General features: G+C 68.3%; 52 protein-coding genes (2 of these 52 running past the window's edge). 24 read left to right on the plus strand and 28 right to left on the minus strand.

What is annotated here, in order from left to right:
* The 6 genes from GQ57_RS09395 to GQ57_RS09420 all read right to left on the minus strand — a co-directional run.
* On the minus strand, positions 1-1,454 hold the 5' portion of the coding sequence (locus GQ57_RS09395; protein ID WP_034197703.1) for a tetratricopeptide repeat protein. Its footprint begins 790 nt before the window's first position; only the first 1,454 of its 2,244 coding nucleotides appear in the window; it begins with the start codon at positions 1,452-1,454; its stop codon lies off the left edge, out of view.
* Between the two features lie 42 nt (positions 1,455-1,496).
* Positions 1,497-3,719, minus strand: a complete 2,223-nt coding sequence (locus tag GQ57_RS09400; protein ID WP_034197704.1) for a tetratricopeptide repeat protein — start codon at positions 3,717-3,719, stop codon at positions 1,497-1,499.
* 176 nt (positions 3,720-3,895) lie between these two features.
* Positions 3,896-4,558 (minus strand): PulJ/GspJ family protein, encoded by a 663-nt coding sequence (locus GQ57_RS09405; RefSeq protein WP_034197705.1) that lies wholly within the window; start codon positions 4,556-4,558, stop codon positions 3,896-3,898.
* Positions 4,542-4,973 carry a type II secretion system minor pseudopilin GspI gene (gspI, locus tag GQ57_RS09410; RefSeq protein ID WP_031399149.1) on the minus strand — a complete coding sequence of 144 codons (432 nt, stop codon included), beginning with the start codon at positions 4,971-4,973 and terminating at the stop codon, positions 4,542-4,544. Before gspI ends, GQ57_RS09405 begins: the two co-directional genes overlap by 17 nt.
* Positions 4,974-5,279: 306 nt before the next feature.
* Positions 5,280-5,486: a hypothetical protein gene (locus GQ57_RS09415; RefSeq protein WP_031399150.1), complete on the minus strand. Its 207-nt coding sequence runs from the start codon at positions 5,484-5,486 to the stop codon at positions 5,280-5,282.
* A 374-nt stretch (positions 5,487-5,860) separates the two neighbouring features.
* A complete protein-coding gene (locus tag GQ57_RS09420) occupies positions 5,861-6,466 on the minus strand; it encodes an alpha-ketoglutarate-dependent dioxygenase AlkB family protein (RefSeq protein WP_031399151.1) in 606 nt (201 codons plus the stop codon).
* Positions 6,467-6,700: 234 nt separating this feature from the next.
* Between GQ57_RS09420 and GQ57_RS09425 the strand changes: the two genes are divergently transcribed.
* On the plus strand, positions 6,701-7,288 hold the full coding sequence (locus tag GQ57_RS09425; RefSeq protein ID WP_031399152.1) for a malonic semialdehyde reductase: 588 nt from the start codon (positions 6,701-6,703) through the stop codon (positions 7,286-7,288).
* 92 nt (positions 7,289-7,380) lie between these two features.
* Here the strand turns inward: GQ57_RS09425 and GQ57_RS09430 are convergent, their stop codons facing one another.
* On the minus strand, positions 7,381-8,529 hold the full coding sequence (locus tag GQ57_RS09430; RefSeq protein WP_031399153.1) for a metallophosphoesterase: 1,149 nt from the start codon (positions 8,527-8,529) through the stop codon (positions 7,381-7,383).
* 653 nt (positions 8,530-9,182) lie between these two features.
* Between GQ57_RS09430 and GQ57_RS09435 the strand changes: the two genes are divergently transcribed.
* The 5 genes from GQ57_RS09435 (at position 9,183) to GQ57_RS09455 (ending at position 15,093) form a co-directional block, all read left to right on the plus strand.
* Positions 9,183-9,476 carry a hypothetical protein gene (locus GQ57_RS09435; RefSeq protein WP_011547413.1) on the plus strand — a complete coding sequence of 98 codons (294 nt, stop codon included), beginning with the start codon at positions 9,183-9,185 and terminating at the stop codon, positions 9,474-9,476.
* The gene (gene mdtN / locus GQ57_RS09440; protein WP_034197706.1) at positions 9,473-10,522 is read left to right on the plus strand and encodes a multidrug transporter subunit MdtN; all 1,050 of its coding nucleotides are present in this window, start codon (positions 9,473-9,475) and stop codon (positions 10,520-10,522) included. Before GQ57_RS09435 ends, mdtN begins: the two co-directional genes overlap by 4 nt.
* Positions 10,503-12,548, plus strand: coding sequence for an FUSC family protein (locus GQ57_RS09445; protein WP_034197707.1), 2,046 nt, complete (start codon positions 10,503-10,505; stop codon positions 12,546-12,548). Before mdtN ends, GQ57_RS09445 begins: the two co-directional genes overlap by 20 nt.
* Positions 12,535-14,079: a TolC family protein gene (locus GQ57_RS09450; RefSeq protein ID WP_034197708.1), complete on the plus strand. Its 1,545-nt coding sequence runs from the start codon at positions 12,535-12,537 to the stop codon at positions 14,077-14,079. Before GQ57_RS09445 ends, GQ57_RS09450 begins: the two co-directional genes overlap by 14 nt.
* Before the next feature lie 306 nt (positions 14,080-14,385).
* Positions 14,386-15,093, plus strand: coding sequence for an MgtC/SapB family protein (locus GQ57_RS09455; RefSeq protein ID WP_031399157.1), 708 nt, complete (start codon positions 14,386-14,388; stop codon positions 15,091-15,093).
* A 56-nt stretch (positions 15,094-15,149) separates the two neighbouring features.
* Here GQ57_RS09455 and GQ57_RS09460 read toward each other — a convergent pair whose 3' ends face one another.
* Positions 15,150-15,869 carry an autoinducer binding domain-containing protein gene (locus GQ57_RS09460; protein ID WP_034197709.1) on the minus strand — a complete coding sequence of 240 codons (720 nt, stop codon included), beginning with the start codon at positions 15,867-15,869 and terminating at the stop codon, positions 15,150-15,152.
* 73 nt (positions 15,870-15,942) lie between these two features.
* Between GQ57_RS09460 and GQ57_RS09465 the strand changes: the two genes are divergently transcribed.
* From GQ57_RS09465 to GQ57_RS09480, 4 genes are all read left to right on the plus strand, one after another.
* Positions 15,943-16,386, plus strand: coding sequence for a DUF4902 domain-containing protein (locus GQ57_RS09465; protein ID WP_031399159.1), 444 nt, complete (start codon positions 15,943-15,945; stop codon positions 16,384-16,386).
* 211 nt (positions 16,387-16,597) lie between these two features.
* Positions 16,598-17,206 carry an acyl-homoserine-lactone synthase gene (locus GQ57_RS09470; RefSeq protein ID WP_031399160.1) on the plus strand — a complete coding sequence of 203 codons (609 nt, stop codon included), beginning with the start codon at positions 16,598-16,600 and terminating at the stop codon, positions 17,204-17,206.
* 51 nt (positions 17,207-17,257) lie between these two features.
* Complete coding sequence (locus tag GQ57_RS09475) at positions 17,258-18,022, plus strand: hypothetical protein (RefSeq protein WP_031399161.1); 765 nt, start codon at positions 17,258-17,260, stop codon at positions 18,020-18,022.
* Between the two features lie 261 nt (positions 18,023-18,283).
* On the plus strand, positions 18,284-18,670 hold the full coding sequence (locus GQ57_RS09480; protein ID WP_031399162.1) for a VOC family protein: 387 nt from the start codon (positions 18,284-18,286) through the stop codon (positions 18,668-18,670).
* A gap of 28 nt (positions 18,671-18,698) precedes the next feature.
* Here GQ57_RS09480 and GQ57_RS09485 read toward each other — a convergent pair whose 3' ends face one another.
* Together GQ57_RS09485 and ribA are read right to left on the minus strand one after the other, a co-directional pair.
* The gene (locus GQ57_RS09485; protein WP_034197711.1) at positions 18,699-19,265 is read right to left on the minus strand and encodes a GNAT family N-acetyltransferase; all 567 of its coding nucleotides are present in this window, start codon (positions 19,263-19,265) and stop codon (positions 18,699-18,701) included.
* Positions 19,266-19,417: 152 nt separating this feature from the next.
* Positions 19,418-20,068, minus strand: coding sequence for a GTP cyclohydrolase II (gene ribA / locus GQ57_RS09490; RefSeq protein WP_031399164.1), 651 nt, complete (start codon positions 20,066-20,068; stop codon positions 19,418-19,420).
* Positions 20,069-20,245: 177 nt separating this feature from the next.
* Between ribA and GQ57_RS09495 the strand changes: the two genes are divergently transcribed.
* Positions 20,246-20,707, plus strand: coding sequence for a CBS domain-containing protein (locus tag GQ57_RS09495; protein WP_031399165.1), 462 nt, complete (start codon positions 20,246-20,248; stop codon positions 20,705-20,707).
* Between the two features lie 170 nt (positions 20,708-20,877).
* Here the strand turns inward: GQ57_RS09495 and GQ57_RS09500 are convergent, their stop codons facing one another.
* Positions 20,878-21,207 carry a DUF4148 domain-containing protein gene (locus GQ57_RS09500; RefSeq protein WP_034197712.1) on the minus strand — a complete coding sequence of 110 codons (330 nt, stop codon included), beginning with the start codon at positions 21,205-21,207 and terminating at the stop codon, positions 20,878-20,880.
* A 512-nt stretch (positions 21,208-21,719) separates the two neighbouring features.
* On the opposite strand from GQ57_RS09500, the gene GQ57_RS09505 reads away from it, so the two are divergent.
* On the plus strand, positions 21,720-22,118 hold the full coding sequence (locus tag GQ57_RS09505) for a GreA/GreB family elongation factor (RefSeq protein WP_031399167.1): 399 nt from the start codon (positions 21,720-21,722) through the stop codon (positions 22,116-22,118).
* Positions 22,119-22,295: 177 nt separating this feature from the next.
* Here GQ57_RS09505 and GQ57_RS09510 read toward each other — a convergent pair whose 3' ends face one another.
* Positions 22,296-23,408, minus strand: coding sequence for a porin (locus GQ57_RS09510; protein WP_034197713.1), 1,113 nt, complete (start codon positions 23,406-23,408; stop codon positions 22,296-22,298).
* Between the two features lie 554 nt (positions 23,409-23,962).
* Between GQ57_RS09510 and GQ57_RS09515 the strand changes: the two genes are divergently transcribed.
* On the plus strand, positions 23,963-24,334 hold the full coding sequence (locus tag GQ57_RS09515; protein ID WP_034197714.1) for a YXWGXW repeat-containing protein: 372 nt from the start codon (positions 23,963-23,965) through the stop codon (positions 24,332-24,334).
* A gap of 473 nt (positions 24,335-24,807) precedes the next feature.
* Here GQ57_RS09515 and GQ57_RS09520 read toward each other — a convergent pair whose 3' ends face one another.
* On the minus strand, positions 24,808-25,194 hold the full coding sequence (locus GQ57_RS09520; RefSeq protein ID WP_031399170.1) for a winged helix-turn-helix transcriptional regulator: 387 nt from the start codon (positions 25,192-25,194) through the stop codon (positions 24,808-24,810).
* A 319-nt stretch (positions 25,195-25,513) separates the two neighbouring features.
* On the opposite strand from GQ57_RS09520, the gene GQ57_RS09525 reads away from it, so the two are divergent.
* The 3 genes from GQ57_RS09525 to GQ57_RS09535 all read left to right on the plus strand — a co-directional run bounded on the left by GQ57_RS09525 (position 25,514) and on the right by GQ57_RS09535 (position 29,068).
* Entirely contained in the window at positions 25,514-25,990 is a 477-nt protein-coding gene (locus GQ57_RS09525) for a nuclear transport factor 2 family protein (protein ID WP_031399171.1), read from the plus strand.
* A 230-nt stretch (positions 25,991-26,220) separates the two neighbouring features.
* The gene (locus GQ57_RS09530) at positions 26,221-27,036 is read left to right on the plus strand and encodes a helix-turn-helix transcriptional regulator (RefSeq protein ID WP_031399172.1); all 816 of its coding nucleotides are present in this window, start codon (positions 26,221-26,223) and stop codon (positions 27,034-27,036) included.
* A gap of 406 nt (positions 27,037-27,442) precedes the next feature.
* A complete protein-coding gene (locus tag GQ57_RS09535; RefSeq protein WP_034197715.1) occupies positions 27,443-29,068 on the plus strand; it encodes an amidohydrolase in 1,626 nt (541 codons plus the stop codon).
* 19 nt (positions 29,069-29,087) lie between these two features.
* Here the strand turns inward: GQ57_RS09535 and GQ57_RS09540 are convergent, their stop codons facing one another.
* The 4 genes from GQ57_RS09540 to GQ57_RS09555 form a co-directional block, all read right to left on the minus strand.
* On the minus strand, positions 29,088-29,699 hold the full coding sequence (locus GQ57_RS09540; RefSeq protein WP_034197716.1) for a cysteine hydrolase family protein: 612 nt from the start codon (positions 29,697-29,699) through the stop codon (positions 29,088-29,090).
* Between the two features lie 183 nt (positions 29,700-29,882).
* Positions 29,883-31,133 carry an MFS transporter gene (locus tag GQ57_RS09545; RefSeq protein ID WP_031399175.1) on the minus strand — a complete coding sequence of 417 codons (1,251 nt, stop codon included), beginning with the start codon at positions 31,131-31,133 and terminating at the stop codon, positions 29,883-29,885.
* Positions 31,134-31,255: 122 nt separating this feature from the next.
* Positions 31,256-32,080 carry a hypothetical protein gene (locus tag GQ57_RS09550; protein WP_034197717.1) on the minus strand — a complete coding sequence of 275 codons (825 nt, stop codon included), beginning with the start codon at positions 32,078-32,080 and terminating at the stop codon, positions 31,256-31,258.
* Between the two features lie 148 nt (positions 32,081-32,228).
* A complete protein-coding gene (locus GQ57_RS09555; protein WP_034197748.1) occupies positions 32,229-33,545 on the minus strand; it encodes an MFS transporter in 1,317 nt (438 codons plus the stop codon).
* Here GQ57_RS09555 and GQ57_RS41500 point away from each other — a divergent pair.
* Entirely contained in the window at positions 33,544-33,726 is a 183-nt protein-coding gene (locus tag GQ57_RS41500; protein ID WP_152601751.1) for a hypothetical protein, read from the plus strand. The genes GQ57_RS09555 and GQ57_RS41500 overlap by 2 nt on opposite strands.
* 148 nt (positions 33,727-33,874) lie before the next feature.
* Entirely contained in the window at positions 33,875-34,792 is a 918-nt protein-coding gene (locus GQ57_RS09560; RefSeq protein WP_031399178.1) for a LysR family transcriptional regulator, read from the plus strand.
* An 8-nt stretch (positions 34,793-34,800) separates the two neighbouring features.
* Here the strand turns inward: GQ57_RS09560 and GQ57_RS09565 are convergent, their stop codons facing one another.
* Together GQ57_RS09565 and GQ57_RS09570 are read right to left on the minus strand one after the other, a co-directional pair.
* Entirely contained in the window at positions 34,801-36,318 is a 1,518-nt protein-coding gene (locus GQ57_RS09565) for a purine-cytosine permease family protein (protein WP_034197718.1), read from the minus strand.
* A gap of 208 nt (positions 36,319-36,526) precedes the next feature.
* Positions 36,527-37,180, minus strand: coding sequence for a glutathione S-transferase family protein (locus tag GQ57_RS09570; protein ID WP_031399180.1), 654 nt, complete (start codon positions 37,178-37,180; stop codon positions 36,527-36,529).
* Positions 37,181-37,285: 105 nt separating this feature from the next.
* On the opposite strand from GQ57_RS09570, the gene GQ57_RS09575 reads away from it, so the two are divergent.
* Positions 37,286-38,398, plus strand: coding sequence for a transketolase-like TK C-terminal-containing protein (locus tag GQ57_RS09575; RefSeq protein WP_031399181.1), 1,113 nt, complete (start codon positions 37,286-37,288; stop codon positions 38,396-38,398).
* A gap of 18 nt (positions 38,399-38,416) precedes the next feature.
* Here GQ57_RS09575 and GQ57_RS09580 read toward each other — a convergent pair whose 3' ends face one another.
* Positions 38,417-38,872: a MarR family winged helix-turn-helix transcriptional regulator gene (locus tag GQ57_RS09580; RefSeq protein WP_031399182.1), complete on the minus strand. Its 456-nt coding sequence runs from the start codon at positions 38,870-38,872 to the stop codon at positions 38,417-38,419.
* A gap of 174 nt (positions 38,873-39,046) precedes the next feature.
* Between GQ57_RS09580 and aceE the strand changes: the two genes are divergently transcribed.
* Positions 39,047-41,728 (plus strand): pyruvate dehydrogenase (acetyl-transferring), homodimeric type, encoded by a 2,682-nt coding sequence (gene aceE / locus GQ57_RS09585; protein WP_031399183.1) that lies wholly within the window; start codon positions 39,047-39,049, stop codon positions 41,726-41,728.
* Positions 41,729-41,782: 54 nt separating this feature from the next.
* On the opposite strand, the gene GQ57_RS09590 is transcribed toward aceE, so the two are convergent.
* The 3 genes from GQ57_RS09590 to GQ57_RS09600 are packed head-to-tail and all read right to left on the minus strand — an operon-like array spanning position 41,783 to position 47,767.
* Positions 41,783-43,366 (minus strand): efflux transporter outer membrane subunit, encoded by a 1,584-nt coding sequence (locus GQ57_RS09590; protein WP_034197719.1) that lies wholly within the window; start codon positions 43,364-43,366, stop codon positions 41,783-41,785.
* Entirely contained in the window at positions 43,363-46,536 is a 3,174-nt protein-coding gene (locus GQ57_RS09595; RefSeq protein WP_034197750.1) for an efflux RND transporter permease subunit, read from the minus strand. The genes GQ57_RS09590 and GQ57_RS09595 overlap by 4 nt, the downstream gene beginning before the upstream one ends.
* 13 nt (positions 46,537-46,549) lie before the next feature.
* Positions 46,550-47,767, minus strand: coding sequence for an efflux RND transporter periplasmic adaptor subunit (locus GQ57_RS09600; protein ID WP_034197720.1), 1,218 nt, complete (start codon positions 47,765-47,767; stop codon positions 46,550-46,552).
* A gap of 79 nt (positions 47,768-47,846) precedes the next feature.
* On the opposite strand from GQ57_RS09600, the gene soxR reads away from it, so the two are divergent.
* A complete protein-coding gene (soxR, locus tag GQ57_RS09605; protein WP_031399187.1) occupies positions 47,847-48,329 on the plus strand; it encodes a redox-sensitive transcriptional activator SoxR in 483 nt (160 codons plus the stop codon).
* Positions 48,330-48,453: 124 nt separating this feature from the next.
* On the opposite strand, the gene GQ57_RS09610 is transcribed toward soxR, so the two are convergent.
* Positions 48,454-49,107, minus strand: coding sequence for a TetR/AcrR family transcriptional regulator (locus GQ57_RS09610; protein WP_031399188.1), 654 nt, complete (start codon positions 49,105-49,107; stop codon positions 48,454-48,456).
* 150 nt (positions 49,108-49,257) lie between these two features.
* Here GQ57_RS09610 and GQ57_RS09615 point away from each other — a divergent pair, with 150 nt between their 5' ends.
* Both GQ57_RS09615 and GQ57_RS09620 read left to right on the plus strand, forming a co-directional pair.
* Positions 49,258-50,550, plus strand: coding sequence for an NAD(P)/FAD-dependent oxidoreductase (locus GQ57_RS09615; RefSeq protein WP_031399189.1), 1,293 nt, complete (start codon positions 49,258-49,260; stop codon positions 50,548-50,550).
* 44 nt (positions 50,551-50,594) lie between these two features.
* Positions 50,595-50,993, plus strand: a complete 399-nt coding sequence (locus GQ57_RS09620; protein ID WP_031399190.1) for a DUF3331 domain-containing protein — start codon at positions 50,595-50,597, stop codon at positions 50,991-50,993.
* A 15-nt stretch (positions 50,994-51,008) separates the two neighbouring features.
* Here GQ57_RS09620 and GQ57_RS09625 read toward each other — a convergent pair whose 3' ends face one another.
* Both GQ57_RS09625 and ggt read right to left on the minus strand, forming a co-directional pair.
* Entirely contained in the window at positions 51,009-52,334 is a 1,326-nt protein-coding gene (locus GQ57_RS09625) for a dicarboxylate/amino acid:cation symporter (RefSeq protein WP_031399191.1), read from the minus strand.
* A gap of 118 nt (positions 52,335-52,452) precedes the next feature.
* On the minus strand, positions 52,453-54,204 hold the full coding sequence (ggt, locus tag GQ57_RS09630; protein ID WP_031399192.1) for a gamma-glutamyltransferase: 1,752 nt from the start codon (positions 54,202-54,204) through the stop codon (positions 52,453-52,455).
* A gap of 364 nt (positions 54,205-54,568) precedes the next feature.
* Between ggt and GQ57_RS09635 the strand changes: the two genes are divergently transcribed.
* The gene (locus GQ57_RS09635) at positions 54,569-55,447 is read left to right on the plus strand and encodes a MurR/RpiR family transcriptional regulator (RefSeq protein ID WP_031399193.1); all 879 of its coding nucleotides are present in this window, start codon (positions 54,569-54,571) and stop codon (positions 55,445-55,447) included.
* A 27-nt stretch (positions 55,448-55,474) separates the two neighbouring features.
* On the opposite strand, the gene GQ57_RS09640 is transcribed toward GQ57_RS09635, so the two are convergent.
* Entirely contained in the window at positions 55,475-56,821 is a 1,347-nt protein-coding gene (locus GQ57_RS09640; RefSeq protein ID WP_034197721.1) for an ABC transporter ATP-binding protein, read from the minus strand.
* 11 nt (positions 56,822-56,832) lie between these two features.
* On the minus strand, positions 56,833-57,077 hold the 3' portion of the coding sequence (locus GQ57_RS09645; protein ID WP_031399196.1) for an ABC transporter permease. 1,507 nt of this gene lie beyond the right edge of the window; only the last 245 of its 1,752 coding nucleotides appear in the window; its start codon lies off the right edge, out of view; it ends in the stop codon at positions 56,833-56,835.

Genomic DNA, 57,077 nt, shown 5'->3' on the forward strand with positions numbered 1-57,077 from the left:
TCGAGCGGCATCCCGTATGTCCAGCGCGGCTGCGCGAACGTGCGCCGGCTCGCATCGAGCTGCGTATCGCGCCAGCGCCATTCGTACTCGGCCCATCCGGCTTCGAAATCGCCGATCGACAGGCACAGGAACGCACGCATGCAGTGCGCGAGCACGTAGTCGGGATCGATCTCGATCGCGTCCGCATAGGCCTGCCGCGCGGCGGCGTGCTGCCGCAGCGCACGCAGTGCGTTGCCTTTGTGAAAATGGGCAAGCTTGTCGCGCGGCGTCGCATCGATCACGCGCACGAAATCGTCGAGCGCGGCCTCGTAGCGGTGCGTCTCGAGCTGCACGCGGCCGCGCGTGAACCAGGCCGGCACGTAGCCTGCATCGAGTGCGAGCGCACGGTCGCACATGTCGCGTGCATCGTCGTGACGTTCGATGCGCATCAGCGTGCTCGCGTAGTTGCACAGCACGCCGGTACTGCGCGGTTCGGCGTCGAGCGCACGCGCATAGCTGTCGGCCGCGTCGCGATGGCGCTCCAGGTGGCTGGCCGCGTTGCCGCGGTTCGCCAGTGCCCGTGCGTGGCGCGGCTCGAGCGCGAGCACGCGGTCGCAGCGCACGAGCGCTTCGTCATGCCGGCCGAGCAACTCGAGCGCGATCGAGCTGTTGAAGATCGCGTCGATGAAGGTCGGACTCGCCGCGATCGCCGCATTGAAATCCGTGAGCGCGTGCTCGTGATCGTGCAGATCGAGATACGCGACACCGCGCAGGAACAGCACTTCGGCGCTGCCGGGCGTCTGCGCGAGCGCGTAGCCATAGCTGTCGACCGCATCGCGGAAACGGCCGAGTTCACGCAGCGCGAGACCGCGTCCGCGCATCGCATCGAACGAACGCCCGGCCAGCGCGATGGATCGATCGCAATCGGCAAGCGCTTCGTCGTGACGGCCGAGCGCGCGCAGCATGTCGCTGCGCTTCACGTAGCCGTCGGCAAAACCGGGCGTCAGCTCGAGCAGCCGACCGTAGACCTTGCATGCGTCGTCGTACCGGGCGAGCTGCCCGAGCAGGCCCGCGCGCTGAAACAGCACGCGCTGATGAACCGGGTTGATCGCGAGTGCTTCGTCGAGGCGCGCGAGTGCGTCGTGCTCCCGCCCGAGCCCGGTCAGCACCGCCGCGTAATTCGCGAGCGCGAGCGGCACCGGCCGGTGCTCGATCGAGCGCCGCATCAGCGGCTCCGCATCGATGAGCCGCCCCTGCTGGAAACGTACCGCGCCGAGCAGGTGCAGCGCCTCCGGATGCTCGGGAGCGAGCGTCAGCAATTCGGTATACGCATGTTCCGCATGCTGCAGCGCGCCCTCGTGGTGTGCCTTGCGCGCGCGCAAGAGCAGCCGTTCGAGTTGCGCGGTGTCGGGCGGACGGCGATCCGGCGCGGCCGGCGCGCTCGCGAGTATCGTCCCTTCCCCGTTCAGTGTCATCGTGTGGCCCCCACTTGTCGCTGTTGGTATCGCGTGTCGTGTCTAACGTGTCATCGATCCGATCGCGGCACGCACCGCGTCGATCGCGCCCGTCCAGTCACCCGGCACTGCCTGCCGGAACAACCGCGCGGACGGATACCAGGGACTGTCGCCGCGTGTGCGCATCCAGCGCCACTCCGCCGGATCGGGCAGCAGCACCCAGACCGCGCGGCCCAGCGCACCCGCCAGATGCGCGACGGCGGAATCGACCGCAATCACGAGATCCAGCGCGCCGATCAGTGCGGCCGTATCCGCGAAGTCGCCGAGTTCGTCGTCGACGCGAAGCACCGGCGCAGCCGCGAGCAGCGCCTCGTCGCGTTCGCGCACGGGCTTTTGCAGACTGATCCAGTCGACGTCTAGATCGAACAGCGACGCGAGCCGCGAGAAATCGATCGACCGGTTGTGATCGTTCCGGTGCTCCGGATTGCCGGCCCAGGCGATCCCGATCCGTGGCCGGCGCCGCTCGCCGAGCAGCGCGTCCCACTCGCGCGTGCGCTGCGGGTCGGCATGCAGATAGGCGCCGGCACGCGGAATCGTGGCTTCTTCGGTGTGAAACGCATGCGGCAGGCTCAACAACGGGGCCTGGCAGTCGAACGCCGGTAACGGTTCGCCGCGCGCGATCACGTGGGCCGCGCCGGACAGCGACGCCATCAGCGCGCGCAACTGCGGCTGCACCTCGAACACGACCCGCGCGCCACGCGCGGCCACCAGCGGCACATAGCGGCAGAAATGCAGCGTGTCGCCGAACCCTTGTTCCGCATGAATCAGCACGGTCCGGCCGTCGAGCGGCGTGTCGCCCTGCCACGCCGGCTGCGTGAACGGCCGGTAGTGCCGCGCAAGCTGTGCATCGCGCAGCCGCCATTCGTACTCGGGCCAGCCGTGCGCGAAATCGCCTTCGATCAGATACAACGACGAACGTGCGAAATGCGCTTCGGCGTAGTCGGGTCGCAGCGCGATCGCGCGATCGTATGCGGCGAGCGCATCGTCCGTGCGCGCCGTTTCGAAATGCAGGTTGCCGCGGTTGAGCCAGTTCGTCGCGTGATCGGGACGCAGCGCGAGCGCACGGTCGAGCGACGCCAGCGCTTCGTCGTAGCGATGCAGGTCCTGCAGCACGCTGCTGCGGTTGGTCCACGCCTCGGCGAATCGCGCGTCGCGGGCAAGCGCGGCGTCGTAGCTGGCCAGCGCGTCGTCGAAACGCTTCAGGTAACGCAACGCGGTGCCCCGGTTGCACAACGTCTCCGCCGAGTGCGGATCGAGCGCCAGCGCACGCGCATAGGCAGCCAGCGCGTCATCGTGTCGCTTGAGCCGCAGCAATGCGTTGCCGCGGCTCGCATGGGCGCGGACATGATCCGGATCGACGCTCAGAACGCGCTCGCAGCGGGCGAGCGCTTCGTCCGCGCGGCCCAGTCGCTCGAGCGCCACCGCGCTGTTGTAAAGCACGTCGATCCGCGCGGGATCGGCAGCGATTGCTTCGTTGAATGCGTCGAGCGCCTCGCCTGGCCGATCGAGCTCGATCAGCGTACGGCCGCGTTCGGCCATGATCGCGGACATGCCGGGCCGGATCGCGTTGGCACGCTCGAAGCAGTGCAGCGCATCGGCCGGCCGCTGCAGTTCGCGTAGTACGAGACCGCGGTTGAACCACGATTCGAACGAACGCGGGTCGACCATCAGCGCGCGATCGTAGGTATCGAGCGCCTCGTCGAAGCGACTGAGCGCACGCAACGCGCTACCGCGATTGCAAAGCGCATCGAGCACCAGCGGCGACACCGCGAGCGCGCGGTCGAATGACGCCAGCGCGTCCTCATGGCGCCGGAGCCCGAGCAGCGTATTACCGCGGCGCACGAGCGTCTGCACGTCGTCGGGCGTCGCTCGCAGCGCGGCCGCGAAATGCTCGAGCGCCTCGCCGATGCGGCCGCGCTCGCCGGCGATCGCGCCGAGATCCGACAGCACGCGCGTACCGGGTGCGATCGCGATCGACTGGCGCAGCAACGCTTCGGCGTCATCGGCCGCACCGCGCTGGAACTGCAGGATGCCGTACAGGTGCAATGCCTGGGGATTGTCCGGTTCCTTCTCGAGCACGGCGAGATATTCGCGTGCCGCGTCGTCGAATCGTCCTGCGCCATGCCAGGTTTGTGCGCGGCTCAGGATTCCCGCCGATTGCCGTTGTCCGCGCGCGTCGAGTCCCGACGCGTCCGCGTGTGCATCATGCCGGTGCTCGACCGTCACGTTCGCCCCCTTCCCGTTTGCCGATGCCGCCGCTGAACCGGCCGATGGAACCGGTCGCGGCGGTCATGCTCGTGACGAGATTAACGGGCAGGCAATAACAGATGTATGACGAAAGCTACGGACCTTTTTGTCCGGGGGCGGAACGGGGTGCGGACGGGCCAGGATGTGCAGGGCCGTCACTGGCCGATCGGGATCGTCCGCACGTATTCGACCGCAGGCGCGCCCATCGTGACCGAGAAACGAACCCCGCGCGGCACCGGCACGCCGATCGACGTGAAGCTGCTGATGCCGTGCTGCGCGAGAAACTGCGCGTAGGACTGTTCGATGGCGGCCTGGCTCGTCGTCCATCCGTCGGGCGGAATCCACACGGAAAGCTGCATCGAGCGCGCGTCGTTGCTGACCACCACGCGCGCGAACGCATCCATGTGATGCAGCGCGTCGTCGACTTCGGCGAGCGACGCGAGCGGCTGCGACGCACTGCGCACGAGTTCGCGCCCCTTGCGCTGGTAGCGTACGACCTGCATCTGCGTCGGCCCGCCGCCGACCCCGAGATGGCGCACCATCACGAGTTCGTCCGGGCGAATGCGCAGCGGCGGCCCGAACACTTCGTCGGCCGTCACGAGGTTGGTCAGGTCGAACTGCAGTTGCGAGAAGTAACGGCCGAGCAGACGCGTTTGCGCCAGATTCGACGCGATATCGTCGCGACCGCGGATCGTCGCGTCGAGGCCGCGCCACGACAGCAGCGCGATCACGGCGAGCAGCGCGATCGCGACCAGCATCTCGATCAGCGTGAAGCCGCGTGCGCGGGCCGCCGCGCGCGATTCAGCGGCGCGCTTCATTCTGGATCACCGTGACGACTTCGGCGAGCACGTTGCGGCTCGACGCGGACGGATACACGCTCACCGTCACGCGCCGCACGAGCGGGCTCGGCAGCGCGGCCACCGACTGGCGGCACACGAACCGGTAGCGCCCCTGCGGACACGCGAACGTGTTCGAGCCGACGGACGGCCAGGTCGACGCGATGCGGATCTCGCCGAGCGCGTTGTCGGCGCTCCACAACGCGAGCAGGCGCATGCGCGCCGTATCGGTATCCGACGCGAGCGCGCCGATCGCGCGCATCACGGCGCCCAGCGCCACCGCGACGATCGCCAGCGCGATCAGCACCTCGATCAGCGTGAATCCCCGTTCCGGCGCCCGCGCCGTGCGCGATCCGCCGCGCGCATGGCGGTAATGGTCGGTTCTGTCGTCGCACATGACCTGCATTCTTGTCGATGGGTCGGCGTCCGGGCCGCGGCGCGCAGCCGCATCGCCGGCGCAACGGACGCCGTGCAGGGACGTTAAGCGCGGCGTATGGCACGCACGTGTCGAATGGTACGGACCATTTGGCGCGACCGTCGCGGGCACGCAGGCGCACGAGCGCGCCGCATGCGCGGTTGCGCGCTGCGTGACGTGCGGGTGAGCTTGGAAGACGGAAAACCGGCGGCGATTGCGAAGCGCCGCCCGGCGACGGCGGGCGGCGAACGTTGCTGGCGATCCTCGGGCGCGATCGACGCGACGGCGTCAGGCCGTCACGGCATCGTCATATTCGGCACGGGCAAGCTGGCCGGCGGCGTAAGCCTCGGCTTCCCCACGGAAGCCCTCCTGGCTGAACGCAACGACTTTGACGCCGACGCCGCTCGCCCGTTTCACCGTCAGCGCCCATTGCCATCCACCGTCTTGTTCAAAGACGTGCAGCGAGGGTTCGAAGGAAGAGTCGAGTACGGTCACGCGTTTTGCTCCTGCCCCCTTGCGCGCCGCATCGGCAACGCTTGAGGCATGTCGAAAGGGTCGCGCCGGGATACGACGCGTTTCTGCCATTCGACAGTCTAGTCAATGATTGTTGCGACGCACCATAAGAGGTTTCACTCATCTATCGGAACCGGGCGGTCGATCGAATTTGCCTGAAACCCATATGGGACAAGTCTCAGCGCCGTTTCCGGAGATCAGGATCGGCGCGCGTGCGGCAACGTGCCGCACATTTGGCCGCTTGCCAGCCTCGGCCGGTCTCGTGTCGTAAAACGGGGCGCGAACCAACCGTCGCGCGGAACTGCCGGGCGGCCAAACTGCCCGGCCTCCGGGCATCCGGCCAACGATGCGGGTCGCTATCGGGCCACACCGGCCGGCATCACGCGCCGGAACGTCAGGTTCACGCGCTCGCCCTGCACGCCCGGCGCCTTCGGCACGCGATGCTGCCATTCCGTTTGCGTGCGCCCGCGCATCACGATCAGGCTGCCGTGCGCGAGGCGATACGCCTGCGTGGCGCCGGTCGCGCGATGACGAAGATCGAACACGCGCGTGGCGCCGAGGCTCACCGATGCGATCACCGGCGCGGCGCCCAGTTCGGGTTCGTTGTCCGCGTGCCAGCCAAGGCTGTCCTGCCCGTTGCGGTAGCGATTGAGCAGCACGCTGTTGAAATGCGTGCCGCATGTCGCCTCGACCGCATGCTTCAGGTCGAGCACGGCCGGCGTCCACGGCGCCGGCACGTTGCGGATCCCCGAATACACGTACACGGCGTCCGGCTCGCCCTGCCATGCGGTGAGCCTCGGCAACGGAATGCGTCCGCGCGGCGTGCGGATCGTGTCCTGCCGCCACGCGACCTCGTCGATCAGCGCGGCGAGCGCGCGATCCGCATCGGGCGGCGCGAGCCAGTCCGGATACCAGTCCACGTCGGGCGCGGGCGTGTCAGCGAAGAGATCGGGCGTCGACATGGCGAAAGAAACGGGGGATGAACGTTGCGCGGCAGTACATGCCTGCATACTAGCCAACGGCGCGGCGCGCCGCCATGCGCTATCATTCGCGCCCGGCGGAAACCGCCGCGCCCGGCGCTCCACGACGCGCACTCGCGCATCGTGCGAGCATCGCCGCGCGTCACGTCGTGGCGCGCGGCGTGCTTCCGCCATGCCGGCCGGCGCGATCCGGCCGCTTTCTTTCCGGATTCCATCATGACGACACTCTCCGACGCCGCCCTCGATCAACTGTTCCTCACCGCGCGCACGCACAACGCGTGGCAGGACAAGCCCGTCGACGACGCTCTCCTGCACCGGCTGGTCGACCTGGCGAAATTCGGCCCGACGTCGGCGAACGCGAGCCCCGCGCGCTTCGTGTTCGTCAAGTCGCCCGAAGCGAAGGCGCGCCTGAAGCCCGCGCTGTCCGAGGGCAATCTCGCGAAGACGATGGCCGCGCCCGTCACCGTGATCGTCGGCATGGACATGGCGTTTCACGAGCATCTGCCGCGCCTGTTCCCGCACGCCGACGCACGCAGCTGGTTTGCCGGCAACGATGCGCTGATCGAGGCCACCGCGTTCCGCAATTCGTCGCTGCAGGGCGCCTACCTGATCCTGGCCGCGCGTGCGCTCGGCCTCGACGCGGGCCCGATGTCCGGCTTCGACGGCGCAAAGGTCGATGCCGCGTTCTTCGCGGGCACCGCGATCAGGAGCAACTTCCTCGTGAATCTCGGCTACGGCGATCCGGCGGGCCTGTTCCCGCGCAGCCCGCGCTTCGACTTCGACGACATCGCCCGCATCGCGTGACGGCCGCCGGCCAGGACACATTCCCGCCGATCTCGCGGGTAACGGGCTGGCACCGGCCCCGCGCATGATTTTTTCAAACGGGCGAACGTGCGCTACCCGCCGCGCGTCAGCCGGATCAGGGTGATCTCGGACGGCACGCCGAAACGATTCGGCGGCCCCCAGTAACCGGTCCCGCGGCTCGTATAGAGCCACAGACGGCCGAAGCGGCTCAGCCCGCCGATCACCGGCTGCTGCAGCCGCACGAACGGCGGCCACGGCAGAAACTGGCCGCCGTGCGTATGCCCCGACAACTGCACGGTAAAACCTGCGCGGTTCGCCGCTTCCGCGCTGCGCGGCTGGTGCGCGAGCAGGATCTTCGTGGCGACGTCGTGCGGCGCGCCCGCCAGCGCCCGCTCGGGGTCGCTGCGATGGGCGGGATCGAACCCGCCCGCGGTGAAGTCGGTCACACCCGCGAGCACCGCGTGCGCGCCGTCGTGCTCGATCAGCACGTGTTCGTTCAGCAGCACCGTCAGCCCGATGCGGCGGAATTCGTCGATCCAGGCGTGGGCGCCCGCGTAATACTCATGGTTGCCGGTCACGAGGAAGCTGCCGTGCCGCGACCGCATGCGGCCGAGCGGCGCCGTGTGCTCGCGCAGGCGCTTGACCGAGCCGTCCACCACGTCGCCCGTCACGACGACGAGGTCGGCGTCGAGCGCATTGACCGCACGCACGATCCGTTCGACATAGGGCCGCTTGATCGTCGGCCCGACGTGGATGTCCGACAGTTGCACGATCGTCAGCCCGTCGAGCGCGGCCGGCAGCTCCGCGACCGGAATCGACACGCGCTTCACCGCCGCCGTGCGGCGCGCGCCGACGAATCCGATCGCGGTGACGAGCAACGCGCCCGCCAGCACGCCGAGCGCCGTGTCGGCCGCGGCGCCGCTCCACGCGCCGTCGTGTCCGGCATGCCGCCATGCGGATACGCCGAGCAGCACGACTTCGCGCAGCAGCGTCAGCAGGAGCAGCGAAGAGAAGAAACCCATCACGAGCGAGCCGGCCCAGCCGGCCAGCGTCGCGCCCCAGCCTTCGTCGAAGCGGCGCGAGAACATGCCGACCGGAATCAGCACGACGAAGCTCGCCAGCACGAGCGCCGCGATCGTGCGCGCGACCGGCGACGCGAATGCGTCGGGAATGATCCGTATCCCGACATACAGATGGAACAGCACGCCGATTGCAATGAACCGGACAAAGAAACTTCGCATGGAACGCTCACCCTTCGTTGCGATACCGCCTTGTCGCTTCCGCGACGCACGTCGCACGACGCCGTGAGGCCCCGTGCCGCGCGTCGCGCCGTACGGACGATGGTACACAGATCGCGGTCGCGACGACCGGACGCGGCCGGGTCCTCCCTGGCTCCTGCTCCGACGCCGTTCGTCGCGACCTCGCCGGCCGACCCGACGCCGGCGCGATCGATGCGCCCTCCCGACCGACGCACGCGGCTGTCGACCTGCAACGCAGACTGCGCAGGACTCGTCCGGCGCGTCCTGCCGATCCGCTCCGATTCACGCACATTCGAGAGGCAATTCGGCATCGCTCCATCCGATTCCTCCCGATATGAATCGTAAATTCCGCCACCCTTCGTTCGCCTGACTATTATTTACAGTTGACTGACTATCCGCCACGAGCACGCACTGGCAGAATCGCGCCGATCCTGCCGCCTCCGCCGAAACGCGGGGCCATGCACGCGGACGCGCCCGACCGACCGGCAACGCCCCGCGCGGCGCGCGGGGCGGACGGCTGGCGATCCGTATCGTGCTGATTTATGATCGGGTCCGTATCGCGGAATCGTCGTCGCGGCGACGAACCGCATTGCGCCGCGCCCGGCATCCACCCTCATCGTCGAGCTCGTCACACCATGAGAAAAACAACGCCGCGCGCGCCCCTGCGCGTCGCCGCCGTCCTGGCGCCAGCCCTGCCGCTCGCGGGCTGCGCATCGCGCGGCGCACCGTCGTACGTCCTGTTCGGCGCATATTTCCCGCTTTGGCTCGTCAGTGCGATCGTCGGCGTCGTCGGCGCGATCGTCGCGCACCGCGTCTTCGTCGCGACCGGCTGGGCCGCCACCGTGCCTTACCAGCTCGCCGTCTGCACGGCGATCGGGCTGGTGGTCGCCGTGATCGTCTGGCTCACGGGCACGGGGCCGTTCGCATGAAGGCCGCCGGCATCGCCCGCCCCTCCGTGAAAGGCCGCGTGATCGCGCTGGCGATCGTCGCGCTCGGCATCGCGGCGCTCGCCTACGCCTACCTCCGCACGACGGCCTACCCGTCCACCGACGACGCATCGATCGACGCCGACGTCGTCCACGTCGCGTCGCCCGTCGGCGGTCGCATCGTGCGGCTCGCGGTGCATGAAAACCAGCGCGTCGCGAAAGGCGACCTGCTGTATGAAATCGACCCCGTGCCATACCGGCTGACGGTTGCGCAGGCACAGGCCGACCTCGAGCTGGCGCGTGCGTCGCTCGACACGCGGCGCCGTTCGCTGATCGGCGAACGCTCGAACGCGGCCGTCGCCGTCGAGCAGGTCAAGCGCGCGACGCAGAACGCCGATCTCGCGACGCGCGACGTGAACCGGCTCGCGCCGCTCGCCGCGCAGGGCTACGTCAGCGCGCAGCAGTTCGACCAGGCGAAGGTCCGCCAGCGCGATGCGGCCGTGTCGCTCGCACAGGCCCGGGAGCAGCAGCGCGCAACCGCGCAGACGATCGGCGACGAGGCCGATGCGATCGCGACGCTGCATGCGCGCGAGGCCGCGCTGGCCCGGGCGCAGCACGCGCTCGACGATACGGTCGTGCGCGCGCCGCACGACGGCCTCGTGACGGGCCTCACCGTGCTCGCCGGCGAAACCCTTGCGCCGAATCAGTCGATCTTCACGCTGATCGACGCGAGCGAATGGTTCGCCGTCGGCAACTTCCGCGAGACGTCGCTGAATCGCATCGAGGTCGGCGACTGCGCGACCGTGTATTCGATGATCGACCGCAGCCGCCCGATGACGGGCAAGGTCGTCGGCATCGGCGCGGGCATCGCGGACAGCGACCGCATCAACCTGCCGCGCACGCTGCCGATCGTGCAGCGCTCGGTGAACTGGGTGCACGTCGCGCAGCGCTTTCCCGTGCGCGTGAAGCTCGACGAACCCGACGGCAAGCTCGTGCGCGTCGGCGCCAGCGCGATCGTCGAGGTCCGGCATGGCACTGCCTGCCGCTGAGGTTCGCGCGCCGGGCCCGCGCGAGATCCTGCGGCTGCTCGCGCCGTTCCCGGGGCGGGCGACGACCGCCGTCCGGGTCGCGCTGATCTGCGCGTTCACCGCGCTCGTCACGAGCGCGTACGGCACGCCGGAAGCCGCGTTGTCCGCGTACGTCGTGTTCTTCCTGATCCGCGCCGACCGCGTGACGAGCGTCGGGCTCGCCGCCGCGCTGCTGCTGCTCGTCACGATCGTGATCGGGCTCGTGCTCGGCATCGCGATCTTCAGCATCGACTATTCGATCCTGCGGGTCGCGTGCATGGCCGTGCTGTCGGTCGGCCTCCTCTACCTGACTTCGGCCAGCAAGCTGCGCCCGGTCGGCGCGATCCTCGCGATGATCATCGGCTTCGGGCTCGACCAGCTCGGCCTCGCGCCGTTCGGCGAGGCCGCGACGCGCGCGCTGCTGTACATCTGGCTGACGATCGCGATTCCGGTCGGCGTCGCGATCGTCGTCAACCTGCTGATCGCGCCGTCGCCGCGCAAGCTCGCGCATGCGCAGCTGGCGAAGCGGTTGCGGCTCGCCGCACGGCGGCTGCGTGGCGACGACACGGCGCGCGACGCGTTCGACACCTGCCTGCGCGAGGGCGACAAGCAGTTGCTCACGTGGCTCAAGCTGTCGAAACTCGAAGGCACGTCGTCCGCCGCCGACTTCGCGGCCCTGCGGCAGGCCGTTGCGTCGAGCACCGCGCTGCTCGTCGGCGTCGCGCTGGCCGATCGCGAACCGGACGCGCGGCTGCCCGACGCGTACGCCGCGCCGATCGCCGCGACGCTCGACGAAATGGCCGGCATCCTCGACCGGGGCGGCTACCCGGTCGACGTGACGCTCGCGCTGCCGCCGGCCGACGCGCTGCCGCCGCTCGCACGCGTGGCCGCGACGAATCTCGACGCAGCGATCACGCGCTTCGCGGAGCCGGCCGCAACGCCCGCCGGCGCATCCCCGGCGCCGGCCGCTGCGGCCGCTGCGCCCGACGCGCCGGCCGCCGCCCCCGCGCCGCGCGGCGGCTTCTTCCTGCCGGACGCGCGCAGCAATCCCGACCACGTCCGTTACGCACTGAAGACGACCGCCGCGGCGATCTTCTGCTACCTGCTGTACTCGCAGCTCGACTGGTCGGGCATCCATACGTGCGTCGTCACCTGCTACATCGTGTCGCTCGGCTCGACCGCCGAGACGGTCGAGAAGCTCACGCTGCGGATCGTCGGCTGCATCGTCGGCGCGCTGCTCGGCACCGCGGCGCTCGTGTTCGTCGTGCCGTCGCTGTCGTCGGTCGGCCACCTGATGGCGCTGGTGTTCGCCGGCGCGTGGCTCGCCGCGTGGGTCGCGTTCGGCTCGCCGCGCATCGCCTATGCGGGCTTCCAGGTCGCGTTCGCGTTTTTCCTGTGCGTGATCCAGGGCGCGGGCCCCGGCTTCGACCTGACGATCGCGCGCGACCGTACGATCGGCATCCTGCTCGGCAACGTCGTCGTGTATCTCGTGTTCACGCGCATCTGGCCCGTCAGCGTCGGCAAGCAGATCGACGTCGGGCTGACGGCGCTGATCGACCAGTGGCGGCGGCTCGTGCAGGTCGCGCAGCCGGCCGAGCGGCGCGCGCTCGCGGCCGAGGCGTTCGCGCGCCACGGCGCGATCGCGCAGGAGCTGGGGCTGGTCCACTACGAACCGTCATGGGTGCGGCCGGCCGCCGCCTGGCTCGCCGCGCGGCGACGCGCGCTCGCCGAGCTCGGCGCACTCGAAGGCCCGCTGTTCCTGCTCGCCGAACGCACCCCCGGCGACACGTCGATCGGTGCGCAGCTCGCACGCGTGACCGAACCGCGCGACGACGAAACCGCACCCCGCACGGACTCCCCCGCGCCGCCGGTGCCGCCGTCGGGCGCAACCCCGGCGGACCCCGCACGCGACGCGCTGCTGAACCTGATCGACACGCGGCTCGCGCACATCGCCGACGCCGCGCATCAAGCCACACCGAAGGAGCCTGCCCCCCATGCGCGTACCTGAACCGCCGGCCGCCTCGATCGCCGCCGCCGCCCTCGCGACCGCCGTCGCGCTGGCCGGCTGCGCGACGTCGTCGATCGATCTGGCGCCGGAGGCGCCCGACCGTCCGTGGCAGCCGCAGACGTCGGCCGCGGGCGACATCGTGCCGGGCCCGCCGCGCGCATCCGCGCAAGGCGCGCGCGACTACACGCTGCCCGCGTCGCCCGCGCTCGCATCGGTATCGCCGCCGGCCGCGCTCGACGCCGCGCATGCGTACACGCTGCCCGAGCTGATCGATCTCGCCGAATCGGCGAACCCGCTGACTCGCATCGCCTGGAACGACGCGCGCAACGCGGCGCTCACGGTCGGCCTGGCCAAGGCCGCCTACCTGCCGCGGCTGTCCGCGACGGCCATGGGCGCGTACCAGGCGAACCACGGCTCGACGTCGACGGTCCTCGGCGATGCGTCGAGCGACACCACCGTGCACGGCACCATTTCGGCGCTGTCGCTGCAATGGCTGCTGTTCGATTTCGGCGGCCGCGCGGCGCGCGTCGAAGCGGCCGAACAGGCCTCGATCGCGTCGAACGTCGCGTTCACGGCCGTGCACCAGCAGGTGATCCACGACGTGACCGTCGCGTATTACCGCTACGAAGCCGCACGCTCGCGCGCGCTCAGCGCACGACAGGGCCTCGCGAACGCGGACGCGATCCTCGCGGCATCGCGCGCGCGACTCCGGCACGGCGTCGGCACGGTCGTCGAGCTTGCGCAGGCGACGCAGAACCGCGCGCAGGCGAACCTCGCGCTCGTGCAGGCGAACGGCGCGGAAAGCGACGGCTACCTCGCCCTCGTCTCCGCGCTCGGCATCTCGCCGCTGTCGAAACCGACGATCGCTGCGCTGCCGAAGCGGCCGCTGCCCGCCGCGCTCGGCACGTCGGTCGACGCGATCGTGTCGGACGCGATCGCGCGCCGCCCCGACCTGCAGGGCGCGTTCGCGATCGAGAAGGCCAATCGCGCGAAGATCAAGGCCGCGGAGGCCGCGTTCATGCCGAAGATCTTCCTGTCCGCGTCGACCTCGTACGCGAGCGGCGGCACGTCCATCTCCGCGCTGCCCGCGATCGGCGACCAGTCTCCGACCGTCAACCTGAACGGCAGCCGCTACGGCGGCGGCGTGTTCCTCGGCGTGACGATTCCGCTGTACGACGGCGGCCTGCGCTCGGCCGTGCTGATGCAGGCGCGCAACGATGCGGAGAGCGCCTCCGCGCGCCTCACGCGGACCAAGGAGGAAGCCGTCCGCCAGGTGGTTGCGGCGCAGAACGCAGTGCAGACGAGCCTCGCGTCGCACGACGCCGCGCAGGCGCTCGTCGATGCCGCGCAGACGAGCTACGACGCCGCGCTGACCGCGTACCGGAACGGCGTCGGCTCGGTCACCGACGCGACGATCGCGCAAAGCCAGTTGCTGGCGGCGCGCAACGCCGAGGTCGACAGCTATGCCGGCGCACTGTCGGCCGCCGCCGCGCTCGCGCTCGCGACGGGGACGATCGGCTCGGCGCAGTAGCGCGGCGGCCGCGAGACGGTTGACGCAAGCGCTTGCCGCCCACTAGAATGCCGCCCATTCTTCCTTCAGGAAACATCGTGGACAGTTGCAGCACTCCGTTGCGTGCGCCGCTTGCCGCCTGAACGCCTGTCCGCCGCAGTTCTCCTGCCCCGGCTCGCGTTCCGCGAGCCGCACGCCTACCGTTTCACACTGAATGACGCATTCGCGCGGTACAGTACCGCGCGCTGACGGCTATCTTCGCGTCGCCAGCGGCCTTGCGCCGCGGCGACGCGAGCCGGCATGCGCACCTTGCACGGCAGGACAACCATGACTTTCGATTTCGCACTCCGTCTTTTCACCGCGTTCGCCTGCGGCGTCGCCATCGGCGTCGAGCGCCAGATGCGGCAGCGCACGGCCGGCCTGCGCACGATCACGCTCGTCGCGAGCGGCGCCTGCCTGTTCGTCACGCTCGGCGTGCTCACCGGCAACGGCGTGGCGGGCGTCACGCAGATCGCCGCGTACGTCGTGTCGGGCGTCGGCTTTCTCGGCGGCGGCGTGATCATGCGCGACAAGGGCTCGATCCAGGGCATCAACACGGCCGCGACGCTGTGGTGCTCGGCCGCCGTCGGCGTGCTGTCCGGCTCGGGCCACTACGTGCCCGCGCTCGCCGGCACGGGCGTCGTGCTGCTTACCAATACGGTGCTGCGCGGCGTCAGCCAGGCGATCAACGCGACGCCCGTATCGAACGCCGATCTCGTGCGCGAATACCAGATCACCGTGATCTGCCTGGCCTCCGACGAAGTGCACATCCGCACGCTGCTGTCGAACTCGATGTACGCGAAGCCGCTGTCGTTCCAGAGCCTCACGAGCGAGGACGTGCCCGACCAGCCGGACCGGCTGAAGGTCACCGCGACACTGAAGCTGCATCCGAAGGATCAGCAGAAGCTCGAGCAGATCGCGAGCCGGATGAGCATGGAGAAGAGCATTTCCAGCGTGAGCTGGACCGCGAAGGAAGCGGAGCCGATGATGGAGTGAGCGGCCCGGCGGCAGCCGCCTTCGGCGCTGCCGCCCGCCGCTGCCGCCCGCTTTTGTCAGGGGGTTTCGATCAGCCCGGCCGAGATGGCCTTCACGACCGCCTGGACCTTGTTCGTCGCGCCCAGCTTCTCGAGGATGTTGTTGACGTGGAAGTTGACCGTCCGCTCCGAGATGCTGAGGATCTGGCCGATCTCGCACGCGGTCTTGCCCTCGGCCGTCCAGCACTGCACCTCGCGCTCGCGCGCGGTCAGCGTGACGCCCGCCGCCGGCGACAGCTTCGGCACCATGAAGCGGCTCATCAGCGAATGCGACAGGTTCGCGAGCCAGTTCGTCTGCAGCGTCAGCATGTTGATCTCGGCCGGCGTCAGCCGGTCGGCATGGCGCGCGATGCTCAGCAGGCCGAACGCACCGCGGGCCGCCCAGCTCGACTGCGCGACGCCCACCGACAGCCCGAATTCGCGCGCATCCGACCACAACGGGCAGGGATCGATCCGGTCGACGTCCGGCCAGACGATCATGTTGGGGCTGAGCGTGCCGTCGCGAACCGTCGAATCGATCTCGATGTAGTTCTTCGCCTGGTAGTGCGCCATCCAGCCGTCCGGATAGGTGTCGAAGATCGCCACCGCCGGCTTCGATACGGGCAGCGGCACCCGAATGCCGTAACAGCAGTATTCGAATCCCAGCCGTTTGGAATAGGCGGCAATCCGCTGGAAGAGCTGCTGCTCGTCTTCCGCGGCGCTGAATTGTTGATAGGCATCCTGCCAGCGCAGTTCCATTCTTTCTCCGACAACGTCACGCTGTCATACTTGTCAGGTTTCAGCGCCCGTTCGGGGCTGATACATTCCGCGCATGACTTCACCTTTGCTGCACCCGGTCCCCGGCCCGTCCCCGGACGGCTACGTACGCCTGTCCGAAAGCGCACTGGCCGCGCTTGCGCTCGACCATGTCGCGAGCGGCCTCGACGCCTCGCTGCTTGCAGAACTCCGCGACAACGCAATCGATGCGCGCATCGCCGGCTATACCGAATGGCATCGCGCCGCCCGTGCCGGCGTCGCCTACGTGACGGTCGGCTGGGACTGGTATCTCGAACGCGCGACGGGTACGTTCGTGATCGCAGGCGGCGACGTCCGCAGCAACGTGATGGCCGTCGACGCCGCCGGCGCCGACATCGGCATGTTCCGCACGGCCGCCGCGCTCGCCGCGCGACTCGCCTGCATCGACTGGCCCGCCGCGGTCGCGTCCGCCCTGCGCGGGCACAACGACGCCTATCATGCCGGTCCGACGCTCCAGTGACAACTGGCAGAGCTATTCATCAGATCATTTCCGCAAAGCTGGCGCTCTTTATAAGCAAAAGCGGCCCATTTTTCAATCCCGTTGATCAAGAAAGCGTTACCGCGTCCTGAATACCCGCTCCCCGCCGCCGCCCTGTAAGAGTTACCAGTTACACCCCCCTCGTGCTGCGCGCTGTAATGCATGCATACAAAAGCACAGATCCGAGGACACCATGCGGACCTTCGTTCACGAAGAAGGGCGGTTACCACACGAACTTGCAGCGGATCTCGGGCGCTACCGGCGCCGCGTGTTCATCGAGCAGCTTGGTTGGGCGCTCCCGTCGGCGAACGAAAGTTTCGAGCGCGACCAGTTCGATCGCGACGATACCGTGTACGTGTTCGCGCGGAACGCCAGCGGCGACATGTGCGGATGTGCGCGCCTGCTGCCGACGACGCGCCCGTATCTGCTGGAGTCGCTGTTCGCCGACCTGATCGCCGAGGACATGCCGCTGCCGCAATCGGCCGCCGTCTGGGAGTTGTCCCGGTTCGCGGCGACCGACGACGAAGGCGGGCCGGGCAATGCCGAGTGGGCCGTACGCCCGATGCTCGCCGCCGTCGTCGAATGCGCGGCGCAGCTCGGCGCACGGCAGCTGATCGGCGTGACGTTCGCGAGCATGGAGCGGCTGTTCCGCCGGATCGGCATACACGCGCACCGCGCAGGCCCGCCCCGGCAGGTGGACGGGCGTCTGGTGGTCGCGTGCTGGATCGACATCGATCCGCAAACGTTTGCAGCACTAGGAATCACGCCGGGGCAAGTTGCCCGGCAAGCTATCGCCGCCTGAGCCGGAACGCGCGTTTCCGTCCTGGCGGCATCGTAACGAAGGAGAACCCACGTGGACCAATCCCAGGTCTTTCGCGCGATGATGCCCGGGCTGACGAGCGCCAACGGCGCCCGCATCGCAGTCGCCTACCCGTCGTTTCCCCGGCCGCTGCCGCTCGTGCGGCTCGACCGCCGCGGGCTGGTGTTTCGCGCCGCCGGCACTGCGCCGCTGGTTTGCGGGCTGCCGCGGGCGGCGACCCTGCTGGTTGCCGACGAACCGCTCTGCTCGCTGCGCCTCGTGATCCGCGACATCGCCCCGGCCGGCGACGGCCGTCACGACCTGACGATGCAGCCGTCCGGCGCCGCGGGCGACGAGTTACTGTGGCACGCGTTGCGCGACCATGAGCCCTATCGCCGGATTCAGCACCCGCTCGCCCCCGTCGACGCGTCCGTCGCGCCCGACACCGAGCCGCATGCGACGGCCGGCGAAGCCGGGCCGCGCCCGTCGCGCACCGCGGCGTTCCGCCTGCCGTGCCATAGCGACGCCCTGTTCTTTGCCGACTGGCTCGAATATCACTTCGACGAGCTGCGCGCGCTGTCGCAGCTGCACGGGCCGCAACTTCAGCTCAACCAGCTCGAGCGACAGGTTGCCGACGACGAAGTCGGCGTGCGCTTCGTCTACGACATCGACGGGCACGCGACGCGGCACGCGCTGACCGACTGCGCACGCGAGGCCTGTGCGTGGATCGAGACGGAGATGCGCGACAAGTACGCGTTGCCGGTCGCGCAGGAACGGTTCGGCGCGTTCGCGGCCCATGCGCGGAGCGGCGGCGCCTGAATGCAGCCACGGCAGCGAGTTGCATCGACGCAACAAGGGCTTGCCAACCTTCGGGTTTTCCCTTAAATTAGCACTTGTCTCCTCCATGTCTCCAAACATGGATTCAGCCCGCTCAAGCAGCGGGCTTTTTTATTGCCTGCGCGAACCGCGAGGCCACGGCCGTTTCGTGCCAACGGCTGGCGTCCCGGTCATTCCGGCATCGCCACGATCCGCATCGGACGGATTATCATCAGCGGGTCCCCACGCTTCCCCGAGGCCATCTTGCACGCCCATCTGCGCATTGCCCGCCCGGTTGGCAACCTCGCCAGGACCGAGCGCATGTATCGCGACGCCTTCGGCCTGTCGGTTCTCGCCCGCTTCGACGATCACGACGGCTTTGCCGGCGTGATGCTCGGACGCGAAGGGCTCGACTACCACTTCGAATTCACGCATTGCCCCAACCATCCGATCGCACCCTCCCCGACACCCGAGGACCTGATCGTCTTCTACCTGCCCGATCGTCCGGAATGGGAAGCCGCATGCGAGCGCGCGACCGCACAAGGCTTCATGCCCGTGACGTCATTCAATCCGTACTGGGAGATATCGGGCCAGACGTTCGAGGATGCCGACGGCTACCGGATCGTTCTGCAGAACGCCGCGTGGCGCTGACGGGCGGCCTCGCCCCTCGGCCAAACCTCTACGCGGCGGCGTTGCCGTCCGGACGCGCGACGTACACGACGTGCCGCCGCAACGAATGCCCCGCCGGCAACGCGGGATGGTCGAAATCGCGCGCCGGCAGGTGCTGCATGCCGAGCCGCTGCATCACGTGCTGCGATCGCAGGTTGGTGCCGGCCGTCCACGCGAAGATCTCGCGGCGCCCGAGCCGGGAGAATCCGTCGACCAACGCCGCGGCGGCCGCTTCAGCCATGTAGCCGTGCCCCCATGCGTGGCGGGCCTGCCGCCACGCGATCTCGATGCACGGCGCCATCGGATGCGTGGCGCGCGCTTCCTGCGACAGTCCGCATAACCCGATCAGCGTCGCGTCCGCGCGGCGCTCGACCGCCCACGTACCGAAACCGTGCAAATCGAAATGCGCGTCGAAGCGTGCGATGAGGTCGCGCGCTTCCTCGACAGCCATCGGGCCGCGCGCAAGCCACGCGGTCACATCCGGATGCGCATGCAGCGCCGACAGCGCGTCCGCATCCGCCGGCCGCCAGCGGCGTAGCGTCAGGCGTTCGGTTTCGATCGTCGCTGGCGGGGTCATGGATGGTCCGGATCGTGAGGGCGGCGACGCGAGGCGGATAGCGTCGCCAACCCGAGGACGGCGTGGATGAAGGGGGAATCGCGATCGTCGTGTCGGCCGGCGACGATCGGGGAGCAGTCAAAGATAAATGGGCGCCGGCACGCCTGTGGCGATTACTCGTTTTCCTCGAAGTAATGACCGAATTTCGTCTGCTTCGTGCGGATATAACGCTCATTCTCTTCCCGCACGGGCACCGCGAGCGCCACGCGCTCGCAAACCGGAATGCCGTGCTTCGCGAGCGTATCGAACTTCGCCGGATTGTTGCTCATCAGTCGCACCGACGTCACGCCGAGGATCCTGAGAATCGCGGCGGCCGAGTCGTATTCGCGCGCATCGTCGGGCAAGCCGAGGTCGAGGTTCGCCTCGACCGTGTCGCGCCCCTGCTCCTGCAGCGCGTATGCGCGGATCTTGTTGCTCAGGCCGATCCCGCGCCCTTCGTGACCGCGCAGGTACAGCAGCACGCCGCGGTCCTCGGCCGCGATATAGCGCAACGCGAGATCGAGTTGCTCGCCGCAATCGCAGCGGTACGAGCCGAACACGTCGCCGGTCAGGCATTCGGAATGCAGCCGCGTCAGCACGGACTGCTCGCCGCCAACGTCGCCCATCACGAGCGCGAGATGTTCGGCATCGCTGCCCGATACGCGGAACGCGTATGACGTGAACGTACCGTAGCGCGTGGGCAGCGACGCGGTGGCGACGAGCGTCACGCACTCGTCGGCCTGGCCATTGCCCGGCGTGGGCGATTGAGGACGCGAAGACATCATGAATTCAATTGAAACGTTCTGGAATGTAGGAATAGTGTGGATAGTGCGTGACGGGAGTTTACCGCTAATCTGGAAACGTCACGCGACTGCCGCCCCCTGCGGGGCTATACTGGGCCCGTCGGGTGACACGCATCATGCCCTGCCTGCCCAGCATCGACCTGCACACGGAGAAAGCGAATGAGCACGACTGTCGCGCAGATTCTCAAGGCCAAGCCGGATTCGGGCCGCACGATCTACACCGTCACCAAGACCGATCTCGTCTACGACGCCATCAAGCTGATGGCGGAAAAAGGCATCGGCGCGCTGCTGGTCGTGGACGGCGACGACATCGCGGGCATCGTCACCGAGCGCGACTACGCGCGCAAGGTCGTCCTGCAGGATCGCTCGTCGAAAGCCACCCGCGTCGAGGAAATCATGACGGCGAAGGTGCGCTACGTCGAGCCGACCCAATCCACCGACGAGTGCATGGCACTGATGACCGAGCACCGGATGCGCCACTTGCCCGTGCTCGACGGCGGCAAGCTGGTCGGCCTCATCTCGATCGGCGACCTCGTGAAGAGCGTGATTGCCGATCAGCAGTTCACGATCAGCCAGCTCGAACACTACATCCACGGCACTCCCGCGGTCACGTCCGCCTGACCCGCTCCAGCGATCCAGCGATCCAGCGAAAAAGGCCCAAACGCACAAGCGTCTGGGCTGAAAGCCGCCGGAATGCGGCGACGGAGGTTCTGCTCCTGCGGGCGAACGACGCGCGCACATGGCACGCGTCTCGTCGATTTGGCGGTGCGCTCGGGCAGACCCGCGGACGTTCAGTTACCGAAATAGACCGAGTTCACGGGATTCGGCGCTTCGCGCGTCATGCGACGGCCGGCCTGTCCGGCACTGGTCGCTACGGCGCCGTAGCCGCTCGTATCTGCGTGCGCAAGCATCGGCTGGTTCGGCTGGATGCGCTGCTCGGCGGCCTGGATGTTGTCCGGATACTGCGAATCGGTTGCCAGCGGCTTGTAGCCGTTCTGTTCGAGTTGCACGAGTTCGGCCTTGACCTGGTCGCGGGTCAACCCCTGCTCGGACTGGGCAAACGATGCGACCGGGGCGGCAAGTACGGATGCGGCGATGGCTGCGTAGATGATCGACTTCATGATTTACCTCCGGAATATGTTCTCTTTTGACGTCGCCTCGGCAGGACTGTCTGAAGCGATTGAATGCAGTGTAGTTCTCGCTACCCCAAGGGGAAACCCTTAGTTTGAACATACAGCGTTGCGATTTTGACAAAAATCTCGCCACTTTTCGCGAATCAACCGCCGCCACTTGCTTCACTGGCACAACAATCACTGACGAAATGCCTACAGCCAAATCACATATACCGAAGGTTGTGTTGTAGAATCGTAAGGTTTTATTCGCCAGTCGATAATCCATTCACCATGTCCGCGCTCACGCCCCTCTCGGTTTCGCCGTCCGGCCCGTCCGGCGTGCGCGCGCGCGCCGGCCATCCGGCGCATCCCCTCGCTCGACGCACGGCCCAGACGCCGCTCGCCCCTGCCCGGCGCCTGATCTGACGGCTCGGTCTCCTCCCGGAGCCAGGTCAGACAGGCTCCGGGCGATCCTCATAGGCACGCCACGCCTGCCCCTGCCGATCATTTGGAGAACTGCCATGAAACAACGCCTTTACCAGTTGACCGAACTCGACGTTGCTCGTCTCGAGAAGCACGCCGAGCACAACCCGCGCTTCCAGGCGATGCTCGATACGCTGCTCGAGCGCGCCGACATCGTGCAACCCGACGCCATCAAGGCAAACGTCGTCACGATGAATTCGCAGATCACGCTGCTCGACGAAGCGACCCAGGAACAAGCCACCTGGACGATTGTTTATCCGGATGCCGCCAATCTCGAGCTAGGCCGCCTGAACGTCTTCTCGCCCGTCGGCATGGCACTGCTGGGTACGCAGCGCGGCCAGATGGTCAAGGTGATGCAGCCGAACGGCGCCGAAAAGCTGATGAAGGTCGCTGCGATCGTGTTCCAGCCGGAAGCGAATGGCGAGTACACGCGCTGAACCGCCGGACGACCGGCGCTGCTGCGGGCATCGCCCGGAATGAAAAAAGCGAGGCCTGTGCCTCGCTTTTTTCATCCCGGCCATGCGAATCGTTGTCATGGCGTTTCGCGCACGAAAAAAAGGCGCCCGAAGGCGCCTTTTTTTGAAGCTGCGTAGCGGGTTACCCCGCCGTCACGCTTAGAAGCGGTGACGCAGACCAACCGTTGCTGCGGTTTGGTTGATCGACGAGCTCGTTGCCGTCGTCGGGTCGCCGTTGTAGATCGACGCGCCGCCTGCGTTCTTCGATGCGCGTTGGTACACAGCTTGTGCGTACACGTCCGTGCGCTTCGACAGAGAGTAGTCAGCTTGCAGACCGAACTGGTTCCAGTGCGCGCTGCTGCCGTCAACCTTCGCGTTCGTGTACGTGTAAGCAGCACCCAGGCCGAGAGCCGGCGTCAGGTTGTACTTTGCGTTGACTTCGTAGTTGTCAGCGCGGAACGTGCCAGCGCCGTTAGCTTGGTTGTCAACACGCGATTGCGTCCACGCTGCGCCAACTTGCGCCGGGCCGAATGCGTAGCCAGCTGCTGCACCGTACGTGCGCAGGCGGCCTTGGCCGTTGAACAGTGCGTTGCTCGAAACAACTGCGCCCGTGCTGTTCGCGTTCGGGTTGTTAGCTTGCGAGTACGCTGCAGCCAGCTTCAGGCCTTGGTACTGGTAAGCCACACCGCCGCTGTATGCACGGTTGTTGCCGAAGTTCGTGTCGTTCGAGAACGAGTACGTGCCGCCGAATTGCAGGCCAGCGTAGTTCGCGCTCGTGAACTTGACCGAGTTGTTGTTCGAGTAGCCGCCGTTCGTGCTCAGGTTGTCGTTGTTGAACGGGTGAGCGAAGTACGTACCACCCCACGTGCCCGTTGCGGTCAGCGGAGCCAGGTAGTCTTGAACGGAGTCATACTGCTTGCCCAGCGTGACCGTGCCGTACTGGCTCGACAGACCGACAAACGCTTGACGGTTGAAAATCGTGTTGTTGCCGCCGTTCGCGAACTTGCCGTTACCGATACCGAAGCCGCTTTCCAACGTGAAGATTGCCTTCAGGCCGCCACCCAGGTCTTCCGAGCCACGCAGGCCGAAACGGCTCTGGTCAATGCCCGAACCCATCGACCACAGCGACTTGCCTTGGCCGGCTGCGTTCTGGACGTTGCTTTGGTAGGTGATGCCTGCGTCCAGCACGCCGTACAGCGTGACGCTGCTTTGCGCGTGAGCGACGGTTGCGAACGATGCTGCAGCTGCTGCAACGATCAGAGTCTTGTTCATTCGTGGAGCTCCCTTCTAAAAAGAGGCAGGTCTCGCGACCTTGTTCATAAACGGTCTGCAACCGCCAGGGAGCGCCATCGGTCCTGCTGGCGGCGCCCGGATAGTTGCCCGTTTGGGAACCGTGAGTTTAGGGGTGTACCCTAGGGGAGCGATCCGCAAATAAAGAAATAAGCTTTTCCAGAACTAGAAATAATGAAAGTGGGGCAGAGTTATAAGTATTTGTTTTGATGTTTGTTTTTGACTTCTTGACGACGGCTTTTTGACCCCTCCCATCGCACCATTCTTTCATGTCATCGTCTTGACGGTTGCATAGAAACAACAAACGGATTCGCCCCGACACCCCGAAACCGGCAATTTTTACATGTTTTAGTCTCAAATACCGGCAGCGAGCGGCGTCCAGACATCAGCCGGTTGAAACGGAAAGGACGGTGCGTGCCGCCGACGCGCCTGCCGCCCGCCGTGACGCACCGTAACAGCCTTAACCGCTCGCGTAACCCGGCCCGCGTACCGGCAGGCTAATGTAAGGCAGCCTCGTAGACAGAACAGGACACGCCATGAATCGACGCTCGCTGCTGCGCGCCATCGGATTGACCGCCGCCCTAGCCGGCACCGGCTGGCTCCGCGCCGCCTTGGCCCAGCCCGCCCCGCCGGTGTACCGGCCGTCCGGCCCGAACCGCATGCCGGGCGGTCCGCCCTACCCGGACCGCCCGGGCTTCGCCCCGCCGGCAATGCGGCACGAGCGCCGCCCGCCGCCGCCCCGGCCGCACGGCTATACATGGACGGCCGGCTACTGGCGCTGGCAGCAGGGCCGCTATATCTGGGTGCCCGGCCGCTGGATCGCGCTGCGCCCCGGGCGTCGGTGGGTGCCCGGCTACTGGCGCCGCCAGGGACAGGTCTGGATCTACATCGACGGTACGTGGCGCTAGGCCGCCGCCCGGATGCAGGCGGTGGAGCGCACGGAACCGGACGGGGCCGCGCCCTTGCGTCGTCGGGCGCGTCAACCTTCACGCCCGGCAGGTGTGGCCGACGTCGTTATCCGGCAACGACGGTGACCGTCCAAACCGGCGCCCGTGCATCCCGCCGGGCCGTCTCGACGATCGACATGCCTGCCGGTCTCCGGCGAGCGCGCCCGCTTCGACCCACCCCTGCCGCCCGTCTGTCGTATGCGCCTCAACGAACGAACGACCGTCGCCGGGCTCGCCATCCGGGCGGCCCTGGCGCATAGCCGCATTCGGGACGAGCGGAGCGCGCCGAAGCATCGGCGACGCCGTCCATCCCGGCGCAATCGTTCGGATGACGAAATCACGCAATGGCGACGTGCCTGCACCGGGCCATGTCTCGTCGCATCGCGCCCGGCTCGCGGCACGACGCCGACGGCAGAACGACTCGGGCGCCCCGCTCAGCACCCACCGCCGTCGGACTCCCGCGCACGAACTCGCGCGGCGCAGATCGCGCGATGATGTTCGTCGGCCCACCGGATCATCGCCTGCATCGGCGTCTGGAACGAGCGCCCGAGGTCGGTCAACGCATATTCGACGCGCGGCGGCACCTCGGCGAACAGCGTGCGGCTGACGAAGCCGTCCTGCTCCAGCCGCTTGAGCGTCCGCGACAGCATCTGCTTCGACACGTCGCCGATCGCGCGGCCGAGTTCGTTGAAACGCATCGTCCCGCCGGACAGCGCCTCGAGCACGAGCAGGCTCCACTGGTCGCCGATCCGGTCGAGGACATCGCGGATCGGGCATGGCTGGTCGAGTTCGACGGCTTCGTCGGCGGGCGGGAACGGCATGACGGGATTCTCTTTCACGGGCAACGCACGGTCAGCGCGGTGTGACCTGCTCACGCGGCGCTGACTTCTTGTGACGGGTTCGCGGCAACTGTACCATTCGGGCGGCCCGGCAGCCGCGCGGATTCGCCAGTTCAACGAAGCATGACGCTGCCGCGCGGCCCGCACGATCGGCGCCGTGACGGTCCGGACCGCGCGGCGGATCCCGTGCGTGAAGACGGCACGCATCGCCACCGCGGTTCCCCCGGCCGCCCTGCCCGGCGCCACCCGCCTGCGCGCAGCGCGCGCCAATCCATGCATCGTCAGACAAGGAACACGCCACATGTCATCGCTTAGCTCCCCCGTTCGCGCCGTTGCCGCGCTGGTCCTGCTGGCCGCGTCGACGGCCGCGCTGGCCGCCGGCCCGGTCACGCGCGACCTGGCCGCCGAAGAAGCCAACCGCCAGCTCGTGCTGACGTTCTACGACCGCTTCTTCAACAAGCACGAGGCCGTCGAGGCCGCCGCCGTCGTCGCGGACGACTACAGGCAGCACAACCCGCACGTGCCGGACGGCAAGAAGCCGTTCGTGTCGTACTTCGTCGGCGCCTTCCAGAAGAACCCGGCTTCGCGCGCACGCATCGTGCGCAGCGCGACCGACGGCGACCTCGTCTATCTGCACGTCCATGCGACCGAGCGCCCGGGCGACCGCGGCGAAGCGGTCGTCGACATCTTCCGCGTGAAGGCCGGCAAGATCGTCGAGCACTGGGACGTGATCCAGCCCGTGCCCGAAACGTCCGCGAACGGGAACACGATGTTCTGACTGTTCTGACACTCGGCGCGCAGCGTCGCCGGCCGCCCGTCGACGAACGATCGGCCGGCCGCCGGGCAAGCGCGCCTGCCCCGTGGCGGCGAAGTCCCCTACAATCGAGCTTCGCCGCCGCACCGGCCGCCGTCCCGCATGACCTCGCCGCCGGCCGTCGCCCCGCCGGCACGCCGTCACATGCGCGGCACGGCCCGCGCGGGCGGCTGTTCGCGCAGACGGTGTCAACCATGAGCCCCGCCCATATTTCCCTGAGCAACGCAGGCGACCTGATCGCCAGCCTCGGCAGCCCGCAGTTTCCCGCCCGGCTTTGGGCGTGGCTGCGCGAAACCGTCGATCCGCACTCCCATTACAGCGTCGCGACGCGCTACCGTCGCGATGCGCCGTCGCAATCGGTCGACAGCGTCGACGTGCTGTTCTTCGCCGGCGGCGACGATCCCGACGGCACACGCCACGCGCTCGATCTGTATACACAGGGCGACTGGCGCTCCGACACGCTGCTGCCGCATATCGAGCGCGCCACCGATTCGCAGCTCGTGTTCTCGTGCAACGAGGAAGTCGACACGGCGACCGAATACGGCCGCCAGTTCGCGCTCGGCGAACTCGGCGAGGACTGCACGCTGCTCGGCAGCGAACGCGACTATGTCTATGCGTTCTCGCTGTTCCGCCGGCGCGGCCAGCCGTCCTATACGCTGACCGAACTGGCGCTGCTGCGGCAGCTCGGCGATTTCGTGCTGCCGCTGCTGATCCAGCATGCGCGGCTCGCCCGCCTGACGCCGCGCCCGGACGACAGCGCGCTGCTGCAGCGGTTCGAACAGCGGCTGTCGGCCGGCAGCGCGGCGCTGTCGCAGCGCGAACGGCTCGTGTGCCGCGCCGTGCTGCTGGGCCAGCCCGTCCCGCGGATCGCCGACACGCTCGCGCTCAAGCCCAGCAGCGTACGCACCTATCTCGGGCGCGCGCTCGCGAAGCTCGGCGTCGCGAACCGGGCCGGGCTGTTCGCCTGGTGCGTGACCGAAACGGAATCACCGGAACGCCACGACCGCTAGACGCCGTCGCCTCGCACCGCCGCCCGCACGGCTTTTGTCGCGCGTTGTCCTCAAAACGACGACAGACAGCCGGCCGCCCCGCTCCTAGTATCTGACTCACCCGACGACAGGCACACGTCGGATGCCACGGAGACACGAAATGCCGACTACCGGATGGACGCCGGCCCGCGCGGCCGCGCGCACGCCGCCCCCTGCTTTGCCGCCACGAACCGGGCAGCGAAACCGGCCCGGCACTCCGGCGGCGGCCGGCCTGCGCCGCCGCGCATTGCCGCTCCCGCCGCGCCGCACCGGCCCGTAACCGCCACCCATCCCATTCCAACCCGACCGGGTTCACGCGACCGGACGAGCCGCTCGGCCCGCCCGCGGGACGCGTGCGCCCGTCGCCCCCCTTATCCGGAGGAGACACATGCAACACGCCGATACCGTCTATCTGAACGGCCTGCTTTACACGGGCGATGCGCAACGCCGCTTCGCGCAGGCACTCGCCACGAAGGACGGCAGGATCGTCGCCGTCGGCCGCGACGACGACATCCGCCCGCTCGCCGGCCCCGCGACGCGCACGGTCGACCTGGCCGGCCGCCTGATGCTGCCGGGCCTCATCGACGGCCACGTGCACCCGCTCGAAGGCCACCAGATCCTCGGCGATTTCGACCTGTCCGGCATCAACGATCCCGACGCGATCCTGCAGCGCATCCGCGCATGCGCCGATGCGACGCCGCACGAACCGTGGGTCTATCTCGGCGGCGCCAACCTCGCCGCGTTCGGCGCGTATCCGACCCGCGAACTGCTCGACCGGATCGTGCCCGACCGCCCGCTGCTCGTGGTCGGCTTCGACGTGCACAGCGGCTGCCTGAACACGAAGGGGCTCGAAGCAGCCGGCATCCAGGCCGATACGCCCGACCCGGCCGGCGGCGTCTACGAGCGCGATGCATCCGGCGCGCCGAACGGCGTCGTCCATGAAGCGGCGTTCTATCGCGTCTGCCCGATCATTCCGCAACTGAGCCCGGCCGGCTACCCGAAGTCGCTCGCGAAAGCGCACGCGATGGCGCACGGATTCGGCATCACGGGCTGGTTCGACGCCCGCGTCGAGGAAGCCGAACTCAAGGCCTACGCCGACGCACAGCGCGCCGGCACGCTGAAGGCGTACATGAGCGCGGGCCTCTATGCGAACCCGCGCCGCGATCCGCGCGAACAGATCGCACGCTTCGCCGGATGGCGCCGCGAGTACGAACGCGACAACCTGCGCCTGCATACGGTGAAGATCTTCGTCGACGGCGTGCCGGAATCGAAAACCGCCGCGCTGCTCGAGCCGTACGCCGGCACCGACGATTGCGGCCTCGCGCTGTGGAGCCAGGACGCGCTGAACGAGATCTGCCTGCTCGCCGATACGGCCGGCTTCGACCTGCACTTCCACACGCTCGCCGACCGCGCGGTGCGCATGACGCTCGACGCGCTCGAATACGTGCAGCGCCGCAACGGCATACGCGACCGGCGCGCGCAGCTCGCCCACCTGCAGCTCGTCGATCCGGCCGACATGAGCCGCTTCAACCGGCTCGGTGCGATCGCGAGCGTGCAGACGCTGTGGACGGCCGCCCGCGAGGAGCAGCAACAGCTCTATCGCGACCTGCTCGGCGCCGAACGTACCGCGCGCAACTATCCGTTCCGCAGCCTGCGCAACGCGGGGGCGATGCTCGCGGCCGGCTCCGACTGGTCGGTCAGCACGATGGACCCGATGCAGATCATCCAGACGGGTGTCACGCACCTGCTGATCGACCAGCCCGACAGCCCGCCATGGAATCCGCACGAACGCCTCGACCTGCTCACGATGCTCGAGGCCTATACGGTGAACACCGCGTATGCGCTGCGCTTCGACGACTGCACGGGCTCGCTCGAGGCCGGCAAGGATGCGAGCTTCGCGATCTTCGATCGCAATCCGTTCGCGCACCCGGTCGAGACGTTCGCGCAGACCCGCGTGATCGAGACGTGCTTCCGCGGCGAAGTCGTGCACGCCGCGCCGGGCTGGGCCGACTGACGCGCGAACCGCGCAGCCGTCAGGCGACGCCGAGCGCCAGCACCTGCTCGGTCGTCAGCACGTCGCCGAACGTGTCCGACAGCGCGGCCAGCGTCGCGCGATGGAGGTCGCGGTGCGACACCGTCGCGCCTCCCGCGAGGTCGAGGTCGCGTGTCGCGCACGCGTCATCGACGACGATCACCGCATAGCCGAGCGGCACCGCATCGCGCGCCGCGCCGGCGACGCACGCATGCGTCATCAGGCCGGTGACGATCAGCGTGTCGATACCGGCCGCCTTCAGGCGCGCGTCGAGGTCCGTCGTCGGAAACACGCTCACCGAGGTCTTCCTCACGACCGCATGATGCGGCGCCGGCTGCAGATCCGCGTGGAAACGGAAGCCGTCGCTGCCGTCCGCGAAGATCGGGCTGCTGGCCGCATCGACGTGCTGGACATGAAAGACCGGGATGCCGGCGCGATCGGCGAACGCGATCACGCGCCGCGCGTTGCCGAGCGCTTGCGGCCCGTGCGGAATCGGCAGGCGGCCGCTGAAGTACTCGTTCTGGAAATCGATCACCAGCAGCGCGGTGCGCGCGGCGGCGACCGACGTCGGCGCGGTGGCGCCGGCCAGGGTCCGGATGGTCGGATGTTGCATGGGTTGCTCCCTCGGTTGGCACGTCGGACGGAACGGCGCGCCGGCCCTGCCGGCGCCGCCTGACGCGGCCTGGGGCCTCCCCGGCCGCGAGGCGCCAGTGTCGGGCCGCGCGGCCTTGCGCGACAGCCGCGCCCGGGACAACGTCCGACAGGATCGGGCCAACCTCCGCGGCCGCCTGCGCCCCTACGACAGCAGGGCCGTTCGCGCACCCGGCCGCGTGCGACCGTACGCGACCATCATCGCGAAGCCGAGCAGGAACCCCGCGCCGCCGACCAGCAGCAGGCCGGTCTCGCCGAACAGCGGCAGCAGGTTCGTGAGCGCGCCCGTCACGACCCACGCAACGGCCATCACCGAGCCCGCGACACCGAGCGCCCAGCCCTGCCGGTCTTCGCTGACGGCGTCCGAGAACGCCGTGTACATCGTCGTATACGCAACCATGTCGAAGCAGCCGACCACCATCGCGAGCGCCCACAGCACGGGCTCGTGCGGAAACAGCGCGGACAGGACCTGGCCCGCGCCCGCGACGAGCAGGCCCGTCTTCGCGATGTCGACCACGCGCCACACGCGCAGCATCGACCGCACGACAACCAGCAGGCCGAACACGAAGCAGAGGCCGATCACGCCGCTGAACAGCCCGAGCCGCGCGCTCGTGTAACCGAACTTCGCCTGCAGCAACAGCATGATGGTCTGCAGGTAGAGCCCGTAGCCGACCTGCATCAGGAAGAACACCACCGACAGGAACGCGACGTCGCGCTGGCGTGCGGCTTCCCCGATGATCCGCAGCGGCAGCAGCGGATCGATGCGCGTATCGCCGCGCGGTGCGGCCGAGTCGCGATACGCCGCCCGGGTCCAGCACGCGCAGGCCAGCGACAGCGCGGCGACCAGCAGGAACGGCGTGCCGTAGCCGAACAGCGGCGAAATCGTGCGGTCGGACGTGACGCCGCCGAGCACCGGGCCGACGATCACGCCCGCGCTGAATGCGAGCGACATGATGCTCATGTTGTAGGCCTTGTTCTCCGGCGTGCTGAGGTCAGTGATGGCGGCCTGCGCGATGCCCTGGCAACCGGCCATCAGCCCGGTGAGCCCGCGGCCGGCCAGCAGCAGCGCGACGCTCGCCTGCCACGCGCCGGCCGCCATCATCGCGTAGCCGGCCGCGAGGCCGAGCACGCACAGCATCAGGATCCTGCGGCGGCCGTAGCGATCGGACAGGTCGCCCATCAGCGACGAGCCGAAGAACATGCCGAGCGGGTAGATCCCGTAGCCGAGACCGAGGTAGAAATTGCGCGCGTGCGCGCCCGCGCCGGCCGGCAGGATGCCCGCGTGCGGATCGCTGAAAATCGCGGACATCATCGGATAGACGAGCCCGAATCCCATCGCGTCGATCGCGATGGCGAGCAGGCAGGGGCCGAGCAACGTGTAATCGAGCCGGGACATGGCGACCTTCAGGACAGAGTGGATGATCGCCCCAGCGTAACGACCGGGCGGCCGCCGCGGTAGGCCGCCGCCCGCGATGCTGATCATCGGCCCGCCCGATACCCGACCCGACGCGCCGCCCTTCACGTCGCCAGTCGGACGATCCCGTACGGATTGAACTTGAAGTCGTCTTCGTCGTGGGCACCGTCGTCGATCAGCGATGCGTCGTGCGCCTGCAACGTCGCATCGATCCCGTACCGCACGATCTCGTCGGCCACGCCGTCGATGACGGCCACCGCGTCGCGATCGCTTCCGCGCAGGCGCGGCACCTGCACGTCCGGCAGGCCGGCCAGATGAAAACCCACGCTTTCGAAGTAGTCGCCCGACGCCAGCGGGCGCAACGCGAACGCCAGCCGGCACACGCGGCTCTGCGCGCGTGCGTCGTCGGCGTCGGTCGCGACCGCGCCCATCCGGATCAGCTCCCGCCAGCGGTGCAGCCCGTGCGCCACGCCCGCGCTCTCGCCCTTGACCGCCACCGCGCCGGCGCGGATCAGCCGGTCGACCAGGAACAGCGCGCCGATCGACGCACGCACGGCATTCTCCCGCGTCATGCGCGGGCCGAGCACGTACAGCACCGACCCGTGCGCGGCGACGGCTTCGTCGTCTGCCGGCGTCCAGGCATCCGCTGCAACGCGGTCGCGACAGACCTCGAACGAACGGCTCATCCGCGCGTCGGGCTCGGCGGCGGAATACGCATCGTCGACGCCGAAGCCCGTCGCGAATTCCGCAATCGCCTCGTTCGCCGCATCGCGCAGGCATCGCAGGTCGCGATCCCCGCCGAGAAAACACAGCACGTGACGCGGCTGCACCTGCGATTCGCCCGACCACGCGGCCCGTCGGTCGGGCTGCGGCGAAGCGGCCGTGCGTGCCGCGCCGCCAACGAACCGTTTCTTCAACCTTGAAAACATTCGCCACTCTCCACGCTGACCTTGCGAACCGCCATCATAGCGGCCCGCGACGGCGCGGAAGCGAACGCATCGACGCGCCCGGCGACGGCATCCGGACCGGGCAGCGCGCCTGCGCGCCGGAACCCGGCGGCAGGCGGCGTGTGCGCGACTACTCGACGCTCAGCTGCTCGCCGCGGAATTGCCGGCGCGCGACCACGCACGGCGCGCCGTCGTGCATGAACACGCTCGCGAGCAGCCCGAACGACGCCGCAAACAGCACGTACCACGCGGGCGCGACGGGCGAGCCGCTCGCGCGCGTCAGCCACGTGACGATGAACGGCGCGAAGCCGCCGAACACCATCACCGCGACGTTGTAGGCGAGCGCGACGCCTGTCGAGCGCGAGCGTGTCGCGAACTGCTCGGCGAGCGTGGTGGGCGCGGGCCCGTAGCAGACGCCGATGATCGCGCAGATCGCGAGCTGCATCACGAGCAGGCGCCCGATGCCCGGCGCCGCGGCCAGCCACGAGAACAGCGGATACGTGACCGTCAGCAGCGCCAGCGTGCCGGCGATCAGCACGGGCCGCCGGCCGATGCGGTCGGATACGATCGCCGCGACCGGAATCGTCACCGTCAGCAGCGCAACCGCCGCCATCTGCACCTTGAACACCTGGTCGAGCGGCAGCCCGAAGGTCTTGTGCACGAACGTCGGCATGTTGACGAGCATCACGTAGAACACCGCCGTGCCGGTGATCGTCTGCCCCATCGACACCAGCACGCCGCGCAGGTTGTCGCGCAGCACGCGCGACACGCTCGCCGGCGGCTCGGCGGCCGAGCGGCTCGCGTCGAGAAACGCCTCGGTCTCCTCCATGTGCCGGCGGATCCACAGGCCGACCGGCCCGATCAGCAGCCCGAGCGCGAACGGCACGCGCCAGCCCCAGCTGTGCAGCGCCGCATCCGACAGCGACTGCGTGGCCCACGCGCCCATCGCGGCGCCCGAGAACACCGCGAGACACTGGCCGATCAGTTGCCACGATCCGTAGAGGCCGCGCCGGTTCTCGGGCGCGCTTTCGACCAGGAACGCGGTCGCGCTCGCATATTCGCCGCCGGTCGCGAAACCCTGCAGCAGCCGCGCGACGACGATCAGGACCGGCGCCGCCGGGCCGATCGTCGCGTACGACGGCGCGAACGTGATCAGCGCGATCGACAGCGTCATCAGGAAGATGATGAGCTGCATCGCGGCCTTGCGCCCCTTGCGGTCCGAATAGAGCCCGAGCAGGATGCCGCCCACCGGACGCATGAAGAAGCCGACGCCGAACGTCGCGAGCGACATCAGCAACGACGCGTACTGGCTGTCGGCCGGAAAGAACAGCCGCGCGATGATGCCGGAGAAGAAACCGTAGACGATGAAGTCGTACCACTCGAGGGTATTGCCGACGACGGCGGCAATCACCTGCCGCCGTCGCGCGTTCCGTCGTGAGTCGCGCATGCTGTTCTCCCGCAGTGTGGTGTCGTGGCGTCGCGCCGCATGCCTGCCGCCCCGCATCGCGGGCATGGACGAATCGGCTGTTCGCATCGCCGGCCCGCGCGAGACGGGCGGGCACCCTGCTCGTCCCGGGCATGACCGGTGTGAAACGATCATAGGGATGCCAAAAAAACGCATCAATTAACGCCCGCGGAAGAAACTTAGCCGGAGATTAAATGTTGCCGCGTCGTGCCCGACCCTGCGAAATGCCCGGGAATGCCCGGAAATGCGCGCATTGTTGCGCTCCCGGTTCTGCGGCAGAATCGTCGGTCGTCCTTCCCGTCGTCCGGATCATGCGCAACCGCATCAACGAAGAGATCACGTTCCGCAAGCTCGAGGTGCTGCTCGCCTTCATGGAGGCCGGCAGCCTCGCGAAAGCGGCCGACGCGCTGGGCGTGAGCACGGTCAGCGTGCACCGCGCGCTGCATACGCTAGAGGAAGGCATGCACTGCGCGCTGTTCCGCCACGAGGGGCGCAACCTGATTCCGACCGACGCCGCGCAGGTGCTCGCCGAAGTCGCGGGCGAAGTGCTCAAGACGATGGCGGACGGGATCCGTTCGACGCGCGAAGCGGCCGGCTACGGCGCCGGCCAGTTGAAAATCGGTTCGCTGTACTCGCTGACTATCCGCACCGTGCCCGAGGTCGTGATCGCGCTGAAGGAGCGCCGCCCCGAGCTGCAGGCCGAACTCGTGCTCGGATCCAACGCCGATCTGCTCGACAAGCTCAGGCAGGGCGCGATCGACGCGACGCTGATGGCGCTGCCCGAGCCGGACGCCGAGATCGAATCGATCGCGCTGTTCGAGGACGAGATGTTTTTCGCGGCGCCGATCGATTCGCCCTATGCGCGACACGGCGCGATCGACCTCCACGCGTGCGGCCACGAACCGTTCATCTCGCTCGGCGACGGCTTCGCGACCCACCAGGGCTTTACCGAAGCGTTCCGCGCGGCCGGCGTCGCGCCGAACGTCGTGATGCGGGTGGGCGACATCTTCTCGCTGATCAACCTCGTGTCGGGCGGCGTCGGCTGCTCGCTGCTGCCCGGCCGCGTGCGCGACCTGTTCGCGCACAAGATCGCGCTCGTCCCGCTCGCCGGGCCCACGATCCGCCAGACGATCGGCCTGAGCTTCCTGCACCGCCGCGAACGCGACCCGAACCTGCTCGCCCTCGCGACCGTGTGCCGGCTGACGGTCAAGGGGCCGAACGCACGGTAGCGCGCACCTCAATACCCCTTCGGCTGGATCGCCGGCGCGCCGGCGGCGCGCGCGGCCCGCCCGCTGCCGCGCACGAAGCGCCGTCCGTGCGGGCCGTACACGCCGTCCGGTTCCGGATACAACATCAGCAGCACGAAATACAGCACCCCGCCGACCGCCAGCGACACCGGCACGCTCAGGTCGAGCCCGCCCGCGAGGTTGCCGAGCGGCCCGACGAACTGGCCCGGCAGGTTCACGCACGACAGCCCGGCGAACGCGGCCGGCAGCCACGCCCCCATCGCCCGCGCGTTCCAGCCGTACGTGAACCAGTAGTGGCCGCCGCGTAATCCGCGGTTGAACACCTGCAGGTCGTCGGCGAGATAGTAGCCGCGACGCGTCACGTAGCCGATCACCATGATCGCCATCCACGGGCAGCTGAACGTATCGATCAGCGTCGAGAACGTCGCCACGCTTTCGACGAGATTGAACCAGAAGCGGCCGACGAAGATGAACGCGATCGCGATCGTGCCGATCAACAGCGTCGCGCGGACGCGGTTCAGGCAGCGCGGAAACATGCTCGATACGTCCAGGCCGGTGCCGTACAGCGCGGTCGTGCCGGTCGACATCCCGCCGATGATCGCGATCAGGCACATCGGCAGCAGGAACCAGCGCGGCGAGATCGCCAGCAGGCCGCCGACGTAGTCGTTCGACGCGATGAACGCGGGCGCCTTCGTCGCGATGATCGTCGCCGTCGCGAGGCCGAAGAAGAACGGTACGAAGGTCGCGACCTGCGCGGCGAACACGGCGCCCATCACGCGATATTTCGGCGTGTGCTGCGGGATGTAGCGCGCCCAGTCGCCGAGCGTCGACGCGAACGAGACCGGGTTGCTCAGCGCGACCAGCACCGCACCGACGAACGCGGCCCAGAAGCCCGCATTGCCGGGCTGCAGCGTGCCCGCGTAATTCATGTCGAACGGCCCGAAAAACGCGAACAGGCCCGCGACGAACAGCACGCTCGCGGCCCATACGGCGATCCGGTTGACCCACAGCATGAAGCGAAAACCGTAGATGCACACGACCAGCACGAGCACGGCGAACACCAGGTACGCCGCGCCGAGCGTGAAGCCGTTGACGGGCACGCCGACCATGTTGTGCGCGCCGCCGACGAGCGCGTCGCCCGAACTCCACACGGCCAGCGAGAAGAACGCGATCGACGTGAGCAGCGCGAGAAACGAGCCGACGATCCGGCCGTGGATACCGAAATGCGCGCCGGACGACACGGGGTCGCTCGTGCCGTTGCGCGGACCGAACAGGCTCATCGGCGCGAGGATGCAGGTGCCGGCGAGCACGCCGAGCACGATCGCGCAGACACCCGCCTTGAACGACAGCCCGACCAGCACGGGGAAGCTGCCGAGCACCGACGTGGAAAACGTATTGCAACCGCCGAACAGCAACCGGAACAGATCGATCGGCCGCGCATGGCGCGATGCATCGGGAATGCGCTCGAAACCGAACGACTCGACCTGCGTAATCCTGCCTTCACCCATTTGTCTCCAGCTCCTCTGGTGCGCCTGTACGGCCCGGAGCTGCGGCCGTGCGACGCATCGTCATCGATTCGCGGCCACTCTAAACCGGATCGCGCGGCGCAAATATCACGCATTCGAGACGTTTACGACGAAGGAGAGCAATGTTTCCCGGCCGGCAGGCGGCCGGTTGCCGCGCCGCCCGGCGCGGCGCGGCGCGGGCGACGCAACGTCAGGGCGCCCGCACCGCCTCGGCCGCCGGCGCGCGGCACGCGCTCAGGCCCCGCTGAACGGCCGGCCGGGCGGCCACGTCGGCGAGCCAGCGCTCGACGTACGGGAAGCCGGACACGTCGAGATCGAGCTCGTCCGCCGTGCGCAGCCACGGAAACGCGGCGATGTCGGCGATCGAATACCGCGACGAGGCGAGATAGGCCGATTCCGACAGGCGGCCGTTCACGACCCCGTAGAGACGCATGGCCTCCTTCCGGTAGCGGTCGATCGCTTCCGCATTGACCGTCTTCGATGCATGCAGGAACCACCAGAGCTGCCCGAGCATCGGCCCGATCCCGCCGACCTGGAAGTGCAGCCATTGCTGGACCGCCGTGCGCTCGGCGAGCGTGGCGGGCTGCAGAAAACCCGTCTTCGCGGCGAGATAGCCGAGGATCGCGCCGGATTCGAACACGGCCAGCCCGGTGTCGCGATCGACGATCGCCGGGATCTTGCCGTTCGGGTTGATCGCGAGGAACGCCGCGCTGCGCTGTTCCCCGCCGGACAGGTCCACGTGCACGCGATCGTGTGCGAGCCCGGCCTCTTCCAGGTAGATCGCGATCTTGTGCCCGTTCGGCGTGTCGGCCGTATAGAACGTGAGGGAGTGCGTCGAGGTCATGTCGGTCCTTGTCATCCGGTTATCATTGCAACTACAATCGTTGCAATTGCAATCCTATGCCGGGACCGACAGCCCCGGCAACAAGCCAGTACTCGAAGGAGGGACATGCAGACTGCGCGATCCGGTCCGCCCGTGCGGACGCCCGACACCCGCCGCGCCGCGGCAGCCTGCCTCGCACGGCTGACGACGCGGCGGCTCGCGCCGCAGGGCCGCATGATGTCGCCGCTCGGCGCGATGCGGGCGGCCGCCGATTGCCTCGAACGCGATACGGCGACGTCGCGGCACGTGTGGATCGTCCGCGCCGATACGCGTGGCGCGTCGGCGGACCCGCGCGCGCATCGCCACATCAGCGCATGGCCGCTGCGATTCCTGGATGCGGGCAAGCGTTTCGAGCGGCCGCTGCTGTACCTGCTGCACGCGCGCGCGATCGACCGGCTGCGGCTGGCGTCGATCGAGACCGTCGATCGCGGCATCCTCGTGAACGATGCCGAAACGGCCCGGTCGTCCTGGCCGAAGGGCGTGACGCCCGACGTTCCCCACTGGCTGGCCGGGAACCCCGCGTGCACGCCGTACGATCCCGCGTCGGGACACGAGGCGATCGCGATCCTGCGCCACGCGCTGCACACGCTCTATGTCGCCGGTCAGCCGGGCTTCTTCTACCTCGCGAGCCATGACGACTGCGGGCCCGATGCGAAGCCGCTATCGGCCGCGGCAGCGCGCGATGCGTTCAACGGCATGGTGCGGGCCGGCCGGCGCGCGGGGGCCGGCGCGGCTGCGCGCATCCAGCTGTGCGGCGCGGGCAGCACGCTCGCGCAGGTGATGGAAGCCGCCGATCTGCTGCACGACGAATGGCGCATCGATTCGACGATCTGGAGCTGCCCGAGCTACACGCGGCTCGCGCGCGACGGTCACGCGGCGGACCGCCGGAACCTGCTGCACCCGTACGACGAACCGTGCATCCCGCACGTACGCGCCCGTCTCGGCGGCGGCGACACGCCGGTGCTCGCGGTGACAGGCTATGCACGGCACGTCGCCGCGCAGATCGGCGCGTTCGTTCCGGCCCGCTTCGCGGCGCTCGGCGCGGATTCGGCCGGCCCCGGCGCGCGCGCGCCGAACGCGCGCTGGATCGCCGCGGTTGCGCTCCGCCTGCTGGCCGACGACGGCCGCGTACCGGCGGAATGGGCCGCCCGGGCGATGCGCCGCGAGGCGGGCGGCTGACGCGCGGGCCGGCCGCCGTTACTTCGCGTCGGCCGCCGCGTCGCGCGCGGCAGCGGTCGCGCGGTCGAGCGCGGCGGCCATCGTCGCCTGCTCCCTGGCGCCGAACTGGCCGAGAAAAAGCTCCGCGACCGTCGACTGATACACCTTCCACATCTTCTTGCGCAGCGCCCGCCCCTTGTCGGTGATGCTCGCATACGCGGCGCGGCCGTCTTCCGCCGAACGGGCGCGCGTGACGAGCCCCTCCTGCTCGAGCCGGTCGACGAGCCGGGTGAGGTTGTAGCGCTCGATCGCGAGCACGTCGGCCAGTTCGTGCATGCGGCGCGTGCCTTCGGGCCCGCTCTCGAGCCCCCACAGCGCGTCGTACCACGCATAGGCGGGCAAGCCGGCATCCGCGAGGCGGCGTTCGATCTCGCGAATCATCGTCCGGTGCGCGCGGACGAACGAGAACCACAGATCGGGTTCGGGTGCGCTCATGTCAGGTCGTTCCTTTCGTTGAATTGCAGTTGCAATTAAATTTTACCTCGATAACAATTGCCCCGATACGATTGCAATTGCAATCGTATGCCCGCCGACCGGCAGGCGCTCCGTCGCGCGACGCGGCGCCACGCGCCGTCGCTCCGCGCTGCCTTATGCTTCTGGAGACACTGCATGACCGCACCTCTCGCACTACCCGACATCGATCCGCAGGAAACCCGCGAATGGCTCGATGCGCTCGAATCCGTGATCGCGCTCGAAGGCCGTCCGCGCGCGCACTACCTGCTCGACCAGCTCGCCGATCTCGACGCGGCGCGCCACGGCGACCTGCACGGCCGCGTGACGACCGCATACGTGAACTCCGTGCCGCGCGAGCGGCAGCCGGCCTATCCGGGCGATCTCGCGCTCGAGCGGCGCCTGAACGCGATGATCCGCTGGAATGCCATGGTGATGGTGCTGCGGGCGGGCCGGCATTCGAACGTCGGCGGCCACATCGCGACCTACCAGTCGGCCGCGGTGCTGTACGACGTCGGCTTCGATCACTTCTTCCGCGGCCGCACCGATAGCTTCGACGGCGACATGGTGTACATCCAGGGGCACTCGGCGCCCGGCATCTATGGCCGCGCGTACCTGGAAGGCCGCATCACCGATGCGCAGCTCGACAACTTCCGCCGCGAGACCGGCCGCGAAGCGGGACGCGACGGGCTGTCGTCGTATCCGCATCCGCGCCTGATGCCGGACTTCTGGCAATTCCCCACCGTGTCGATGGGGCTCGGGCCGCTCACCGCCGCGTACCAGGCGCGCTTCATGCGCTACCTCGAATACCGCGGGCTGAAAGCGCACCAGGGCCGCAAGGTCTGGGCCTTTCTCGGCGACGGGGAAATGGACCAGCCCGAATCGCTCGCCGCGATCTCGCTGGCCGGGCGGGAACGGCTCGACAACCTGATCTTCGTCGTCAATTGCAACCTGCAGCGCCTCGACGGCCCCGTACGCGGCAACGGCAAGGTCATCCAGGAACTCGAGGGCACGTTCCGCGCGGCCGGCTGGAACGTCGTCAAGGTGATCTGGGGCGGCGGCTGGGACCGGCTGCTCGAGCGCGACACGACGGGCCTGCTGCGCCAGCGCATGATGGAATGCGTCGACGGCGACTACCAGACCTTCAAGTCGCAAAGCGGCGCGTACGTGCGCGAGCATTTCTTCGGCAAGTATCCCGAACTGCTCGACCTGGTCGCCGACCTGTCCGATGACGACATCTGGAAGCTGGCGCGCGGCGGCCACGACCCCGAAAAGGTGCACGCCGCCTATGCGCAGGCCATGCGCACGGATGGACGGCCGACCGTCGTGCTCGCGAAGACGGTCAAGGGCTTCGGCATGGGCGAAGCCGGCGAAGGCCAGAACGTGAACCACCAGTTGAAGAAGATGAGCGCCGACGCGGTACGCGCGTTCCGCGACCGCTTCGCGCTGCCGGTCAGCGATGCGCAACTCGACGAACTGCCCTACCTGAAACCCGAACCGGGCAGCGCCGAGGCACGCTATTTCGCGGCGCGCCGCGCGGCGCTCGGCGGCCACGTGCCGGCCCGCTTCCACGATACGTCGCCGCTGCCGGTGCCGCCGCTCGACGCGTTCGACGGCCAGCTCAAGGACAGCGGCGAGCGCGGGCTGTCGACGACGATGGCGTTCGTGCGGATACTCGGCACGCTGCTGAAGGACCCGGCGCTCGGCAAGCTCGTCGTGCCGATCGTGCCCGACGAATCGCGCACGTTCGGGATGGAAGGCCTGTTCCGCCAGATCGGCATCCACTCGCATCTCGGCCAGCTCTATACGCCGCAGGACGCGGGCCAGCTCAGCTACTACAAGGAAGCGAAGGACGGACAGATCCTGCAGGAAGGCATCAACGAATCGGGCGCGATCGCGTCGTGGATCGCGGCCGGCACCGCATACAGCAACCACGGCCTGCCGACGATCCCCTTCTACATCTTCTATTCGATGTTCGGGCTGCAGCGCGTCGGCGATCTCGCGTGGGCGGCCGGCGACGCGCGTACGCGCGGCTTCCTGCTCGGCGCGACGTCGGGCCGCACGACGCTGATGGGCGAAGGGCTGCAGCACGACGACGGGCACAGCCACGTGCTGTCGTCGGTGATCCCGAACTGCGTCTCGTACGATCCGACCTATGCGTACGAACTCGCGGTGATCGTGCGCGACGGCCTGCGACGGATGTTCGCGGAGCAGGAAGACGTCTACTACTACATCACGCTGCTCAACGAGAACTACCCGCATCCGGCGCTGCCCGACGGCGCGGAGGCCGGCATCCTCAAGGGGCTCTATCTGCTGCGCGACGGCGCGGCGCGCGCCGGCGTGCCGCACGTGCAGTTGCTGGGCAGCGGCGCGATCCTGCGCGAAGTGATCGCCGCGGGCGACCTGCTCGCCCGGGACTTCGGCGTGTCGAGCGACGTGTGGAGCGCGACCAGCCTGACCGAGCTGCGCCGCGACGGGCTCGCGGCGGAACGCTGGAACCTGCTGCACCCGGACGCGCCGCCGCGCGTGCCCTACGTGCAGCAATGCCTCGGCGGCCGCACCGGGCCGGCGGTCGTCGCGACCGACTACATGAAGATCGTCGGCGACCAGATCCGCGCGTTCGTCGACGGGCGGCGCTTCGTGTCGCTCGGCACCGACGGCTTCGGACGCTCGGATACGCGCGAGGCGCTGCGCACGTTCTTCGAAGTCGACCGGCACTTCATCGCGATTGCAGCGCTGAAGGCGCTCGCCGACGACGGCACGATTCCGCGTACGCGTGTCGGCGAGGCCATCCGCCGCTACGGCATCGACATCGACAAGGTCGATCCGGCCTCCGTGTAATCGTGCGGCGCGCGGCACGCAGGATCGCACCGGCCTGCCGCGTCGCGCCATACGCTACCGCCCCGCCTGCGCGAGCGGGCCCGGTGCGCGCGCGGCCGTTCCCGACGGCCAGCCGCCCGCGAGCGCCTTGTACAGCGCAACCGTCGACGCGGCGCCGCGCATGCGCCCGTCGGCCGCCGCATCCTGCGCCTGCAGCAGCGTGCGTTGCGCGTCGAGCACTTCGTAGTAGTCGATCGCACCGGCCGAGAAGCGCGCCTGCGCCAGTTGCGCGGCGCGCGCGCTGTCGGTCGCGGCCCGCACCAGATGGTCCGTCTCGTCACGCGTGCGGGCGACGCGCAGCAGTGCGTTCTCGGTTTCCTCCAGCGCCCCGAGCACGGTCTGCCGGTATTGCGCGAGCTGGCCGGCCGCTTCCGCGTCGCTCGCGGCGATCCGCGCGCGCACGCGGCCGACGTCGAGGAACGACCAGTCGACGCCGAGCGCGATCAGGTTCGTGTCGCTGCCCGCACGGAAGAACCCGTAGCTGCTCGTCGCGCTGCCGAGCAGCCCCGACAGCGTGAAGCGCGGAAACAGGTCGGCCGTCGCGACGCCGATGCGCGCGGTCGCCGCGTGCAGCCGCGCCTCGGCGGCCGCGACGTCGGGACGCCGCCGCAACAGGTCGCCCGGCGCGCCGGGATCGACGTCGGCGGCCAGCGCGGGCAGCGGCACCGGCGTGCCCGTCGTCGCCGCCGCCTTCGGCGGATCGAGGCGCCCGATCAGCGCGTCCGGCGTCCGGCCGGTCAGCACCGCGAGCCGGTGCTCGTCCACGCCGATCGCGGCTTCGAACACGGCGATCCGCGAGGTCGTCGATTCGTACTGCGCACGGGCGCGCGCCGCGTCGAGTTCGGACCCGCGCCCCGCGCCGACGCGCGCATTGATCAGCGCGAGCGTCTGCTTCTGGTTGTCGGCGTTCTCGCGCGCGATCCGCAGCCGCTCCTGCGAGCCGCGCAGATCGACGTACGTGCTCGCGACCTCCGCGGCGATCGCGACGCGCACCGCGCGCACATCCGCCGCGCTGGCGGCCGTTTCCGCACGCTGCGACTCGATCGAACGGCGGACGCGGCCGAACAGGTCGAGTTCCCACGCGGCGTTGATGCCGACGCTGGACGTCGGCGTGTCGCGCTGGCTGCGCGGCGCGCCGAACGCCTGATCCTTGCTCGTCAACTGATGGCCGATCTGGCCGCTCGCGGTGATCGTCGGGTAACGGTCGAACGTTGCCTGCGACAGCAGCGCATTCGATGCGTCGTAGCGCGACACGGCAACCTGCAGATCCTGGTTCGCCGCGAGCGCCGCATCGATCAGTTGCGTCAGCGCGGGATCGCCGAAGCCGCGCCAGAATGCGGCATCGGCGTCGGCCGACGCATCGGGCGGCGTATTGGACGATGTATTGGACGATGTATTGGACGATGTATTGGACGATGTATTGGACGATGTATCGGACGACGTATCGGGCTTCGCCGCATCGGGCGGCAGTGCCGGGTGCGCATCGCGCGCGAACCGCGCGGCCGTGGCCGTGTCGGGCCGCCTGAAATCGGGGCCGACCGCGCAGGCGGCGAGCGTCACCGACATCGCGAGCGCGGAAAGACGGAAAACGGCGCTCATCGGTTTTCTCCTTCGAGGGTGCCGTGGTGTTCGCTCCACACGGCCGGCGTGCCGCCCGCGAGCTTGCGGATCGCCACATAGAACACGGGCGTCAGGAACAGCCCGAACAGCGTGACGCCCAGCATCCCCGCGAACACGGTGATGCCGGTGGCCGCCCGCACTTCACTGCCCGCGCCGGTGCCGATCAGGAGCGGCACCGAGCCCGCGACGAACGCGACCGACGTCATCACGATCGGGCGCAGCCGCAGCTTGCACGCGTCGAGCGCGGCTTCGATCACGCCCTTGCCCTGGATCTCGAGCTCGCGCGCGAACTCGACGATCAGGATCGCGTTCTTGCACGCGAGGCCCATCAGCACGACGAGACCGACCTGCACGAACACGTTGTTGTCGCCGCCGGACAGCCACACGCCGAACAGCGCGGCGCAGATGCACACCGGCACGATCAGGATCACCGCGAGCGGCAGCGTCCAGCTTTCGTACAGCGACGCGAGCACCAGGAACACGAGCATCACCGCGAGCGGAAACACGACGATCGCCGCGTTGCTCTGCGTGACCTGCTGGTAGCTGAGATCGGTCCATTCGAGCGTGATGCCCGGCGGCAGCACCTCCCTCGCGATCTGCTGGAGCTTCCCGATCGCCTGCGACGACGACATCACCTTCGGATCGGCGTCGCCGATCAGGCTGGCGGCCGGATAGCCGTTGTAGCGGACCACCGGGTCGGGCCCGTACGCAGGCGCCACCGTCACCATCGAGCCGATCGGCACCATCTCGCCCTTCGCATTGCGCGTGCGCAGGTTCGCGATGTCGGCGGCCGTCTGCCGGTGGCCGGCATCCGCCTGCGCCATCACGCGGTACACGCGGCCGAACAGGTTGAAGTCGTTCACGTACATCGAGCCGAGATAGACCTGCAGCGTGCTGAACAGGTCGGTCAGCGCGACGCCCTGCGCTTTCGCCTTCAACCGGTCGACCTTGACCTCGAGCTGCGGGATGTTCGCCTGGTACGAGCTGACGGGATAGCTCATCCCCGGCGTCTTCGCGACCGCGGCCTGGAACGCCTCGAGCGCGTTCTGCAACGCCCCGTAGCCGAGCCCGCCGCGATCCTCCAGGTACAGCGCATAGCCCGAGCCGTTGCCGAGCCCCTGAATGGGCGGCGGCATCAGCGCATAGGTGATGCCGCTGCCGATCGCCGCGAAGCGCGCGTTCAGGTCCGCATTGATCTGCGCGGCGCTGCGGTGGCGCTGGTCGAACGGCTTCAGGATCACGTACGAGTTCGTGATGTTCGGCGTGTTCACGCCCTGCAGCGCGTTCAGCCCGGCGAACGCCGGCACCATCTCGACGCCCTCGGTGCCCAGCGCGATCTTCGTCATCTGCTCGGTCACCTCGCTGGTGCGCGCGAGCGAGGCGCCTTCCGGCAGCTTCGCGCCCGCGAACAGGTACAGCTTGTCCTGCACGGGGATGAAGCCGCCCGGCACCGCGTCGAGCAGCAGCGCGGTCGCCGCGAGCAGCGCCGCATAGACGGTGAACACCGCGCCGCGCCGCTTCAGCGTGCGGCCGACGAAGCCGTGGTAGCGCTCCGAACTCCGGTCGAAGAAGCGGTTGAACGGACGGAACAGCCAGCCGAACGCCCGGTCGATTCCGCGCGTGAGCGCGTCCTTGGGCGCGCCGTGCGGGCGCAGCAGCTTCGCGGCGAGCGCGGGCGACAGCGTCAGCGAGTTGATCGCGGAGATCACCGTCGAAATCGCGATGGTCACCGCGAACTGCCGGTAGAACTGGCCCGTGACGCCCGACATGAATGCCATCGGCACGAACACCGCGCACAGCACGAGCGCGATCGCGACGATCGGCCCCGACACCTCGCGCATCGCCTGGTGCGCGGCGTCGCGCGGGCTCAGGCCCTGCGCGATGTTGCGCTCGACGTTCTCGACCACCACGATCGCATCGTCGACGACGATCCCGATCGCGAGCACGAGCCCGAACAGCGTCAGCGTGTTGATCGAATAGCCGAGCAGATAGAGCCATGCGAACGTGCCGACGACCGACACGGGCACCGCGACGAGCGGAATGATCGACGCGCGCCAGGTCTGCAGGAACAGGATCACCACCAGCACGACCAGCACGACGGCCTCGATCAGCGTGTGCTGCACCGCGCGGATCGACTCGCGCACGAACACCGTCGGGTCCCACACGGGGCGATACGCGACACCGGGCGGGAAGCGCTTCGACAGTTCGTCGAGCTTCGCATACACGGCCTTCGCGACGTCGAGCGCATTCGCGCCCGGCGACAGGAAGATGCCGACCACCGCCGATTGCCTGTCGTTGAAATACGAGCGCAGCGTGTAGTCGCCCGCGCCGAGCTCGACGCGGGCGACGTCGGACAGCTTCACGACCTGGCCGTCGTCGCCGTTGCGCAGCACGATGTCGCCGAATTCCTGCACCGTGCGCAGGCGGCCGCGCACGTTGATCGAGACGAGGAAGTCGTTTTTCTTCGGCGACGGTTCCGCGCCGAGCTGGCCGGCCGACACCTGCACGTTCTGCTCGCGCACGGCCGCGATCACGTCGCTCGCGGTCAGCCCGCGCGATGCGAGCCGGTTCGGGTCGAGCCACAGCCGCATCGCGTAATCGCCGGAACCGTACACGCCGACGTCGCCGATCCCGGTGAGCCGCGACAGCTCGTCCTTCACGTGCAGCGTCAGGTAGTTGCGCAGGTACAGCGAATCGCGGCTGTTGTCCGGCGAATAGAGGCTCACGTACATCAGCGGGGTCGGCGACTGCTTCTGCGTCGTCACGCCGTACTGGCGCACCTCGTCGGGCAGGCGCGACAGCGCCTGGCTCACGCGGTTCTGCACGCGCACGGCGGCCGTGTCCGGATCGACGCCCTGCAGGAACGTGACGACGACCTGCAGGCTGCCGTCCGACCCGGCGACCGACTTCATGTACATGATGCCTTCGACGCCGTTGATCGCCTCTTCCAGCGGTTCGGCGACCGATTCGGCGATTTCCTTCGGGTTCGCGCCCGGGTAGGTCGCGCGCACGACGACGCTCGGCGGCACGACTTCCGGATATTCGCCGGCCGGCAGCATCGGGATCGAGATCAGGCCGATCGCGAAGATGACGATCGACAGCACGACCGCGAAGATCGGCCGGTCGATGAAGAATCGGGAGAAATCCATCGTGTCGCTCCCGTTATTGCACGGCCGGCGCGCCGGCGTCGGCGACGGCCTGCGCACCGTCGCGCGGGCCATTGCCCGCACCGCCGGCGTCGGCGCGCGCGGGCAGCGCCTTCGGCTTCACCTGCGCACCGGGGTAGTAGATCCGCTGCACGCCGTCGACGACCACCCGGTCGCCCGGCTGCAGCCCCTTCTCGACGATGCGCTCGCCGTCCAGCCCGCGCCCGACCGTCACGTCGCGGCGCAGCGCCTTGTCGCCGGGCCCGATCACGTAGACGTACTTGCGGTCCTGGTCGGTCAGCACGGCCTTGTCGTCGACGAGCAGCGCATCCTGGTCGCGGCCGCTGACGAGTTGCACGCGCGCATACAGGCCCGGCGTGAACGTGCGGTCCGCGTTCGTCAGCCGCACGCGCGCGCGGATCGTGCCGGTTTGCGGGTCGAGCCGGTTGTCGAGGAAGTCGACGGTGCCCGCGTGCGGGAAACCCGCCTCGTTCGCGAGGCCGACGCGCACGGGATCGGCGCCGATCGCGCGATGCTTCGGATCGGCGCGCCGCGCGTTGTAGCGCAGGTAGCTCTGTTCGTCGCAGTCGAAATACACGTAGACGGGATCCTGCGACACGACTGTCGTCAGCAGCGTATCGTCCGCACGCGCGAGGTTGCCGACGGTCGCGACCGCGCGGCCGACACGGCCCGCGATCGGCGCGCGCACCTCGGTGAAGCCGAGATTGAGCTTCGCATCGGCGACGGCCGCGTCGGCCGCCTGAAGGTCCGCACGCGCCTGCTCGGCGGTGGCGCGCGCGTTGTCGAGTTCCTCCTGCGACGTCGCATGCGCATCGATCAGCGTCTGCACGCGCCTGAGCTGTACGTTCGCGAGGCTCGCGGCCGCGCGGGCCCGCTGCTGCTGCGCGTTCGCGCGTTCGAGCGCGATCCGGTACGGGCGCGGGTCGATCTCGAACAGCAGCGCGCCCTGCGCGACCATGTCGCCTTCCTTGTAGGCGACGCGCTGCAGATAGCCGCTCACGCGCGGCCGCAGCTCGACCGCGTCGACCGCTTCGACACGGCCGTTGAATTCGTCCGCAAGGCGGATCGTGCGCGGCGCGACGGTGGCGACGCCGACTTCGGGAAGGGAGGGTGCCGACGATGCGCCTTTGCCGTCGTGACAGCCCGACAACGCCAGCAGCAGGGCGCAGGCGGCGCCCAAAGGCGACGTCCTGCGTAGGGATAAGGAAAGCATGATGCCTCGCGACGGGTTAAACTGCCGCGTAGCATAAAAGTTGAAGTTAACTTCAAGTCAAGCTTTCCCGGAGGACGTCATGGGTATCCAGGAAACCCCGCAATGGCCGCTGATGTCGATCCGCGAAGTGGCCGCGCGCAGCGGCGTACCGGCGTCGACGCTGCGGTTCTACGAAACGCGCGGGCTCATCAAGTCGCATCGCAACGGTTCGAGCCATCGCCACTATTCGCGCGCGGTGCTGCGGCTGATCGCGTTCATCGTGTTCGCGCAGAAGATCGGCTATACGCTCGACGAGATCGCCGAGCAGCTCGTCAGCCTGCCCGAGGACACCGCGCCGTGCAACAAGGACTGGCAGCGGCTGTCGCGCGGCTGGAAGCAGCGCGTCGCGAGCCGGATCGAGGAGCTGCAGCGGCTCTACATCAACCTCGACGAATGCATCGGCTGCGGCTGCCTGTCGCTGAAGCGCTGCAAGCTGACCAATCCGGACGACCGCGCGGGCCGCAACGGGCCCGGCGCGCGGCGCTGGCTCGGCGACGCACCGCCCACGGATCTCGACACCTGACGTGTGTTCCGGGCGCGGTGCGCGATGCGCGAAACCGCCCGGAACGCGAATGCGATGCGCAAACCGGGGCCGACCGCCGCGCCTTGACGCGACGTGACCGCGCGCGTTGCGCGCATCGCCCGGCTCAGTCGCCGACGATGTTGAACGCGGCGTCGAGCACGGCCTGCCTGAAAGCGTCCGGCTGCAAGGGCAGCGGCGTGAACGGCAGCATGATGTGCCGGTACGACACCGTCGTGCCGATCGCGCTCGCGATCATGAAAAACAGCACGTTCGGATCGACCGCGCGAATCGCGCCGGCCTGCACGGCTTCGTCCAGCAGCGGGAACATCACGTCGTAATACGGACGCACGATCCGCTCCTGCAGCCGGTCGAGCCGCCCGCCCACCTCGGTCGCCGCGGTCGAGAAGAACATGCCTATGTCGGGCTCGTTGATCTCGTGATCGACGCACAGCTCGAGCGCCCGCCGCACGCGGTCCCGATGCGGCAGCGACGACGTGCGCAACGCGCGCAGCGCGTCGAACATCGGCTCGGCCAGCTCGACGATCTGCTCGACGACCGCCAGCCACAACGTTTCCTTCGTGCCGAAATGGTGCGCGATCAGCGCCGCATCGACCCCCAGTTCGCGCGCAACCTCGCGCACGCTCGTCGCGTCGTAACCGCGCTTCGCGAACGTGCTGCGTGCGGCCCGCAATATCACGTCCGGACCGACGGACGCCCCGGCCAGCGGCCGCCCTCGCATACGCCGCTTGGCCGGCGCCCGCTCAGTAACTTCAGCCACGTTTCTTTGCTCTCCTTGAACGATTCGATTGCAATGTTCCGGCCCCGTTTCAGCGTGACCGAAAACCGGCCCACCTGCCCTGCTCTTCGTTGACACACGCAGCCGGGAAGCGCTAGGATCATACCTTATTCATCACGTGATGATTTATACATGACAACCCCTACACGTATCGTCATCGTCGGCGGCGGGATCGCCGGACTTCAGCTCGCGACCCGCCTGGGCGAGCAGCTCGGCAAATCGGGCCGCGCGCAGGTCACCGTCGTCGACCGCAGCCCGACCCACATCTGGAAGCCGATGCTGCACACGATCGCGGCCGGCACGCGCGACGTACAGCAGCAGCAGGTGATCTTCCTCGCCCATGCCCGCGACCACGGCTACACGTACCAGCCAGGCGAACTGAAGGGGCTCGATCGCGCGCGTCGCTGCGTGCAGCTCGGCGAGATCCGCTCGCAGAACGGCAATGTGGTGATCGACGCGCGGGAACTCGAATACGACGTGCTGATCCTCGCGCTCGGCAGCCAGGCCAACGATTTCGGCACGCCCGGCGTACGCGAGCACTGCTATTTCATCGACAGCCAGCAGCAGGCCGAAACCTTCAACGAAGCGTTGCGGATGCGCGTGTTCCGCAGCATCGCGCGCGACGAGCCGTTTCGCGTCGCGATCGTCGGCGCGGGCGCGACGGGCGTCGAACTGGCCGCGGAACTGAGCCGGCTGCTCGAAGTGGCGCAGGCCTATGGCGACGAAACGGTGCGCGAACGGCTGCAGCTCACGCTGCTCGAAAGCGGCCCGCGCATCCTCGCGGCATTTCCGCCGAAGATTTCCGCATCGGCACAGCAACGGCTCGAACAGATCGGCTTTCACGTGCTGACGTCGACGCGCGTCACGTCGGCCGACGCGAACGGCTTCCACTACGGCGACGGCTCGTTCGCCGAAGCCGACCTGATGGTCTGGGCGGCCGGCGTGAAGGCGCCCGATTTCATGCAGGCGTTCGGCGGCCTCGACACGACCCGTGCGAACCAGATCGTCGTGGGGCCCACGCTGCAGGCGACCGGCGACGAGCACGTGTTCGCGATCGGCGATTGCGCGAGCCTGCTGCCCGCCGGCCAGGAACGGCCGCTGCCGCCCACCGCGCAGGTCGCGGCGCAACAGGCCGAGCATCTTGCCCGACACCTGCCCGCGTGGCTCGACGGCAAGCCGATGCCGCCGTTCGCATTCCATGATTTCGGCGCGCTGGTGTCGATCAGCGACTACGACGCATTCGGCACGCTCGGGCAGTTCGGGTTCTTTCGCGGCGGTTTCATCCAGGGGCGTTTCGCGCAGTTCAGCCACCTGATGCTCTACCGGCGTCACCAGCAGGCGCTGCACGGCTTCTCCAAGGCGACCCTGCTGTGGATCGCCGAGCGGATCAACGGCTGGGTGCGACCGCGCATCCGCCTGTCGTGATGCCGCGCGCGGCGACGTTTCACAACGTTTCGAGGAAAACTGACATGAACAACCGTCTGGCACCGTGGCTCATGACCGTGGCCGCGATCGGCAGCTTCGACATGCCCTCCGTCTCGTGGGGCCTGCCGCGGCGACGCAGCATGACGCGCGACCGGCTGCCGTCGTGGGACGCGACGAGCAAGCCGACCATCAGCGTGCTCGAACGGCCCACGCCCGACACCGTGATGATTTCGTGGCGCGACGCGTGCACCGGGCACTACGGTTATCAGAAGTGGCGGCTGTTCACGACGCGCAAGCGCGGAGTGTGCGCGCTGTCGGGGCAGCCGATCAAGATCGGCGACAGCGTCTATGCGCCGCAACTGCTCGGCTCGACGCCGGGCAACGCCGCCGCGATGATGCTGGCCGCGTGCATCGACGCGGCCGGCACCGCCGAGGCGACCTGACGGCCCCGGGCCGTTTCAGGCAGCCGTGACGCGCTCCGCGTCGCGCGCCTCGCTCATCCGTGCGGCGGCTTCCGCATCCAGCCGCGCCGCATTCGCCTCGGCTTCCGCTTCCGGCATCAGTTCGCCTTCCCACTTGGCGACCACCGCGCTCGCGATCGAGTTGCCCACCGCATTCGTGGCCGAACGGCCCATGTCGAGGAACGTGTCGACGCCGAGGATCAGCAGCAGCCCGGCTTCCGGGATGTTGAACTGGTGCAGCGTCGCGGCGATCACGACGAGCGACGCACGCGGCACGCCGGCCATGCCTTTCGACGTCAGCATCAGGATCAGCAGCATCGTGACCTGCGTGCCGAGCGACAGGTGAATGCCGTACGCCTGCGCGATGAACAGCGACGCGAACGTGCAGTACATCATCGAGCCGTCGAGGTTGAACGAGTAGCCCATCGGCATCACGAAGCTCGAGATCTTGCGCCGCACCCCGAAACGGTCGAGCGCGTCGAGGATCTTCGGATATGCGGCTTCCGAACTCGCGGTCGCGAACGACAGCATGAACGCTTCCTTGATCAGCACCAGCAGCTTGAACACGCGGCGGCCGAGGAACAGCAGCCCGGCGGCGATGAGCGTGCCCCACAGCAGGAACAGGCTCAGGTAGAAGTCGCCCATGAACACCGCGAACTTCAGCAGGATCGACAGGCCGTTGATCGCGACGGTCGAGGCCATCGCCGCCAGCACCGCGAGCGGCGCGAGCTTCATCACGTAGCCGGTGATCCGCAGCATCACGTGCGCAAGCTGGTCGATCGCCGCGACCAGGATCTTGCCGCGTTCGCCGAGCGACGCGAGCGCGACGCCGAAGAACATCGAGAACACGACGATCTGCAGGATCTCGTTGTTCGCCATCGCCTCGGCGATCGACTTCGGCACCATGTGGCCGACGAAATCCTTCAGCGTGAACTTGGAGGTCGCGAGATGCGCGGACGCGCCGATATCCGGCAGCGGCAACCCGAGGTTCTCGCCGGGCCGCAGCAGGTTCGCCATCAGCAGGCCGAGCAGCAGCGAGATCAGCGACGCCGTGACGAACCAGCCGAGCGCCTTCACGAACACGCGCCCCACCGACGACGCATCGCCCATGTGCGCAATGCCGACGACGAGCGTCGAGAACACCAGCGGGCCGATCACCATCTTGATCAGCCGCAGGAAGACGTCGGAGACCAGCGAGATGTAGCCGGCGATCTCCGCCGCGGACTGCTTGTCCGGAAGCTGCGTATAGATCATGTAGCCGATCAGGATGCCGGCCGCCATCGCGAGCAGGATCCAGCCGGCCGCGGACATTCGTTTGTTCATAACGGGATTCGATGCACGGTGTTGCGTTGACGGATGAATGGCGCGCGGGGCGCGCCGCCGCAACGGCTTTCGCGGGAACGCGAACGCCGTTGCGGCGCTTCGGTGCGAGGCGCCCGGGTCAGTAGCCGATCGCCGAGCCGGCCGGACGGCGCGGATCGTTGTAGCCGTAGATGAAGCCGACGCGCACGTTGCCGGACACCGACGAGTCGTTGCCGGAACTCTGGCGGCTCGCCGCCTCGGTGCCCGGCAGGCCGACCATGATCAGCTCGGCGGCGCCCCACGGCGTCTGCTCGACCATCTTGTAGCCCATGTTGCGCAGGATCGCGAGCGTGTCGGGCGACAGGCCGTAGGTTTCGTAGTAGACCTCGTCGGGCAGCCACTGATGGTGGATGCGCGGCGCGGCAACCGCGTCCTGCGGCGTCATCCCGTAGTCGATCACGTTCAGCACGGTCTGCAGCGTGATCGTGATGATGCGCGAGCCGCCCGGCGAACCGACCACCATGAACACCTTGCCGTCCTTCTTCACGATGGTCGGCGCCATCGACGACAGCGGCCGCTTGCCCGGCGCGATCGAGTTGCGCGTGCCCTGCACGAGGCCGAACAGGTTCTGCGCGCCGACCTTCACGGTGAAGTCGTCCATCTCGTCGTTCAGGAAGAAGCCCGTGCCCGGCGCGATGACCACGGCGCCGAAGCGGCCGTTGACCGTGTAGGTCGTCGACACCGCGTTGCCGTCGCGGTCGACGATCGAGTAATGCGTCGTCTCCGGCTTCTCGTGCACGCCGACGCCCGGCTGCACGTCGACCGACGGCGTCGCCGTATCGGCATGGATGCCCTTGCGGATCTGCGCCGCGTATTCCTTGCTGGTCAGCTTCGCGATCGGGTTGTCGATGAAGTCCGGATCGCCGAGCAGCGTGTTGCGGTCTTCGTACGCGTGCCGCATCGCCTCGGTCATGTAGTGCACCGCCGCGGCCGAGTGGTAGCCGAGCTTGCGCAGGTCATACCCCTCGAGGATGTTCAGCGTCTCGCACATCGTCACGCCGCCCGAGCTCGGCGGCGGCGCCGACACGAACTCGTAGCCGCGATACGTGCAGGTCAGCGGCGCCATGTCCTGCGCCCGGTAGGACGCGAAATCGGCCGCCGTGATCAGGCCGCCGCCGCGCCTGGCCGCCGCCTCGACGATCTTCGGAAGCTCGCCGTGGTAGAACGCGTCGGGCCCCTGCCCGGCGATGCGCTCGAGCGTGCGGGCCAGATCCTTCTGCACCAGGCGGTCGCCCGGCTGCAGCGGCGTGCCGTCCGGGCGCAGGAAGATGCGGGCGGCTTCCGGGTCCTTCCGGAAGCGCTCGATCGTCGTGTCGAGGATGTCCGTATCGCCGCGCGTCAGCACGAAGCCGTCGCGCGCGAGCCGGATCGCCGGCGCCATCACCTGCTGGCGCGTCAGCTTCCCGTACTTGCGCTGCGCGAGATCGAGGCCCGCGACCGTGCCCGGCACGCCGACCGCGCGATAGCCGTACAGGCTGTCGCCCGGAATGACGTTGCCCTTCGCATCGAGATACATGTTCGCGGAAGCCGCCGCGGGCGCCGTCTCGCGGAAATTGATGAAGCGGTCGCGGCCGTCGGCCAGGTGCACGGTCATGAAGCCGCCGCCGCCGATGTTGCCGCAGCACGGATTGGTCACGGCCTGCGCGTAGCCGACCGCCACCGCGGCGTCCACTGCGTTGCCGCCCTCCTTCAGGATGTCGACGCCGATCTGCGATGCGAAGTGTTGCGACGACACGACCATGCCGTTCTTCGCTTCGACCGCCGGGTCCGACGCGGCGAACGCGCACGCGCTCATCGCCGACAACAGGGTGAGTACTACGAGCCGCCTCATGACGGAATCCTCCAGACAAATAAACCGCGCCATGCCGAAATGCGACACCGGATCGCCGCGTGTCGACGCGTCGATCCGGCTTGTAACAAACCATACATTCCCGCGAGGCCGCGATCATAGCATCGGCATTTTTTCGTCAAAACCTAGGGTTATCACTGAATGAAGAACGAATAAACGCCGAATGTCGTCTTTATCAATGTTTGCTTCATTACATCACCAGGCAACCCGTCCCCCGTTGCGATACGTCCCTCTAATTTCGGCGCGTCCGCGGCCCGCCGGACGTCAATCGGCTAACATGCGTGGGGTCGCCGGCAGGCCGCGGGTCTGCCGTTTGTCATTCGGATCGAGAAAGTCGGAGTGCCCGATGGGGACGAGCATCAGGGCGTTGCTGTTATCCCAGATGGATAGCTTCACGCCGTCGGAACAGAAGGTTGCGCAGGCGTTGCTGGATCGCTATCCCAGCCTCGGGCTGGGGCCCATCGCGCAGTTCGCGAAGCAGGCCGACGTCAGCGATCCGACCGTGTTCCGCTTCGTCGTCCGGATCGGCTTTCCGAACTACTCGTCGTTTCAGCAGGCGCTGTACGGCGAGATCGACACCGCGATGAATTCGCCGCTCGCGCGGATGGATGCGTTCCACTCGGCGTCGGGCATGCGCGACAGTCATGCGGCGATTTTCCAGCGCCTGTCGCAATCGCTGGCGGCGACGATCGAAGGGCTCGACGCGGCGGCGTTCGACGCGGCCGTGGCGCTGCTCGCCAATCCGGACGTTCGCGTCTTCTGCGGCGGCGGGCGCTATACGGCGCCGCTCGCCTCGCTGTTTTCGTTCACCCTCGCCTACGCGCGACCGCGCGTCCAGTATGTCGAACCGAACGTGAACCTCGCGTCGGTGGCGCTGGCGGACATGGGGCCCGGCGACGTGCTCGTCATTTTCGATTTCCGCCGCTACCAGCGCGACAGCATCCGCTTCGCGCAGGCCGCGCACCGGCTCGGCACGCGCATCCTGCTGATCACCGACGAATGGCTGTCGCCGATCGGGGATTTCGCGGAGATCGTGCTGCGGATCCAGGGGCGGCCGTTCGCGATGCTGCAGACCAACGTGCCGGCGCTGGCGCTCGCGGAGGCGCTGGTGATCGGCGTGACGAACCGGCTGCCGGAACTCGCGCGGCAGCGCATGGAGAAGATCGAGGATCTCAATACCGGCGGCATCGGGCAGGACACCTACCCGCGCGATTTGCCCGAATGACGATCGCACGCCATTCAGGCGCGGGCATCAGCTCTCGACGTCCTCGAGGCTGAACACTTCGGTCTTGTCGTTGTACGAAAAGACTTCGCCGTAACGGCCCCAGTCGATCACCGCGTCGAGCGTTTCCTCGGCCGCTTCGTCCGACAGGAAATCCTCCAGCTCCTGCTCGAAGCGCACGCGCGGCGCACGATGGCCCGGACGCTCGTTCAGCACCTTGCGGATCCGCGCGGCGAGCGGCACGTGCTTCAGCAGGTGATCCGCGAACATCAGCTTGCGCTCCTGCGTGCCGAATTCCGCGAACACGCGCGCGGGCGGCGTGAGGAACACGTCCCCTTCGCGCACGTCCGCGAAGCCGAGATGCTGCAGCACTTCGGCGATCGGGAACAGTTCGTCGACCTCGAGATGCAGCGTGCGCGCGATTTCCGGCATGTCCGCGCGGCCGTGGTACGGCGCCATCGCGAGCGTCTCGATCAGGCCGGACATCAGGTTGGTCGACACGCGCGGCAGCCAGCTGCCGAGCTCCAGCCCCTTCTTCGTCGCCTCGTTGGTCGGGCGCGCGGTCATCTTCGCGTAGATGTCGTCGACCAGCTTGCGGAATTCCGGGTCGAGCCGGTTGCGCGGATGCTTGAACGGCACCTTGATCTCGGCGATCACGCGGCCCGGGTTCGACGACAGCACGAGGATGCGGTCGCACATGAACACCGCTTCCTCGATGTTGTGCGTGACGATCAGCACCGACTTGATCGGCATGCGCCCTTGCGTCCACAGATCGAGCAGGTCGGTACGCAGCGTCTCGGCCGTCAGCACGTCGAGCGCCGAGAACGGCTCGTCCATCAGCAGGATCGTCGGATCGACCACCAGCGCGCGCGCAAAGCCCACGCGCTGGCGCATGCCGCCCGACAGCTCGCGCGGGTACGCATTCTCGAAACCGTCGAGACCGATCAGGTCGATCGCGGCGAGCGCGCGCTCGCGCCGCCGGCGCGCGTCGACGCCCAGCGCCTCGAGGCCGGCCTCCACGTTCTGCAGCACCGTGAGCCACGGGAACAGCGCGAAGGTCTGGAACACCATCGCGACGCCTTCGGCCGGGCCGTTCAGCGGCTTGCCGAGATAGGACACCTCGCCGCCGGTCGGCTCGATCAGGCCGGCGATGATCCGCAGCAGCGTCGACTTGCCGGAGCCGGAGCGGCCGAGCAGGCCGACGATCTCGCCCTCGCGCAGCGACAGGTTCGCGTCGTCGAGCACCAGCAGCTCGCCCTGCGACTTGTTGAAGCCGCGGCAGACGTGATCGACGCGCAGGATCTCCTCACCGAGACGCGGCGGCTGGGCGGGCTGGTTCGTCTGGACAGGGGCATTCACAACATTCGGATTTTGCATCGCGCTTACTCTCAATCGAGACGGAGCCGGGATTCCGCATAGGCGTACATCGGGCGCCACAGCAGACGGTTGAACAGGGTGACGAACAGGGACATCACGGCGATGCCCAGGATGATCTTCGGGAAGTCGCCGGCGGCGGTGGTTTGCGCGATGTATGCGCCGAGGCCGTGCGCGACGACCTTCGTATCGCCCCACTGCACGAACTCGGACACGATGCTCGCGTTCCATGCGCCGCCCGATGCGGTAATGGCGCCCG

The organism is Burkholderia sp. MSh2, assembly GCF_000731655.1.
Lineage (GTDB): Bacteria > Pseudomonadota > Gammaproteobacteria > Burkholderiales > Burkholderiaceae > Burkholderia > Burkholderia paludis.

Coding starts and splice junctions, on each gene's coding strand:
- GQ57_RS09500 (WP_034197712.1), bottom strand. CDS start 21,207: ATGAAGTCGATCATCTACGCAGCCATCGCCGCATCCGTACTTGCCGCC.
- GQ57_RS09635 (WP_031399193.1), top strand. CDS start 54,569: ATGGGGACGAGCATCAGGGCGTTGCTGTTATCCCAGATGGATAGCTTC.
- gspI (WP_031399149.1), bottom strand. CDS start 4,973: ATGTGCGACGACAGAACCGACCATTACCGCCATGCGCGCGGCGGATCG.
- soxR (WP_031399187.1), top strand. CDS start 47,847: ATGGGTATCCAGGAAACCCCGCAATGGCCGCTGATGTCGATCCGCGAA.
- GQ57_RS09625 (WP_031399191.1), bottom strand. CDS start 52,334: ATGAACAAACGAATGTCCGCGGCCGGCTGGATCCTGCTCGCGATGGCG.
- GQ57_RS09550 (WP_034197717.1), bottom strand. CDS start 32,080: ATGTTTTCAAGGTTGAAGAAACGGTTCGTTGGCGGCGCGGCACGCACG.
- GQ57_RS09615 (WP_031399189.1), top strand. CDS start 49,258: ATGACAACCCCTACACGTATCGTCATCGTCGGCGGCGGGATCGCCGGA.
- GQ57_RS09520 (WP_031399170.1), bottom strand. CDS start 25,194: ATGCCGTTCCCGCCCGCCGACGAAGCCGTCGAACTCGACCAGCCATGC.
- GQ57_RS09525 (WP_031399171.1), top strand. CDS start 25,514: ATGTCATCGCTTAGCTCCCCCGTTCGCGCCGTTGCCGCGCTGGTCCTG.
- ribA (WP_031399164.1), bottom strand. CDS start 20,068: ATGATGTCTTCGCGTCCTCAATCGCCCACGCCGGGCAATGGCCAGGCC.
- GQ57_RS09425 (WP_031399152.1), top strand. CDS start 6,701: ATGACGACACTCTCCGACGCCGCCCTCGATCAACTGTTCCTCACCGCG.
- GQ57_RS09560 (WP_031399178.1), top strand. CDS start 33,875: ATGCGCAACCGCATCAACGAAGAGATCACGTTCCGCAAGCTCGAGGTG.
- GQ57_RS09530 (WP_031399172.1), top strand. CDS start 26,221: ATGAGCCCCGCCCATATTTCCCTGAGCAACGCAGGCGACCTGATCGCC.
- GQ57_RS09445 (WP_034197707.1), top strand. CDS start 10,503: ATGGCACTGCCTGCCGCTGAGGTTCGCGCGCCGGGCCCGCGCGAGATC.
- GQ57_RS09485 (WP_034197711.1), bottom strand. CDS start 19,265: ATGACCCCGCCAGCGACGATCGAAACCGAACGCCTGACGCTACGCCGC.
- GQ57_RS09460 (WP_034197709.1), bottom strand. CDS start 15,869: ATGGAACTGCGCTGGCAGGATGCCTATCAACAATTCAGCGCCGCGGAA.
- GQ57_RS09620 (WP_031399190.1), top strand. CDS start 50,595: ATGAACAACCGTCTGGCACCGTGGCTCATGACCGTGGCCGCGATCGGC.
- GQ57_RS09575 (WP_031399181.1), top strand. CDS start 37,286: ATGCAGACTGCGCGATCCGGTCCGCCCGTGCGGACGCCCGACACCCGC.
- aceE (WP_031399183.1), top strand. CDS start 39,047: ATGACCGCACCTCTCGCACTACCCGACATCGATCCGCAGGAAACCCGC.
- mdtN (WP_034197706.1), top strand. CDS start 9,473: ATGAAGGCCGCCGGCATCGCCCGCCCCTCCGTGAAAGGCCGCGTGATC.
- GQ57_RS09450 (WP_034197708.1), top strand. CDS start 12,535: ATGCGCGTACCTGAACCGCCGGCCGCCTCGATCGCCGCCGCCGCCCTC.
- GQ57_RS09535 (WP_034197715.1), top strand. CDS start 27,443: ATGCAACACGCCGATACCGTCTATCTGAACGGCCTGCTTTACACGGGC.
- GQ57_RS09505 (WP_031399167.1), top strand. CDS start 21,720: ATGAAACAACGCCTTTACCAGTTGACCGAACTCGACGTTGCTCGTCTC.
- GQ57_RS09595 (WP_034197750.1), bottom strand. CDS start 46,536: ATGGATTTCTCCCGATTCTTCATCGACCGGCCGATCTTCGCGGTCGTG.
- GQ57_RS09470 (WP_031399160.1), top strand. CDS start 16,598: ATGCGGACCTTCGTTCACGAAGAAGGGCGGTTACCACACGAACTTGCA.
- GQ57_RS09580 (WP_031399182.1), bottom strand. CDS start 38,872: ATGAGCGCACCCGAACCCGATCTGTGGTTCTCGTTCGTCCGCGCGCAC.
- GQ57_RS09405 (WP_034197705.1), bottom strand. CDS start 4,558: ATGAAGCGCGCCGCTGAATCGCGCGCGGCGGCCCGCGCACGCGGCTTC.
- GQ57_RS09640 (WP_034197721.1), bottom strand. CDS start 56,821: ATGCAAAATCCGAATGTTGTGAATGCCCCTGTCCAGACGAACCAGCCC.
- GQ57_RS09570 (WP_031399180.1), bottom strand. CDS start 37,180: ATGACCTCGACGCACTCCCTCACGTTCTATACGGCCGACACGCCGAAC.
- GQ57_RS09495 (WP_031399165.1), top strand. CDS start 20,246: ATGAGCACGACTGTCGCGCAGATTCTCAAGGCCAAGCCGGATTCGGGC.
- ggt (WP_031399192.1), bottom strand. CDS start 54,204: ATGAGGCGGCTCGTAGTACTCACCCTGTTGTCGGCGATGAGCGCGTGC.
- GQ57_RS09545 (WP_031399175.1), bottom strand. CDS start 31,133: ATGTCCCGGCTCGATTACACGTTGCTCGGCCCCTGCCTGCTCGCCATC.
- GQ57_RS09540 (WP_034197716.1), bottom strand. CDS start 29,699: ATGCAACATCCGACCATCCGGACCCTGGCCGGCGCCACCGCGCCGACG.
- GQ57_RS09515 (WP_034197714.1), top strand. CDS start 23,963: ATGAATCGACGCTCGCTGCTGCGCGCCATCGGATTGACCGCCGCCCTA.
- GQ57_RS09590 (WP_034197719.1), bottom strand. CDS start 43,366: ATGAGCGCCGTTTTCCGTCTTTCCGCGCTCGCGATGTCGGTGACGCTC.
- GQ57_RS41500 (WP_152601751.1), top strand. CDS start 33,544: ATGCTGTTCTCCCGCAGTGTGGTGTCGTGGCGTCGCGCCGCATGCCTG.
- GQ57_RS09600 (WP_034197720.1), bottom strand. CDS start 47,767: ATGCTTTCCTTATCCCTACGCAGGACGTCGCCTTTGGGCGCCGCCTGC.
- GQ57_RS09435 (WP_011547413.1), top strand. CDS start 9,183: ATGAGAAAAACAACGCCGCGCGCGCCCCTGCGCGTCGCCGCCGTCCTG.
- GQ57_RS09565 (WP_034197718.1), bottom strand. CDS start 36,318: ATGGGTGAAGGCAGGATTACGCAGGTCGAGTCGTTCGGTTTCGAGCGC.
- GQ57_RS09465 (WP_031399159.1), top strand. CDS start 15,943: ATGACTTCACCTTTGCTGCACCCGGTCCCCGGCCCGTCCCCGGACGGC.
- GQ57_RS09510 (WP_034197713.1), bottom strand. CDS start 23,408: ATGAACAAGACTCTGATCGTTGCAGCAGCTGCAGCATCGTTCGCAACC.
- GQ57_RS09555 (WP_034197748.1), bottom strand. CDS start 33,545: ATGCGCGACTCACGACGGAACGCGCGACGGCGGCAGGTGATTGCCGCC.
- GQ57_RS09455 (WP_031399157.1), top strand. CDS start 14,386: ATGACTTTCGATTTCGCACTCCGTCTTTTCACCGCGTTCGCCTGCGGC.
- GQ57_RS09420 (WP_031399151.1), bottom strand. CDS start 6,466: ATGTCGACGCCCGATCTCTTCGCTGACACGCCCGCGCCCGACGTGGAC.
- GQ57_RS09430 (WP_031399153.1), bottom strand. CDS start 8,529: ATGCGAAGTTTCTTTGTCCGGTTCATTGCAATCGGCGTGCTGTTCCAT.